Raw genomic sequence first — 52965 nt, forward strand, 5'->3', positions numbered from 1 at the left:
CAGGCTCTCGCCGGAACAACCTGATCAGAACTCACAACTAGGCGGCCTGACCGAATGGCCCCAGTCCCTGCGAACTCTCGTCGGTGTGATGCTTGGCTCGCATCAGCCGATGTTCATCGCCTGGGGACCGGAGCGCCTCATGCTTTACAACGACGACTATGCTCCGATGCTTGGGCGGCGGCATCCGCAGGCGCTGGGGACGCGCTTCGACGAGGTCTGGTTCGATATTCTTGACCAGGTCGGCCCGATCATGGACCGCGCCTATGCTGGCGTGGCCACGCACATGGACGACATCTGCTTCGTCATGCACCGCCACGGTTATCCGGAGGAGACCCACTTTTCCTTCTCCTACACCCCCGTGCGCGACGAGACCGGAGCGGTTGCGGGCATGTTCTGCGCCTGCAACGAAATTACCGAGCAGGTCAAGAACCGCAGGGCGCTCCAGGCGGAGAAGGATCGCCTCCAGGCTCTCTTCGAGCAAGCGCCGGGCCTGATGGCGATGCTCGGCGGCCCCGAGCACATTTTCGAGTTCGCGAATCCCTCCTTATCTTGCTCACATCGGTGACCGGGAGGTGCTCGGCAGGACCATCCGCGAAGCCCTCCCCGAGCTGGCGGGCCAGGGCTTCTATGAGCTTCTGGACGAGGTCTACGCGTCGGGGAAACCGTTCATCGGGCGTCAGATGCAAGTCATGCTCCAGCGGCGCTCCGACATTGCGCTTGAAGCACGCTACGTCGATTTCGTCTACCAGCCGATTCGAGACAGCGATGGTGAAATCACCGGCATCTTCGTCGAGGGGCACGATGTCACCGATCAGAAACTCACCGAACTCGCCTTGCGGGACAGTGAAGCAGAGTTTCGCGGCATCGCCGATATCACGCCTGCACTGGTCTGGGTCTGCTCAGAGAGCGGTGAGAACATCTTCGTGAACGAGCGCTGGTACGAGTACACGGGACAGAGCTTCGGCGAAGCCTCTGGATTGGGCTGGGCCAAGGCCATGCACCCGGAGGATGCCGAGCGGATCATGCCCTATTGGCTACGTTGCCAAGAAACGGGCGAGCGGTATGTCGGAGAGGTGCGTTATCGCCGCCGGGACGGCGAGTACCGCTGGCACGCCTTCGAGGCCTTGCCGCACCGCAGTGAGAATGGAACCGTTGAGAAATGGTTCGGCGTCAGCGTGGATATCCACGAGCGCAAACGCTGGGAGGAGCACCAGCGGCTCCTCATCCACGAGCTAAATCACCGCGTAAAGAACACCCTCGCGATCGTGCAGGCCATCGCTCGCCAGTCCTACAGGCCCAGTCGGGATGGCGGGCAGGCTCTTGAGGCACGGCTTCTGGCGCTTGCAAGCGCCCATAACCTCCTTACGAGCGAGAACTGGGAAAAGGCCGAACTATCGCAGATCGTGGAACAGGCAGTGGCCCCGTTCCGGCGCGGCGACGGCAGCCGGTTCGATGTGGAGGGGCCGCAGATTCACTTGGACGCCAAGATGGCCCTGGCATTGGCAATGGCCTTGCACGAACTGGGAACCAATGCGGCAAATTACGGGGCACTGTCTCTTCCTTCAGGACGAGTGATGATACACTGGGCAATCACATTCGGCGAGATGTCGTGCCTCGCCCTGTCCTGGCAGGAGCAGGGCGGCCCGCCCGTGACGTCGCCAACCCGGAAGGGCTTCGGCTCCCGGCTGATCACGCGCAGTCTAGCTGCTGAGCTTGGCGGAGAGGTTCGGCTCGATTTCGAGCCGACGGGACTGGTCTGCACGATCAGCGCTCGCGTGCCTGCACTCAGATCTTAGCCGGAAGCAGTCGGCCTATCATCCCGGACCCGCCGAGATGGCCGGCGATCCCGACAGGGATTGCACAGCCGGTCTCAGGTCCGTCCCAGCGAGGCGATCCTCTGGCAGCCACAGCACGAACAGACCAGGCCCGCACCTCCTGCAGGAAGATCCTGTCCATCCGGCCGCGGCCCTAGAATATGGCCGCGACGCCAAGAAAGCCGAGTAGCAGCAGGACCGCCACGATCACGATCAGGATAAAGAAAATGATCTTCGCGAGCCCTGCCGCGCCGCGTGCGACACCGGTGAATCCAAGCGCGCCAGCGATCAGGGCGACCACGATTAGAAAGATAAGAAGCTCAAGCATCCTTCTGCGTTCCTCAATGAGTAGTCCCGGTCAGACCGGGAGTTTCCACGCTGATCGGCCAAGCGGCTTACCGCAAAGCTGACAACCTTCGGTGCAACGGGGGTACCGGGAGAATGTTGCCGAGCGCCGGCTCCTTCGGTACGGTCGCGGACACAGTTCCGCAAATCCATAATCGAGGAGCCTGCTGACAGAGGCCACCGCGCTCGCTCCACCTGCACCCGCCCCGAGCGCTCCGGCGACGCCATCAAGTGCGAGCAAGCCTCCGCTCCGGCACTTTCGCCCTAAACTGAAACAAGCATCTTCCGCCCTGTGGCTACTGCCTTCGACGGCTGCAACACGAGGCTTGCTGCCAATGCGCCGGCGGAACGGAGTCGGACCGTAGGCGTCTGAAGTTCATGAAGTCTAGGACAGCCGCCCCGGATCCCCAGCCAGCCGCAAGGCCTGATGTCGCCGAAGATGAGCATGTCACCGGCACAAGGCTCACAGGCGCGGTTGTGGTTTCGATCCATGTCTGCGCCATCGTGCTCGGCACGGCCGCCCTCTATCTCGCCAAACCGTTGATCCTGCCGATCATCATCGGCCTGCTCATCGCGCTGACGCTCATCCCGATTGTGCGGTGGCTCGAAAGGTGCGGCATTCCTACTGGCCTGTCAGCCATCGCCCTGGTGCTGCTCCTCGCGCTCACCGTTGGGTCAGGCATGTACCTGCTGAGCGCTCCCGTGACGGAGTGGGTCCAGCGGGCGCCCACGATCGGGAGGCAGGTCGAGGACAAGCTCAGCAGGCTGCGCGACTCGGTTGAGGCGGTCACCGAGGCGACTCAGACGGTGGAGGATCTTACCAATGCGACAGCCGATCCACAGGTTCAGGAGGTTGTGATCAAGGAGACAGGATTCTTGTCCTCGGCAACATCCATCCTGTGGAGCGCATTGACGACGATCGGCATTGCCCTGGTCCTCGTTCTCTTCCTGCTCGGTTCGGGCGATATGATCTACGAGAAGATCGTGCGCGTGCTCCCGACCTTCCACGACAAGAAGACCGCCGTGAGCATCGTGCACGACATCGAAGCCTCAATCTCGCACTATCTGCTCACCATCACGCTGATCAATGCGGGGCTTGGTGTTGCTATCGGACTGGCGATGTGGGCGATCGGCCTGCCGACGCCCTACCTCTGGGGGCTTGGGGCCACCTTTCTCAACTTCCTGCCCTTCATCGGAGCGATCACGGGCGTCGGTCTGGTCGCTGTCGTCGCGCTGATTTCCTTCGACTCGCTCAGCTATGCGATCCTGGCGCCGCTGGTCTATTTCGGCCTGACGGCACTCGAGGGAAATATCGTAACGCCCCTGGTTCTCGGGCGCCGGCTTGAGCTCAACACCGTCGCCATCTTCATTGGTGTGGCGTTCTGGGGCTGGGTGTGGGGGCTCGTAGGAGTGCTGATCGCAGTGCCGCTCCTCGTGGTCGTCAAGCGGTGCTGCGATCACCTCCCCTCCTGGAGCACTCTGGGTGAATTCCTCTCCCTCACACCACCCAAGTCGGAGGTCGAGGCACAGCAGGAGGAGCCTGATCTCAATCCCGTGGCGAAGACCTGACGACTTTTGGCTTGACGGGGAACCTGTGCAGGCGCATCTGGCTTGTCATTCGCGCGCTGCTCCGGCGGCCCGCGATCTCACAGGAACCCAGAACTCAATGCCAAGCGACAGTCACAGTCGATTGACCACGCCGTCACCGGCCCACGCGGACGCCTGATCGCTTGATCGGCTCACCCGACCGGCCTCGTGACGGCTGGTCGAAACAAGAGGTGAGCCTATGACCCTCAACACCCTTCGTCTTCGCGCGGCTCGCCGCGCACCTGCTGAGGCCACGCGCAATGCTCAGGACCACTCCCTGACATATGCGCTCTGCCTGATCCTTTTCCTCGTGTTTGCCCCGCTCATCGGCGCGCACATCGTGTTTGCGCTGCTCGCCGAACCCGCCCGGGCACAGGCGGAGCAAGGCGGCCAAGCCGTTTCTCCCCTGGCGAGCATGGGCGAGCGGAGCCCGTCATGATTCGGGTCTATGACTGCTCCAGCAACAGCTATGACGCGCTCACGACGGAAACCCTGACCAGTCTGCCCGAGAGCGCCGTATGGGTCGATCTCGACCGCCCCTCCCATGCCGAGGAGCGTGCGGTCGAGAGACTGCTCAAGCTCGACCTGCCCACGGCCGACGAGATGAAGGACATTGAGCCCTCGTCCCGCCTCTATGTCGAGAACGGCGCGACCTACATGACGGCGGGCGTGCTCTGGGGTGTCGAGGTCGGAGCGGCCGAGGTCACCCCGATCACCTTCGTCCTGAGCAACGGGCGCTTGGTGACGATCCGCTATGCCGAACCGCGCTCCTTCCGGACGGTGGCGGCCTACATCAAGACCCAACCTGATCTGTGCAACAGCGGGGTCATGACCCTGGTCACCCTGCTGGAGGCCATCGTGGACCGCACCGCTGAGGTGCTCGAACGGGTCGGGACGAGCGTCGATCAGGTCTCGAAGCAAATCCTCGAACGCAAGCGCCGGGCCAAGCACAAGGCCGCTTCAAGCAAGGGACTGGAGGAGGTGATGGATGCGATTGCGGTGGATCACAACGTGACGGTGAAGGCGCGAGAGAGCCTTGTCAGCCTGGGCCGGATGATCGGGTTCTTGGCTCTGGCCCAACAGGTTCGGGCCAGCACGGATGCTCGCGAGCACGTCAAGAGCCTGGCCCGCGACGTGGCTTCGCTCACAGACCACGCTACTTTCATTGCCAGTAACATCAACTTCCTGCTCGATGCCTCGCTTGGTCTGATCAACCTGGAACAGAACCAGATCATCAAGATCTTCTCGGTGGCCGCGGTCTGCCTGATGCCGCCGACCCTGGTGGCCTCGAACTACGGCATGAACTTCGAGCACATGCCGGAGCTGGATTGGGTAGGCGGCTATCCAGCCTCCCTGGCGCTCATGGTGGTCTCGGCCATCATCCCGTTCGCCTACTTCAAGCGTAAAGGGTGGCTGTAAGACCTGTATCAGCTCGCGAGCCCGCCCAGCGGGAGTTCTTGGGTACATTGTCTCAGGCCCGTCTCCGGGTGTAAGATCGCATCTGTCGGCGGACGACATCCTTCGGAGGAATCGAGAGTTCATCTCGGGGGCCGAGCGGTGCTCCCCGGAGGACAGGATCGCCCTCGAGCGAAGTGATGAGGCGGAGAAGCGACCATGAGAGGATCGAAGCGGCATCGTCACAGGCGCCTCTCCTCTACGTACATATCGGTTCTCATGTCTCTTTGCGTGATAGCCGCCGGATCGGGTCTGACGGTTTCATTTCCCTATTCTCAGGAATTGCGAGCGGGCAGCTGGGTGCCGCCGAACGTGGACGCCCTGCCGGATGACGACCGGGGCCGGCTGGTACGCCGCGGTCGCAGCCTGATCACTGCCACATACGCGCATATTGGGCCCGAGGTTGCAGCCCCAGACAAGCGGTATGCCGGCAACAATCTCAGCTGCAGCAATTGCCATCTCTGGGGCGGAACCAAGAAGTTTGGATTGCCGATCTTCGGCCTGGCAAACCAGTTCCCGCAATATAGCAGTCGTCAGGACCGAGAGATCAGCGTCGAAGATAGAGTGAACGCGTGCATGACGCGGAGCATGAATGGGCGCGCCCTTCCGGATGATGCACTCGAGATGCGGGCCATCGTCGCCTATATCGATTTTCTCTCGTCGGGACTTCCGCCAGGCGAGACACTGCCAGGCTACGGCGCCGGATCGATGCCGGAACTCTCACGTGCGGCCGATCCAGACCGAGGCAAGGCAGTCTATGCTCAAGCGTGCACGATCTGTCACGGCACGGACGGCAGCGGAATCCGCCGCAGTCTCCCGACGACCGACCTCGGCTACATGGTTCCTCCATTATGGGGGCCCGACAGCTTCAATACCGGCGCGGGCATGGCACGCCTGAGCGTTGCGGCGAACTTCATCCATTTCAACATGCCTCACGGGACGGACTATCTGAATCCGCGATTGTCCGTGTCAGATGCGTGGGACGTGGCGGCCTATATGCTCGCCCAGCCGCGGCCTTTGATGCCTGGCGCTGAAAAGGACTTCCCCGACCTGCTCTTGAAGCCGGTCGACACGCCTTACGGCCCTTATGCTGACGGTTACAGTCAGGAGCAGCACCGCTATGGCCCATTCGCACCTATCCGGGAGGCGGTCGACAAGCTGAGGCAGCAGCGTGATCACCCCTCATCGCGCTGAAGGCGCCATGCCGAACGCCTGTCAGAAGAATGACACTAATAACCGGTAAGCCCGGGCTCCAGGGCGAAACGGCGCACCGAGGCGCGCAAGCAGGTTGTCGGCCTATCAATGGCTGCATCTCCGCGCTCTTCGGGAACCGTACCCTCCGTTGACGCGGGTCGCTCGAAAGAGTGTGGAGCAGCAAGGCTGTCGCAGGTCCTAGCTCCCGAGCCCGCCGATGCTAAAATACTTTGGTCTGATCGCCCCCACAGCCAGGACCGCCGAATTCACGCCGCGTGGCCTGCCGGTGTCCTTGGCACAACCTTCCCAGAGGTGACAACTTTGAAATGGGACTATGACATGAAGGAGATCATCGCCGATGGCATCGTCCATGCCGTCGGCGTGACAATCGGCGTTGTCTCCATAGTGGCCCTGCTCGTAATGGCTGCTCCCGCCGTCGGAGCGTGGGAGTTCACATCCCTTCTGGTCTATGGCGCCGGTCTTCTGACGGTGCTCACCGTCTCGGCGCTCTATAACCTTTGGCCCGTTTCGCCCATCAAATGGATGCTGCGGCGGTACGACCATTCGGCCATCTACCTGCTGATTGCCGGCACCTACACACCGTTCATGACGCAAATGAAGGCCAGCGCAGAGTCTCTGGTGCTGCTCGTCGGTGTCTGGCTCACTTCTGCGGTAGGGATTGCCCTCAAACTCCGCTTCCCGGGCCGTTTCGACCGCCTGTCAATCCTGCTCTACCTGCTCCTGAGCTGGAGCGGCGTCATGGCCTACGAATCCGTATTCGGCACCCTTCCCGCCAGCACCCTTCGGCTTCTTGCCGTCGGCGGCATTCTCTACACGGCCGGCGTGGTGTTCCACCTTTGGGAGAGCCTGCGCTTTCAGAACGCGATCTGGCACACCTTTGTCCTCGTCGCAGCCGGCTGTCATTATGGCGCCGTGCTTGACTGCATGGTGCTTGCACGGGCCTGATGGGGCTTGATGGACCGCATGCCGAGGCGCGGTCGATCCCCTCATGCGCCGGTACCCGGCACCGCACAGCCCTGGCGCAGGTACTCCTTCTGGCCCGGTGACCGCCACCGGGCTGCCAGGGCCCGGTCACGAAGGGAAGGTCTGTAACGGGTCGGACCACGAAATCCCCTGCCCTTCGGGAGCAATTCCCGTCAATCGCCGCGGGCTGTTGCGGTTCACCGTGCCGGAGGTGCGGCGTCTGCTCTGGCGCCTTTGGGAGCGACTGCCTTCGGTTGAGGCAGTGGAGCACTGGTCGGTGTGGCCGGCGGCATCAGCGGCATGCGCGAGAATGCCATGGGCGCAAGTGCACCCGGCGCCGACGCAAAGCCTGTAGTACTAGGACGCCAGTGACCTCGACGCCGTGTGGAATAATAGAGCGGCTTCAGTTCGGTTTCTTACTCCCAACTTGGTCAGAATTCTTCGCACATGCATCTTCGCCGTGTTCTCAGAGATGCTCAGATCACGAGCGATGATCTTGTTTGCGCGGCCGCGGCAAATTGCCAAGAGCACCTGCTGCTCGCGCGCTGTCAGTCCGAGATCGGCCAATTTGATATAATTTTGTGCCTCTGGACACACCGAGCCGAGAACTGCACCAGTTCCGTTTGGGCTGGCGCTATGGGATGCTACACTCGAACGTACGAAAACAGGCTCCGGATAATAGAATCCGCCTGCAAGTACCAACTGAATGGCAGCTACGGTAACCTCTAATGATGTCGCAGTCGAAAGGACCCCCTTGATCCCGTTCGCAAAGGCAATTGAGGCGATTGCGCCGCCTTCCTGCTCATACAGGAGCATGATCGCTGCGTCTGGAAAGGCATCCTTTATAAGCGCGGTCTCATGCGCAACCTCTGGCTCACTCGAACATTTCGGCCCTATGCTCAAAACGACAAGCCTGACATCGCTTTTCAGAATGTCACGGGCCTCACTGATGCTCGTCAGACCGACCACATCGAGCTTCTCCAGCCTCTTAACCAGAGCCTCTCTCAGCAAGGAGCGCACAAGCACCTGAGGGTCGACTATGAGGATTGCGGGGTGGCGCTCCTGCACCGACGGGCTTCTCTCTTCCTGCACATACGACATAAGCTTCTCCCAATCAGCTTACGTATCAACAGCCATTCGCTCGGATGGTCGACTTCGCTCAAGCGTACTGATTACAGAACCAGATCTTCACACTCGAAGCGCTACGCCAGAGACTGACACGCTGCAGCATAGAGAGATCAATTAATACAGGAATAACAGCAGAAAATACCCTGTGTTAATCAGTATATAAGACCATTTTGCCCATGTGAATCATATTAGTCACCACCTTTCATTACTGCAATGCCCAAGCTTAGAGCCAGCACCATTCGAATATGTATTATTTCTTGAGATCAAGGTCACATAGCCGTTGTGGCCTAGTGGCAAGAATACTATCTGTTTATGCGGCCTCCATTCACATCAAGTCATGAACAATCCTTTGGCAGGGGGATAATGGCCACGACACGTCCTGTCTCATCGACAATCTCCAGCTGCCATCCCTCCCACTCGCGCTCCTGGCTGGACAGAAGCGTTCGGAACTCCTCGATTACGTCCCCTGCAGCCCGGCGCGCAGCCGCATCATCAGGCGCATCGACGCCCTCCGAGTCCGGAAGAATTTCTCCGCTCCTAACGAGATTGAAATAGTACCTGGGCATCGCCTGCTCTTTAGGAGTTCATGCTGATCGGCCGGGGAGAAAAGTCGCACTGCTCGCCAAACTATCTGAGTGCATTTTGCCGTACGTGAACATCGTCATAGCGGGCTAGCCCGACTCCACGCCCAAGATATCTCGGCGGATAGAATGTCCTCACAGTAGGCAAACAATACACTGCTCAGGAGGTGTCACAACGGATAGATGCAAGCAGCGCAAAAGCTATTGTGACGCAGGCACAACGGCCCATGTCCACAGCAACGTTTATTGAAGAACTCGCCACGACCCACGGCGCAGGCACTGCGGGCACCATATCGGGTGTCTCCGGCTGACACTCCTGGACAAACGGATGCCACTCATGAGGTCAGCTAGCATTCCAGTCTCCTCGCTGAGAAGCTTCTCGCTGCAGGGCTGGTCTCGACACTCGATACCAGCGGACTGCTCAACAGGAAGCAAGCGTCATGAACACCAACTTCACCGATATCCTGCAGGGCAACTACAACGTTAGCGACCATGATTCTACAGCAGCCTCGGCGGCCGACTCCGGCGACAACGGCGTTGTTGGTGGTCTGCTCGCTCTCAATGCTCTCAATCCCGCCACGTCAACAGCGGCCGGAGTGAATCTCTCTCCTGTGACCCAGGCGAATGTCGGCTCGGACATCGATGCCATTCTCGATGCCGACATCTTTGCGGATCTCCTCTGAAGTCGCTGCTCAACCGAAGCAACTAACCCTCAGTGGCTCTATGCCACCGCGGGATTGAAAGGACACTCCATGTCGAATGGCATATTCTCGCTCCTGGAGCAGGGCAACTGGAATATCAGCGATCACGACGCAACAGCCGGATCGGCAGCGGACTCTGGCGGAAACTTCGTCGCCGGACTGATTGCCATCAATGCCGGCAATCTGGCTACCGCCACGGCTGCAGCAGTGAATGTATCCCCTGTTACTCAAATCAACCTCGGCTTGGATCTCGACTCGATCGTCGATGGAGACATCGGCGCTGATATTCTCTGAACTGCGACTGACGCCGACTCCCCGAGCGCAGCCTGCAAGAGCAAGGGCTGTGACCTACAATGGAAAAGGAAACGACTATGGCGAACCTCAATTGGTCTGATTTCGATCAAACTAACTATAACTACAGCGATCATGATGCGACAGCTGTATCGGGAGCCGACTCGGGCGGCAATGGGGTCTTTGGAGGGTTGATCGCAGCGAATGCTCTCAACCCTGCAACGGCCACCTCTGCCGGGGTGAATCTCTCACCGATCACGCAGGCGAATGTGGCTTCGGATATCGACGCCCTGGCCGACGCAGACCTCTTTGCTGATCTCCTCTAAGAAGTAGACCTCCTCACCTCGGGTACAGCAGGCAGGGGCCGGAGCTGCCGGATTCGGCCCCTGTTTTCCAGCTTCAGATGTCTGGATCTGCCGCGAGATGATCCTGCCTATCGGTTGGATGCGGTTTCCTCAAAGCAATAGGCCAGCAATGCCGTCAAACGCAAAGCTCACAGATCTTCAACGGGCCCTGAAGGCGTGCCGTGGATCTCTGGCGTTGGTGTTCATCTATAGCTCAGGATACAATATCCTGCTATTAGCGCCCTCGCTGTATCTCCTGCAGATCTATGATCGCGTTCTGTCGAGTCGCAGCCTCGACACCTTATTGATGCTGACGCTGATTACCGCTGCGGCGGTAATGGTTGATGGCCTCCTCGACACCCTGCGACGGGCAGCACTGTCTCGGATCGGGGTTTGGCTCGAAGATCGGTTGCGTCCGAGCGTCTTCAGCGCGGCGTTTGAATATGCCCGACAGAAAGATGCGGGCATTGCAGCGGAGGCCTGCCGAGATCTTAGCACGTTGCGTCAGTTCATTGCTTCGCCTGCGAGCATCGTTCTATTCGACTTGCCCTGGGCGCTCATCTTCTTTGCGGTCCTGTTTCTCGTGCATCCCCTGTTAGGGATCATTGGCGGCTTCGGTGCACTGATCATGCTCGCCTGCGCACTCGCGAGCGAGCTCCTTACCCGTGCGCCGCTGAGTCGCGCTCAGGCCGCCGATATGGCGACATACCAGCGTCTCGGTGGCGCCTTGCGCAATGTTCAGGCGATCCGCGCCATGGGAATGCTCGATGGAGCCGCTCGGCTCGTCTATAAAGACGTAGGAACAGCCAGCGAAGCCCAAGGCTCGGCAGCGCGGCGCAGCGAAGTGCTCCAGGCAATTTCGAAGTGCACGCGCGCCCTTGTTCAAGTCTCGATAATGGGAGCAGCAGCCTGGCTTGTCCTGCAGGATCATCTCAATGCAGGCATTATCTTCGTATCTTCGCTTCTCCTTGGACGCGGCCTTGCACCGATCGACGGCGTTGTCGGCAGCTGGAAGGCCTTCGGCTCGGCACGTCTCGCTTACCGGCGCCTGAGTGAAGTGCTGTCGTCTGTCGACGCAAACGAGGGCGGCCATGCATTTCCGCTCTCGCGGCCTGCAGGCTCCCTCACGGTTGATAACCTGACATTCGTCCCACCCGGCTCGACCAATCTGGTGCTCCAGGCCGTATCGATCCGACTCTCCCCCGGGGAATGCATCGGCATCATCGGACCCTCCGGTGCCGGCAAGTCGACGCTGGCGCGCATGATCATGGGAATCTCGACACCCACGATGGGTCGCGTACGTTTAGACGGAGCCGACATAGCGCTGTGGCTGCATGGGGGCGGAGCAAAGTATCTCGGGTATTTGCCGCAGGAGATCGAGCTGTTCGAAGGAACTATCAAGGACAATATTGCTCGCCTGCGTGATGCAGAGCCGGAGGAGGTCATTCGAGCAGCGAAACTCGTGGGGCTACACGACACGATCATGCAATTGCCTCGCGGCTATGACACGCAAATTGGCGAGGGTGGCTTCAGGTTGTCAGGCGGCCAGCGCCAGAGCCTTGGCCTCGCCAGGGCATTCTTCGGATCCCCCCAGCTGGTCGTCCTCGACGAGCCGAATGCCAATCTCGATGACACTGGAGAGCAGGCGCTTTACCATGCTGTCGAGCAAATGAAGGCTGCCGGTACATCGGTCATTATCATCACACATAGGTTCGGAATTCTCAACGTTACCGACAAAATTGCGGTCATGCGTGGCGGCACCGTCAGTGCGTTTGGCACGAGTGATGAGATCTACCAGAAATATTTCCGGAAGATGAGAGCTGAACCAGGTCCGAGCGAAACCGCCGCCGCTTCAGGCGCTGTAGGATTGGCGCCGGCGAAGAGCGAACCGACCACGGATGTCGCGCAGAAGCTGCCGCGGGTTGCGCCACTGCAAGTTTCTGGCGCCCCCCTGTCTCCCGGAGGATTGATGCAATGGCTGTGATCTCCTCGCGCGCGCTAGCGCAGCAGTGTGAAGGCGCCTTGCCGAGTGTGCCCTCGACGCCTTTCCCGCGCTTGCGCCACGTCGCTCTTGCAGGCAACAGCCTGATTGCAATCTTCATGGTTGGCTTGGGTGCCTGGGCGATAGTCGCACCCCTGAGGAGTGCTGCGATTGCGGCCGGTATTGTCGAGGCGGAGACAAGCCGAAAAACTGTCCAGCATCTGGAGGGTGGAATCGTGCGTACAATCCTGGTTCGCGACGGCGACAGGGTTCATGCCGGGCAGGCCCTGCTTCGCCTCGAGGACACTCGCGCCAGAACCCAGTTGCAGGTACTGCGCAGTCAGCTCTGGGATGCTCAGGCGCGGGAGGCTCGCTTGCTGGCCGAGCGAGGAGGACTCGAGAACATTGACCTTCCGGACGAGCTTCACACCGCCAGTCAAAGCGATCCCGCCGTTCGCGCCATCTTGGCTGGCCAGCAAGCGATATTCGAAAGCCGGAGGCAGGTCATGCGTTCCCAGAATGCAGTTCTGATAGAGCGTAGCATCCAGGTCGAGAAGGAGATCATTGGCTTGAAGGCCCAGGAGGCCGCTGCCGGGAAGCGGTCGCAAATCATTCGACGGGAAATCGATACAGTTCAGGCATTGGTAAATAAGGGTCTTACACCACGACCCCGCCTGCTCGCGCTACAGCGCGAGATGGTTGAAATAGACGGTCGAAGAGGTGAAACAGCGGCTCGCATTTCGCGGGCCTATCAGGTCATTGCAGAAGTAAAAGCCAATTTGCTGAAGCTACAAAGCGATCACCAGAACGAGGTCGTGCAATCCCTGCACAAAACCCAAAACCTGATGATGCAGTTGGCGGAGAAAATCCAGGCGGCCGCGGACCAACTCTCCCGCACTGAAGTCACGGCTCCCGAGAGCGGTGTCGTTACTGACCTGCGTGTCCGTACGCCGGGCGGCGTGATCAGTCCCGGCGCTCCTCTCATGGATATCATCCCGCAGGATGATCGCTTGATTGTCAATGCGCGCCTCCGCCCGGAAGACATTGATGTGGTCCGCGTGGGCCAAGCCGCCGAGGTTCATCTTCTGGCCTACAAGCAGCGACGAGTTCCACCCTTGAAAGGATCTGTCGTCTATGTGTCTGCCGACCGTCTGGTGGACCGGCGTACTGACCAAGCCTACTTCGCCACGCAGATTCGGGTGGACGAAGGTCATCCAGAGCATGTCAGCAATGTCGAGATGGTGCCCGGAATGCCGGTCCAGGTCTTCATCGAGACCGGCGAAAGCACGGCAGCACTCTATGCCCTCGGCCCGCTCCTCGACTCATTCCACCGTGCGTTCCGAGAGGACTAAAGTGTGAGAGTACAAAGGCATCGTCGCACACACGAGAGAGCTTCGCTTCCATCACTGAAGATTTACGGAGCTTCGGAGCAAGTTCCTTGGAGATCGCCATGTTGGGAAACAGCCTTGGATTTGAAGGCCGGAGTGGGGCGCGGTCTCACAACAACCTTGATCTCCACCTGAACGGAGGCCCCTCCCGGGCCAGCAGCCCTGAGGAACGTACTGACGGTTTGCGCAACAACTGGCGCCTTTCTGGCGAGACCCACGACACCCTAGCACCTGCCGGTATCCTGAGTCCCGTCCAGGGGGGCAGTCCGAGTGTTTCGCCTCAAGCTTCACTGGGCACAAGCCTCCCGTTACCCAGTAGTGATCTCTCCGACGGGGCGACGGCTCCGGCGTTGGACGATAAAGGAGAGGATCTCGCCTTTGCATCATCCTGGCCCCCAGGCGCTGAGACGGCCAGTCTTATGGAGCATGCGCCGGCAGATACGGATGATTTGATTGCCGCCAAATTGCCGAGCCCGCCGGATCCTGCCCCAATCGAGCATGGTAATTCCACTTCCGAAGGACGTCCTACCGGCTCCGGGCTCGAGCAGGAGGCTGTTAAGCACGGTACATTCCTTGGATATCTGACAAGCGGGCCGGAGCAGGAGACCCATGATAGTCCGGGCAGTGTCGAAAATCCGCAGGTTCCGAAGTTGTCTGGGGAGGCTTGGATCCAAACTAGCCCAGTTGTCTCTGCAGTACAGCAGACGAACGCTACGGTCGCCGATCACGATGCTATCGCCTCTGCCACAGCCAATACGTTCATAGACCAAATCTACGAAAGCATTGTGTTCGTGGGAGGAAACACCGCTGTTGCAACAGCGGTGAACATCGCACCTGTCGAACAACTCAACCAGAATGCCGCCTATGCCAGCGGTTTGTCAGAGAACTCCTATGGGTCGCCGCAATTTAATGTCACTGTAGCCGATAACGATGCCGTCTCGTATTCAGAGGCCGGAACGTACATCAACTACAGCTATAACAGCATAATCGTTGTGCTCGGAAACACGGCTGCGGCTGACGCACTCAACTATTCCCCTGTCGAGCAGACGAACCAAGGCAACAGGCCAACCGCATCAAGCGCGTCCTCGTTCGACGAACTATCGCAGGCGAACTGGGCGACCGGGGATAGTGATAGCGACGCGACGGCCAATTCGCACGTCGTCATCAACAGCTCAGTCAGTAGCATGATTCTGTCCTCAATTCGTGGGCCGGCCTCCGAGGGAGTGCAAAGAGGCCCTACAGATGGCGTAATGGATCACCCTCTATGGGACGACTTCGCAGAAGCTTACGGAGACGCCCTCGCATGAGGCAGTGTTTTAGAGGGGTTGAGCGAGTGCTGTCACTGCGGGCAGCATCGTGACGGATCGGAACGGTTCAAACCGTTGGGCATGATCGAACTGGCGAGCCCCCGCCGATAGGAGTTGACACCGACCAGATGTCGTCATCCTTCGATGCCTTGAACTTGCACGTGTCACAAGGTGTACAGACGGCATGAATATCCGTCAGGAGACCATTCATGACGGCCAACATGCAGGAACTGGAGGTTCTCATCCTGATGGCTCTCAAGCGAGCCGCCGCTCAGAACAGGCCCGATATTGTAGATTGCCTCCTGAGGGCTCTCGAACTCATCACGGAGGAGCAGCGGGTGTGAACTGACGCGCCGTTTTGACGGGGACGGAAGAAATCGCGCCGCAAAGCCGGAGATGAGTAGGCAAGCAAGTCGAGGTTGACGACGAGCGCGGCAACCGCATCTCCAAGACCGGTACCGCGGGCGACAGGCGCTAATCTGCCCGCACCAGATGCACCCGGGGCTAGTCTGCCCCGGGTCCCCATCCTGAGCCTCCAGGAACGCCACGAGCAGGCTGGCGACCTGTTCTTGGTACGCCATCAGACAATCCGCCCGGCGGATCTGAAACCGGAGCGCTCGCCAAGCGTCACCTCTTCGACGGACAAGCTGTGGGCTAGTCTCAGCAGGAGGTGCTGTTATGGACGAGAAACGTACTCCCGGAGCAGAGCGGAACCTGAATGCGCAGAGCGCCACCGGAACCCGTGGTTCTGACGAGGCATCCAGGGGGATTGCCGGTCAGGTGCAGGATGCCCTGAACCAGGCGGCCGGAGCTGCCTCCGAAACGGTCCAAACAGCTTACGGCCAGAGCCGAAAGTATGCCCGCCAGGTCGGTGAACGCTATCCCCAAGCTCGGCGCTATTATGACCGCGGCTCAAGGGCGGTGAACTACGGCCTCTCCGAGGCCCCTCTCCTGTCGCTGCTGGCGGTGGGGGCCGTGGGGTACCTGTTTGCCTGGGCCATTCACGGCGGCCATGGTGACCGTCAGGAGCAGATGATGCGCCGGGCCAGGAAAGGGGATTATCCGGGCTTCCGCTCCGGCAAGCCCCTAATCGAGAGCGACCGCGTGGAAGGAACGGCGGTTTACGACTTCGACGGCAATCACATCGGCACGATCAAGCGGGTGATGATCGAGAAGGTCAGCGGTCGCGTTGCCTACGCAGTGATGTCGTTTGGCGGCTTTCTCGGCCTGGGCTCGGAGGAGTATGCCATTCCCTGGAGCGTGCTCGACTACGACACAGAACTAGAGGGCTACCGGACCGCCCTCACGGAGGAAGACGTTCGGCATGCCCCGAGCTTCTCGCGCGATCAGGGCTCTGACTGGTCGGACCCGCAGCGAGATCGGGAACTGCACGACTACTACGGCGTGACCTACTACTGGCTGTCGTCCTAGCGGCACCAGCTACACGTCCGATCAATCGCCGGTCCTGTTGCAAGAGCACCCTCAGGTTAACCGGCGGGGGCCGGACGAAGGCCTAGGTGAGGCCTGAGGAATCCCCCTCGCCATGTCAGCCACCGCTTTCCTGCGGAAGTGATCAGTCGTGCGTCTGGTTATACTTTCTGTTTCCACTCGGCCTGCGCATGGTCGAGAAGATGCTCGCCGCCCAAGGTATTCTGGTCAGCCACGAAACCGTGCGGCAGTGGGCACTGAAACTCTACCAGAGCTTTGCCACCCGGATCCGCCGCCATTCTTCCAGCGCCCCGGGGGATAAACTGGCATGTGGATAACGTTTTCGTCAGAATCGCTGGGAAAAAAATTGGTTGTCGCGGGCCGTGGACCGGTACGGGCTGCGCTCGATAACCTGGTCCGTAGAAGCGCAGATCATCGATGAGGATTTCAGCCTCGCGCGGCTTGCCTAGTCTGTCAGGTCCCCTGCAAGCACCAGGACATTGGCCTCTCGGAGACCTCTGCAAGGAGGTCGCGATGGGAGTGCTCTGCATTTCCTTGATGTGCAGGCCCGCCATTGCCGCGACCGACAGCGGCTGCTGCTAGCTTCCATGACAGATCTCCTCTTCACTGACAGGTCTCATGTCGGACCTCCACGGATGTTGGTTGAGGTGCTGTCCCTAGCAGTCGTTGATGATCCGAGTCGCGCGCGGCGGAAAATCGATGTGCGACCGATGACGTCGAGCAGATCAAGAAGCTCTGGACCGGCTGTTCCAGGCCATTCGGTACAACTCGGTCCGTGGGGAAGAGTCCAACGGGAGTAGCTCTTGCGACGGGGTTGCGCGCGTCCGCAAAGGCGTACAAAGTTGAATACTGTGGCACAGGATATGAGTCTGTGAACAGAATCTATCTCGCCCTTCGCCGGAGACATTGTTCTCCATAGGCCGACTGGTCCCCAGGATTAATGTTGCTCGCCTGAGCGAGCCCTCCTGCGAACATCTATCCCACCCGTGACTGTACGGTGCATGCGCGCCAGGCAACGAGGTCGGCTACATGAAAAAGATCAACACTGGATCTGCATCTAGCTCTCTCCCCGTGTTCTCGGAAGGTCTTGCAAGCTTACGTGGATTGGCGGCTGCAATTGTCGTTGTCTTCCACGCCCTGCTGGTCTTCCAGGTGGATGGCCATAATGATCCGCATAAACTCCTGCTGAACATCGATGATGGATGGTTGACGGCCCAGCACATGCTGATTGCGATCTTTAACGGTCATGCAGCCGTTGTTCTGTTTTTTGTCCTGAGCGGCACGGTACTCACCCTCTCGCTTGCACGAGTCAAACATCTCAAAGGGCAGGAGATTATTGCCTTCTACATCCGCCGGGCACTTCGTCTAATTCCTCTCCTTATTGCTGTTACTCTGGCCTCCGCCTGGGCACACCATTTCTACTTTGAGGACGTAGAGTTTGCTTCAGCAACAAACTGGATGAATAGATATTACAAAAGCGATCCCGGACTGACAGAAATCCTGCACAATGCCGCAGGCTGGAGCTCCAGCCTGAACTCCCCGGCCTGGACAATAAGGATTGAGATTGCCGCGTCGGTTGCTTTCCCGGTTCTGTACTGGGTGAGCAACGGCACTTGGCCTGTTGTCATCACGGTCGGCTTGGTACTGCTCACGATGATGTTCGCCCCCGGGCTATCGATTGGGCATCTTGAGACATTCCTTTTCGCCTTTTACCTCGGTGCCTTGATCCCTCGATGGAGTGGTGCTCCAGCGCAAGCCTTCCTGCATCTTGGTACTCCTGCACGCCTGGCCATCATTTGCATGGTTCTTATTGTGATGGCAGGAACCGAGCGCCTATACACTCCTACGACCTTCAGCGATCCTAGATCCGTTCTGATTGTAACGCTGTGCGCTGCCGTTCTGGTTTCTGTTATTTATTACAACCCACGAGGTGGGTTACTCCGTCGACCTAGCCTTGTCTTTTTGGGCGAGATTTCTTATGGCCTCTACCTTATTCATATGCTCGTGCTGTTCATGTTGGCACACGCCATTGCACCTTCGGCCGCATCTCTCGATCCAAGTGAGGCAGTTGCGTTAAACATCGGACTTGCGATTGCAACGCTCGCATTGACAGTTCCGCTCGCAACTGTAGCGTACTACGGCTTCGAGAAGCCGTGTCAACGGCTTGGCCATGGGTTTGGGGCTATCGTTGGCGAGAGGATAGGTGCCTTTATAACCCTCAGGCCGAAAGCCAAACGCGTCCACCCGTAAGAAGCTGATGCAATACAGCGGTGCGAAACGTCATCCGAGTTGAGTAAGCCTATGAACAAACTGGAAGAGACGGCCATCGCATAAGGCCTTTGCGGTCTCGAACTGATCCATTTTGCGGTCGAAGGTGCACCAGTTGACGGTGCCCAGGAGGGGCCAGTCGGGGGCCGCGCCCCAAGCAGCTAAGCCAGACAGAGCCCTCCGGTGGATCTCGCCGCTTGTGATCGGGCTGACTCTTGTCGGCTTCGGCACCTCCACTCCCGAACTCGTGACCTCCATCCAGGCCTCGCTTGCAGGCGCACCAGGCATTGCGCTCGGCAATGCCAGACGTGGCGCCAGTGATACGATTGTTTGCTCGGCCAAAGGCTTGAGGTCGATTGACGTAGAGCATTCCTGGTTCGAGGGCGGAGAGCATCCGCCTCCGCGGATCAGCCAATAGCGATTTAACAGGCTCACATAGGAACCGTTCCACCGCGGCATCGGTGCGCATTGCCTGCGTTGCACGATGACTAAAGCATCGGACCCAAAAGTGGACTTGCACTTTTGGGATCCCATCCGATGCTTTCTCTTATGATGAGAGCATCGTTGATGTGCGGAAAACCGGATCCACTTTTCCGCACGATGCTCTAGGTGATCGCCAACCCGTGAGCTGAAGCCGTTCAAGAAGTGCTGGATCCATCGGGAACACGGAACTCGCCGGTTCGTCTGTGGGGGAATAAGGCAACAGCGCAGGGACATCTGGACCGCCGGTATCATCCGCACGATCGGCTACGCCCCCTTCGATCGTGCGATCGTGACCCCGCGCCAAGTTATGGCAGGTCTGATCAGGATCCAGCTTTGTGCAGATTTCCCTAACTGCCGGTCCTCCAGGCTCGAGCCAAGTTTGTTCATGTGCATCACCGCTCCTGCTGCGGGCCGCTCCCCTGATACGAAAGGACCTTCCCTGATGGCCACAGATGATCGCTCGACTCCTTCCCGCCGCACGGTGGTTAACAGCCTCGGCACCGGCTTGGTGGCGGCCCCGGCTTTGTTCGCCTCCGGGCAAACCCTTGCACAGGCCAACCAGCAATCGGGCGCATCCGGTGGATCAGCACCGGACCTGCAGAATCCACGGACTGAGTTCCCGCGACCACCCTTCCCACGCCAGGAGCAACCTTGGCCCGGCCTTGCCTCCAGGATGGAACCACGTCCTGATCACGGCGAGACGAGCTACAGGGGCACGGGCCGGCTGACCGGTCGGCGGGCGCTCATCACGGGCAGCGATTCCGGTATCGGCCGCGCGGCCGCTATCGCTTATGCGCGCGAAGGTGCCGATGTGGCCATCAACTATCTCTCCGTCGAGGAGCCGGACGCCCGCGAGGTGATCGAGCTCATCCGGGCCGAGGGCCGCAATGCGGTGGCGATCCCCGGCGATATCCGGGATCAAGACTTCTGCCAAAGCCTCGTCGAAGAGGCTGCGGACGAGCTCGGCGGCCTCGATATCTTGGTCAATAATGCAGCGCGCCAGACCGCGCAGCCTTCCATCGAGGACATTTCCACCGATCAGTTCGACGCGACCATGCGGACGAACCTCTATGCAATGTTCTGGATCACCAAGGCGGCGATCCCGCTCCTGCCCGAGGGCGCGTCGATCATCAACACCGCTTCCGTGGTGGCCTATGATCCGCCGAAGATGCTGCTCGATTACTCCACCACCAAGGCTGGCATCATTGCGTTCACGCAGGCCTTGGCCAAGCAGCTTGCCGAGAGAGGAACCGCGTGAATGCCGTCGCGCCCGGGCCGTTCTGGACGCCGCTTCAGCCGAGTGGCGGACAGCCACCCGAAGCAATCCCCACCTTCGGCGCCGATGTCCCGCTCGGCCGATCGGGCCAGCCGGTGGAGCTGGCTCCGGTCTACATCATGCTCGCCTCGGCCGATTCAAGCTATGCGACCGGCGGGGTCTTCGGCAGCACCGGCGGTCGGCCTGGGCCATGATACCTCACTGAGCGAGGGTAAAGATCGAATGGCTGCGCTGAAACCCCGATTTTTCGCAGCCGTTGACTCCTTGAAGGGCCGAGAACTGCGGTCCGGCTATTCCGGCTATGAGGAGAAGATCATGCGCCTGGATTGGAAAATTGCTCTTGTTGCTTCTGCCATCGCATTCCCAGGAATGGCATTCGCAGAGACGGGTGGCGCAGCTGCGGGTGCTGCTGCAGGCGGTGCCGCCGGCGCAGCTGTCGGCGGCCTGGCCGGCGCCGCCATTGGGGCCGGTGTCGGCGGTGCTGCCGGTGATGCAGCCTCAGGTCCAGACCAAGAGAACGTGACAATCGAGCGGCGTGAAATCGAATCGACAGGAAGCGTCGGCTGCGAAACCGTAACCACCCAGAGAAGCGACGCTACAGGTGATACGGTGACGCGGCAAAGGACCGACTGCTAATCCAGTTTGACCGATAGGCCAGTCTGGGAGCGCAAGACTCGTTCCCAGACTGACTGCCTCTGATTTGCCGTAGAGTCTCTATCGCTCAAGCAGAATTGTATGCCGGTTGAACAAACACATTCGGTGTCACATCGGCTGCGGGATCGATCCCGACGGAAGCTCAAGTCAACCTGGATCCGGCAAAGCGCGTCAGTAGCGGGCCTGCGAGGCAGGTCATGAAGATGACGACAATAACGGCATCCTCGACCATATCCCCGATCAGTTCCATTTCCCGCCCGACAACAATCACCGCGAGTGTCGCGGCCGCTTGTGGCAGAGTGAGCCCAACGACGACGATCCTGTCCATCGTGCTGTAGCCGTACATGCGGCCTGTCAGGATGGACGCGACCGTCTTCCCGAAGACAACAACCGCCAGGAGGCCTGCGGCCAGCATCCACGTCGTCAGCTGGCCGAAGACGGCGAGGTCGAGCCGCATGCCGGTCTTCACGAAGAAGAAGGGGATAAAAAGCATACGGCCCACGAATCGGGCATGCTCGTGCAGCTCGGACCGGCGCTTGATGGGCTGGTTGAGGCACAAGCCCGCGAGGAATGCGCCCAGGATGTCCTCGGTACCGATCTCGTCCGCGACAGTTGCGAGGCCGAGCAACACAACGAGGAGGAAAAGCGCCTTTTCCGCCAGCGTGGTCTTCTCGTCATCGAGAAGCCGGGCGGCAATTCGTGGAACTACGGCCAGTGAAACGGCGGCCAGGATAGCCAAGAGGGCGAGCGGGAGCGCCCAGGCCACCGAGCTGCCGCCCTCACTGCCAGGCTGCTGGACGAGAATCGCGAGGAGGACGAGGGCGAGCGTATCCGTAATCAGGGTGCCGCCGATCGCCGCGACGACTGGCTTGCGGTCGACAATTCCAAGGCGCTCGACCATTGGGTAGGCAACGAGCGTGTGCGATGCAAGGGCTGCGCCGAGCAGAAGCGCACCGGTCCATTCCAAGCCGGCGAGAAGCCCCACGCCGACGGCCGGAGCCAAGGAGAAGCCAGACGCGAGAAGGCCGAAGGAGATCGTCTCGCGCTTATGGTGACGTACCACGTCGAGGTCGATCTCGAGGCCCGCCATGAACATGATGAAAAGCAGCCCGATGGTCCCAAGGAGATCAATGACCGGCTCCTCGGGCAGGATTGCGAGCCCGTCGGGTCCAACGAGCATCCCGATCAGGAGAAGGCCGACGATGCCCGGAACACGCGAGTGCTCGAGCGTGAGCTGAATGATGAGTGCGATCGAGACAATGATCGTGAACTGGAAGACCACGTCGTCGACAGTGAGGTTTTCGAGCATCCGGCACCGCAAGAGGAGACGCCGCGAACACAGCGCCGTGCGCTCGTTCAATAGGTGCACCGCCGCGATGGTTCCCGGCCGCTTAACTATGGCATTGGGTTCAAAGGTGGATTGACACTTTCGAGCCCAATGCTTTCTTCGAGCGAGAGCCTTGTTCAGAGTGAACTGATGGTCGGCATCAGCGAAAACTCGGATTCGCTTTTCCGCACATGCTTAGATCCTGGTGTGCCGTACGGAATCGCCAGCGTCACGCTCCAGCGGATTTGAAGGTGAAGCCATTGAGCTGCTTACAGGGATTTCGGTCCCGGCTAGGCGGGTTGCCTGCGCAAAGAAGAGACAAAGGGTCAGTCGCACCTCACAGGCACAGCGAGGTCACGGCCACGGGGAGCAGGGTCCAGGCCGTAGCGACGAGCGCCACGCCAGCCAAAGCCAGGCTGACGCCCCGGACAAACCCAGAGGGCGAAGCGAAACGCGTTGAGCGGAGAGCGAGCAGAAGGACGATTTGAAGCACGATGGCCGCGGCCCAAGCCATCAGGAGGGCGCCGCGACCCGCCTGGGCCCAGCGATCGGAGCAGACGAGGCCCTCAAGCCCGTAGACGGCGCTGAAGGACGCGAGCCAGATCGTCAGCGGAACGGAGATGCGGAGAATGTCCCTCACGTCAGCACCCCCGGCAGCCAGGACACGCCAAGGCCGAGCAGCGCCACGGCCGCAGTGTAGTCGATCCAAAGCCGCACGATCTGCACCTCCCCGATCCGGCTACCCGAGACGTAGCCCGCGGCCGCCCGGAGGGCGAGGAAGATAGTCATCGCGCCTGTCAGGCCCGCATGGAATAGGACGTAGCCGCCGATCACCCATACTGTGGCATCGTAGGCATGGGCGTCGTGCGAAGTTCCCAGAAGGAGAGACGCCGCGGCTACCCCCACCGCGCCGGCACCGGCCAAACCGAGAAGGAGGCCCAGCCAGGGGCCGGTTCCTCGCCGCAGCCTCCGATCGGCGAGCCGTATCCCCGCCATAGACAGGGCTATGCCCGCGAGCAAGAGAACCGGGCCCAGAAGGTCGGGCTGCAGATAGCCGGGGGGCGGCCAGTTAGGAGCAACCGTCCACAAGAAGGCGTACCCGAACAGCAGGGAGCCGAAGAACGTCGCATTGCCGAGGAGCAGAACCAGCGATCCCCACCAGCCGGGCGGGTCCGCGACCTCGGTGGCGAGCGGCAGCGCAAGGCCTTGACCTACCTCCTGCGGACCCTCGTCGTGCCTGGAGCCCAGAACCCACACCCACCGTGCAACGAGCGCGGCAACGCCCGACGCGGCGAGAGGGACGAGCCAGTAGAGCTTCAGGAGCATTCCGACGAAAATCCCTCCGGTGACGAAGGCCATGACGACGGGCAACGCCGTATTTTTGGGAAAGATGACGAGATAGGCGGGCTTGCCGCTGGCAATCTCCAGGGTGAGCGTCTCGCGGCGGTCCCGCGAGGGGTCGCCCAGGTAGCCCTCCCCGCGGGCGAGGCGGACTGGCAGGTCCGGGTCCTCGTAGAGCGGATTGCGCGATCCTATCAGGGGGAGACTCGCGAAGTTGTACGCCGGTGGCGGCGTCGGCATGGCCCATTCGAGAGTGCCGGCGCGCCACGGATCGCGCGAGCCGCGGATCGCCACAGCCGCGTTGACGGCCACGTCCACGATCACCAGGGCGAAGCCGATCGCGGTGACGAAGCCGCCGATGGACGCGATCAGGTTGATGACTTCCCACCCCTGTCCCTCGTCGTAGGTATGGATGCGGCGGCGCTGGCCGAGGAGCCCGACCCAGTGAACGGCAAGGAAGGTGACGTGAAAGCCGAGCGCAATCAGCCAGAAGGCTGTCTCGCCGAGCTTGAAGAAGCGCTTGCGCCCCGTGACATGCGGCATCCAATAGTAAAGCGCGGCCAGCATCGGGAACACGAAACCGCCCACGAGGACATAGTGGAGGTGGGCAACAATGAAGTGGGTGTCGTGCGCCTGCCAGTCGAAGGGTACTACGGCCACCATAACGCCTGTGAGGCCACCGATAACGAAGGTGACGAAGAAGGCCAAGATCCACATCATCGGGAGCCTGAGCTGCGGGCTCCCCTTCCAGATCGTCCCGATCCAGGCAAAGACCTGTACTCCCGTGGGCACCGCGACCAGCGTCGAGGCCGCAGAGAAGAAGGCAAGGCCCATATGCGGGATGCCCGTAGTAAACATGTGGTGGACCCAGAGCCCGAAACTCAGGACGCCCAGCGTAACCGCCGCCGCCACGACCCAGCCGTAGCCCAGCAGCGTCGTACGCGCCATCACCGGCAGGATCGTCGAGACCACCCCGGCGGCGGGCAGGAAGATGATGTAGACCTCCGGGTGGCCAAAGAGCCAGAAGAGGTGCTGCCACAGCAGGCTGTCGCCGCCGTGGTCGGCCTGAAAAAAGGGCATCCCGAAGGCGCGCTCGAGTTCGAGCAGGATCGAGCCCAGGATCAGCGGTGGGAATCCCGTCAGGATCATCACTGCGGTGACAAGCGCATACCAGGCGAAGATTGGCATCTGGGGCAGTGACATGCCCGGCGTACGGTAGCGCAGGACTGTCACGGTAATCTCAACCGCGGCGCAGATCGCGGAGATCTCTACGAAGGTGATGCCGAGGAGCCAAAAGTCGGTGTTGATGCCGGGGCTTGCGATTTCCGAGGAAAGCGGCGGGTACATGAACCAGCCGCTGTCAGGCGCGATCCCCGCAACGAGGGAGAAGATCAGGAGCGAGCCACCGAAGACATAGCACCAGAAGCCATAGGCGGTGAGTCGCGGGAAGGCTAGGTCGCGGGTCCCCAGGAGCTTGGGCAGCAGATACACCGCGAGCCCCTCGAACAGGGGGATCGCGAACAGGAACATCATGATGGTCCCGTGCATCGTGAAGACCTGATTGTAGATGTCAGGCCCCATGAAGGCCGAGCGCGGGGTGGCGAGCTGGGCGCGGATCAGCATGGCCAGAATGCCGCCGATCACGAAGAAGGTGACCGCCACAAGCAGGAACATCCGCCCGAGGTCGGTATGATTTACTGTCGTGAACCAGCCTTTCCAACCCGGGTCCGAGGCCCAGATCCGCGTCAGCGCGCGATGACGGCGGAGTGCGCTCATGGCTCCTCCCCTGAAAGGAAAGCGATCCACCCGTCCTCGTCATGAGCGCGGACGGTGAAGACGTGATCCTTATAGCCAGGACCGTTGTATTCCGAGCTGACGCCCGCGTAGTCGCCTGGCGTCCAGGCCTCGATCCGCAGGACGTTCACATAGCCTGGGATCGCGTCGAGCTTGCCTGCGAGCCGCGGCACCCAAAAGCTATGGATCACGTCGGCGCTGGTGATCTCGACGTCCACTGGCCGCCCGGCCGGGATGTGGAGGATGCCCTCGGTCACACGGCCAGGGGCGTCGGCATAGCCGAAGGACCACTTCCACTGCCGTCCTTCGGCACGGACGGTCACGACCTCCGGCCCCGGTCGAGGGAGAAGCCTCTCGCCCACAATGAGGCCGTAGGCCAGGAGCGCGGCCAGAACCGTGAGCGAGAAGCCGAGACCGAGACCCACGATCCAGACCTTCTCCCGCCCCTCGTCCGCTTCATCCGAGGCGGGCGCGGGTCCACGGAGGAAGGCCAACACGAGAAGCGCCATTACGAACAGGAAAATCGCGGTGGCGCCAGCCAGCATCACCCACCACAGGGTGGCGATGACGTCGGCCGCCGGGCCAGCCGGGTGGACGGTTGAGAGCCGCTTCTCGCAACCAGCCAGGGAGACAAGCGTTGTGGCTCCGATGGTCCAGCGAAGGAAACGGCCGCGATGGCGCAGGAAATGGTTCAGAATGAGGGTAGCGAACTCATTGACCCGATCGAACAACATCCAGGCTATGAGGAAACCGAGTCGAAGATCGGCCTCTGGGGGCACCCGCTTCACGCCATGACCGTGGCCTTCCCGGTCGCGCTGACGTTCTGCAACTTTGGGGCGGACGCACTCTACTGGTTGTCGGGCGACGTGTTCTGGGCACGAGCCGGGGTCTGGGCTGCGGGCACAGCTTTCCTGTTCGGGCTCGCGGCGGCTGCGACGGGAACCATGGAGCTCCTGATGGTGCCCGGTATCCGCATTCGCGTGCCCGCTTGGACGCATGCGGTCATCGCGGTTCTCCTGCTGTCGCTGCTCGGTGCGAACTGGGGCTACCGGCTGTATGGCTACGAGGCGGCAGTGCTGCCTTACGGCATCCTGCTGTCCGGGTTCAACGTCCTGATGGTCTCGGCAACGGGGTGGCATGGCGGCAAGCTTGTCTTCGATTATCGCCTGGGGACATCGAAGGGGAGCTGAACTCCCCGCGGCTCCTCGAGCCAGTCCGGCATCGGAATCTCGCTCAACTCCGGCTTAGCGAGAACAAGCGTGAGGATGGCGAGAATCGGGACAGTCAGCAGCAGCGTGGGCAGGAGCGGCTCGGGCGGCGTGTGGGAACCCTCGGTCTCGGCTACGGCGACGATGATATAGCTGACCCAGGCATGGAAGGCCACGAGCAGCGCCACGAAGACCAGCTTGGCGAACATCCAAAGGACGAAGACCTCGCGCAGAAAGATGAGCAGCGTCCCCGAGGCGATGGCGATCACGGCCGCTGGGGTGATGACGAAGGTGTAACCGTAATGCGTGGCACGCCGGATGCGGGCGTAGTCCGACTGGCTGATGGCTGGGTCGTGCCGCGCCAGCATGAGCGGCAGGGCAAAGAGCCCCGCGCACCAGAGACCCAGCATCGCGATGTGAAGCGACTTCAGATATGGGATGGTAGGCTCCAGCCACCAGATCATGCGGAGCGCCCTTCCATCGCCCGCCAGCCACGCCGCGCTATCATGGCTCCCCAAGCTAAATAGGGTAGTCCCGCCGGCACCCACATAAGGAGACCTCCAAGTTGCTGGTCTCGCAGGGGCGAAAGGCCCCAGTCGAGCGGCGCCACTGCGTGGATCGCGTAGAGAGAGGCGGGCGCGAAGGTGAGGAGCGCACCCAGAAACGCCATTTGCATGTAGCCGCCGAGGATCAGGAGGAGGGCGTGGCCTCCGCTTTGGCGCGGGTGGAGGACAGCGCGCCAGAAGGCCACCGCAGTCGCAATGAGCGACACCTGCATGGCCCAGTAGGCTGGCACCCAGGACAGTGCGAGATCGTAGGCCGGAGGCAGATGCCAGGCCCAAAGCACTGCGGTCGCAAGCAGGAAAGACACTGCTGCCGGTCGGGGCTCGCGCATGGGCCATGCTACGGCAATCAGCGGTGCCGCAACTGCGACTAGGAGGATATGGTGGACGACGCGTGCCGAGAAGAGCGACGCAGAAAGCGCGCAGAGCGGCGACACGAAGGCCAGCGCCAGCACCGCCACGGCCAGCGCGCCAGACCGGCTCCGGCCGATGGTGAAGGCAAGGACGCCCAGCGCCAGCAGCAGGACCGGGTCGAAATTCCAGCGCAGCCAGATCTCTGCCGGATCTGCAGCAGGGCCGCAGTAGATCCGGTTCCAGGCCTCCAGGCTCATCCTGCCGCCCTCATCGCTCCCAGCCGCCTCCCCGGTTCCTGACCAGACACGCTTGCAGGCTGGCGTCTCGGACAGCCCGCTGCGACATTGCAGCCATAGTAAGGGATTGGTTTCCAGTCAGCAGGCTGCGGTGCATCATATTCTCCAGCGCCTCCATCATGCGCCTGTCGCGTCAGCTCGGATGCGAACGGGCACGCCTTTGTAAGCAGGCGTCTTGGCCAGTTCGTCATGATAGCCCACAGGGATCAGGGGATTGGCCTCGGGGTAGTAGGCTGCAACGCAGGCGTTGGGCAGATCGTAGGGTGTAATCCTCAGCCCCGGCACTACCCGCTCGATGCCATCCTCCACCGCACATTCGAGCGTCACCACCTGCCCTTCCGAGAGCCCCCGCCGCCCCATCTCCTCGGGATTAATGAGAAGAATGTCGCGCGACCCCGAAAGGCCGGTTTATTCTGGCGCGTCGGCGTGCGGAGGGTGCCTAAGGTAGGCCTCTGGTCGGCAAGGATGCGGCTGACCCCTTTGAGCGATCCCCAGCCGCCGGTGGCGTTCTCGTAATAGGGCGGGTCGGTGCGCTGACCGGTTTCGTCGGGCTTACTCATCTGGTCCTCCCTGGGCCACGGCGGTCATGCCATGGACAGACGTGGCTGTTCTCGGAACAGGCCTGGAAGCCAGAAGTTCCATTCGCCGGAGCGATCCGCTCCTTCCGGACGGAAAGAACCAACCTGATCTGTACGGCGGCGCTCTGACGGCGGCAGGAAGAGCAGATATGCCGCGCCTGTCTCCTGCTCATTGAGCTTCTGAACGCGGCACGGGCGATGGGGTCCAGAATGCGGTGAGGTGATCATGGAGCCCATTGATGGCTTGGTTCTCAGGATAGGACCGGAAGAAAGCAGCAATCATTCGCTGTTGTCTGGTCTGATAGATCCGGTCATGGGCGCCAATGTCCGAGAGTCCGTGTTATGCAGGGCCCGGTCGGCATAGGTTCCCCTCACTGCCTCCACGCCTCCAAACTCGTAAAGGTCGAGAACGAGAGCGGTCTGCAGAAGTCCGAGATGGGTGAAGGCTTGAGGATAATTGCCGAGGAAGGCTCCGTCCTCACCCATCTCCTCTGCGAATAGGCCTACATCGTTGGCCACACCCAAAATTTCCTCGAAACGCTGGCGCGCTTCGTCCCCACGGCCGAGCGCCAGGAGCGCATCGATCACCCAGAATGCGCACACCAGGAATGTCCCCTCCTCCCCCGGAAGCCCGTCATCGCTCTTGTAGCGATACACGAGGGGCCCATGCCCGAGTTCCTCGATGACAGCATTCACTGTGCGCTCCAGCACATCGTCCGCAATGGGAAAATCCACCATCGGGGAAATGAGGACTGCGGCGTCTAGATTTTCGAATCCAATGGCCTGGGTCAGGTATCCCCCACGCGGATGGATGCCGCTTGTGCAAACGTCTTCTGCAATTGCGTCACGCGCCTCGACCCATTCGGGCCGCTCGCCGAAGAGACGGATGGCTCGCTCAACAGCAACCTAGGCCATAATGGCGCTGTGAGTATAGCGCCTCTCGTCGATCCTCGGCTCCCATAAGCCTGCATCCGGCTTGCGCCACTGCTTGGCAACATAATCGGAAAGTCTGACACCGAGTTCACGCACCTCATCATCAAGGCGACCACCAAGACGGCAAGAGGAGTACATAAGATCGAGGAGCTGACCATAGACATCCAGCTGGTGCTGTTCGACAGCCTTGTTGCCGATACGCACCGGGCTGCTGCCTTGATAGCCTTCGAAGTGCTCGACCTCGTATTCCGGAAGTTCGGTTTCTCCGCCAATTCCGTAAAGTGGCAGGAGACGCGGCAGGGTTTCCTCTGCTGCTTGCATGACGAAGGAGAAGAAGGCTGTCGTTACGTCCAACAGACCGAGCTTCTTCATGGCCTAAAGCGCAAAGCACGAATCGCGCAGCCAGCAGAACCGATAGTCCCAGTTACGCACACCGCCGATCTCTTCCGGAAGCGAAGTTGTTGCAGCGGCGACAAACGCTCCGGTCGGCGCATAGGTTAAGGCTTTGAGGACCAGACTGGAACGCAGGACTTGGCTTCTGTATGGGCCATAGTAGGAGACGCATTCGCTCCAACTCGTCCAGAACCCCTCTGTCTTCGTCCGGCATTCCTCGACCGCCGCCTCAAGATCCTCTACAGGCGGCACTCTCTCGCCAAGAACAAAAATGCGCCGCTCGCCTTTGGCAATGTCGAAGCGCGAAACAGCCAGCCCGTCCTCAAGGGAAAAATCGGTTTGGCTGGTGAGGGGTGGGCAATCAGCGGCAGTGACTTGCCCTCCTCCGATGTCCAGCTCAGGAAAAGTCTGCGCATATCCAGGCATTGGGCGGTAGAACGCCTCTATGGGCATGCTCCCTTGCACTCCTTCGACGATCCGCACCAACCAGTGCCGAGCCTTGAGGCGCGTATAGTCGTCCTCGCCCGCATCGTCGGCACGCTGAACGGGCATGAAATCGACAATTCTGGCCGCGTTGCCATCCGCCTCGCAGACAGTCTCGAGAACGTTCGTCTCTGGTCTGTATCTGCATCTGCGTCGCTTCTGAGCACCTGCAGCCGGAGCGATCTGGAAAAACCCTTCCCGTTGCCGGTCGAGCAGACGGCTGAAGATCGGGAGCGCGTCGAAGCGCTCAAGACAGCACCAGTCGATTGAGCCATTGCTCGCCACAAGCGCGGCTCCATGGCAGTCGCCGATGAAGGCATAATCGCGGATGGGGCGGTAGTCGCGGTCGCGGACTGAGGATTCCTGCATGGCAGGAGCATCCCGATGCATCAGCGTTCTCCAAGCATAGCGATCTGGCGTTGCATCGGGAGCGAGATGGAATTGCAACACTCACTCCCAACGGGAAAAGCGTGGCCTTTGTTATGGTTCCCGAGCTGCATGCCAAGTTATTAAGTTACACAGGAAAGAGGAACCGGGATGGCAGGCAGCGATTGGAAAGAGTGAACTTTTGAAACCCCAATGCGCTACGAACTGACTTCACAAGGACACACGCGTTGAGAATGCTCGCTTGGCTTTCCCTGGCTGCCATCGCTATCCTGTCGCTCCTTCCGAGCGAGGTTGAGATCAGGACAAGGATGTCTCCGACCCTGGAGCATGCCGCCGCATACGCGGTTACCGCAGCCATTTTCGCCCTGGCATACCGCGCGCCCGGGCAGCGCGTTGCGATTGGTGTTCTGCTCATATTTGCTGCCGGTGGTCTCGAGTTCGCCCATATGCTTCGCACCGACCGGACGGCCAGCGTGGCGGACTTCTTGGGGAGCGCGTGCGGCGTGGCGGTGGGCCTGATTGCCGCTGCCTGGATCGGCTCCTACTTTCGACCCTCAGCCACGAGGACCTAGTCTCGGTGGCAAAGATTCGACTGTTGAACTCCGCAAAGGCCCTCTTCACCGCAATACGATCTTTGCTGTTCTGGCTACTGCTAGAAAGGCAAACTTTGTGCTCCCGCCTGTGTTTTACAGGTGTCCTAACCTCTACACGCATCCCTCCGTGTGGCGTCCTCTCCCTCTATAGCGCGTGAAGAGAATGCTTATCTCCGAGCCGACAAGGATCACCAGTCCGGCGATGTGCAGCCACAGCATAAGGATGACGACAGCACCGATGCTGCCATAGGTGGCGTCATAGCTGCCGAAGTTTTTCGTAGAACGAGAACCCCAGCGAGGCGACGATCAGCATGCTCACACCGAATACACCGCCAGGGGTCAAGAACGCGAATTTCAGCCGAACGTTGGGCGCATATCGGTAGATGAGTGCAAAGCCCGAAAGCATTGCCAGAACTATGATGACCCATCGGAGTGCGGCGAAGAATGTGAGCAGTGCGCTGGTGAATCCGAATCGATTGCCGATCCAGTCCTGGACGATTCCGCCGACCACGATCAGCGAGAACGCACCAAGAATCAACAGGCCGAAGAGAAGACTTAGGACAACGGCTGTCGCACGCGCGCGTATGAAGCTGCGTGCCTCCTTTACGCCATAGGTGATGTTGAGCTGCCACATGATGGCGTACATACCGGTCGACGCCGCCCACAGCGTCGCAATCAGGCTCAATGACAGCGCACCGCAGAAGCTCCACATCGTGCAGGCGCCGCAAGCCGACTCCCTCGCTCCAGAGGTCGACCCGCAGCTCTACCCCCAGCCTTCAAGGTCCACAGGATCGATTGCATATCCGCCACTTGGTGAGCGCCCGCCGGAGGGCTCCGCGAGTGTCGGTAAGCCCGACATTCCCGTAAAGCGATGAGCGCTGCGGGACACCGCATCCCTGAACAGAGGATGGTTCATTGCTCAGACTTTATAGCGAAAGGGGCTTCACGCCCCTTTCGCCTTTGCGTAATTCCTCACGGAGGAAGAGTCCACCTGACGCCTCTCCTCTCTTGCAGCCTATCGCGCGTAACGAAACTGCGGCGCGTTCTCGAGCTGCTCCTTCGTAGCGTTTGGCAGGACTGCACGCTCAGGATAATCGCGCATCTGGTCGCCCGGAGTCACGGCCATACGAGGGTCCGTGCCCACCGCGCCGGTAGTCGTGGGCTGCTCCATTGTTCCTGCGCCCGCAGCACCCGTTTCAGCCGTGGTTGTTCCTTCAGGACGAGGAATTATGCCACCCACGCCTGGCGCGCCTGTCATGCCGCCAGCTGCCGTTCCGGTTACGCGGCGCTCTCCTAGCCCAGCCGTTCCAGTGACTGCGTTTGTAGCCATGCGGTCATCCTGAACCCACTCAAGGGCATTATAGGGAACAGCCACATCGCGCTCGCCGATCCCGAGAAAGCCGCCGACGCCGATTACCACAGCCTCGACCTGACCCTGGCTGTTGACCAGAACCTCACGGATATCGCCGACCTTTTCATTGTTCTGGTTATAGACGTTCATACCTTCGAGGCGCGAGGCACGCCACAGGTCCGGTCTATTCTCGATAACATATTGAATGCTGCCGCCCTGCATCGGCGTCACGGAGCCCTGCGTCGCCATGTTGGGAGCCATTGTACCGCCGGAAGGCGCTGCCGGTTGAATAGTTATCATGTTGCCCTGATCGGCAGGAGCAGCGGGCTGGCTCGTTTGCGCCATTGCAGGGGCTGCGACTAGTACTGTTGCAAGCAGGCAGCCTGAGATCTCGCTCTTCAACATCACGCTCTCTCCAAGAAAAGGTTGTTTTTAAGCGTCAGCGACTTCAGTAACCCTGGTAAAACGCCCAAGGTTCGAGATCGTTCTGGAGGTCTTTCCGTTGTTAGGTGAGATCGCGCGTGTGACTATTCCTGCCTAAACGCGAGCAAGCAATGGAGTTTACGTCCTTGTCTACTCGTCGAGGTCTACTCGTCGAGCGGATTGCGCACCGCGCCCCTTTAGCTGTTTGGATCAGGTTTATCGAACCCGGGCTCAGGGACCCGGATCTAAATTTGGGAGGGGGATCGCCCGTTCACTCGAGCTTGCTTCCCATACGCTTCCCAAGCCGGTTTTCTGGGAAGCAGGACCAAACCCCGACAGCAGCTAAGCGCTTGAGAAGGCTTGGTGAGCGCGCTGGGACTCGAACCCAGGACCCTCTGATTAAAAGTCAGATGCTCTACCGGCTGAGCTACGCGCTCCCAGAGGTGAGCCCGACATAGGGGCTCTCCGCTGCGGGGTCAATCGAAAAGCCCCCGCCCGGGGTTCATTTCCACGATTGGGCGCGGGAAAAACGGGCCTTCGCCTATCCTTCCGAGACCATGGCGGTGTTGTCGGCGTGCTGGCCCGCCTCGGACTTGCCGTCCCGCTCGCCCTTCTCCCAGCCTTCCTTGACCTCGCCGATGTAATCCGCCAGTCGCCCCTCGGCGATGGCCTTGCGCAGGCCCGCCATCAGGTCCTGGTAATAGGCCAGGTTGTTCCAGGTCAGCAGCATCATCCCCAGGATCTCGTTCGACCGGACGAGATGGTGGAGATAGGCGCGGGAATAGGCGTTGGAGGCGACGCATTTCGAGGTCTCGTCCAGGGGGCGCGTATCCTCGGCGTATTTCGCGTTGCGCAGGTTCATGCGGCCGTGGCGGGTGAAGACTTGGCCGTGGCGGCCGGCGCGGGTGGGCATGACGCAGTCGAACATGTCCACGCCCCGGCGCACCGCCTCCACGATGTCGTCCGGCGTGCCGACGCCCATCAGGTAGCGGGGCTTTTCCTTGGGCATGTGCGGCTCGACCGTCTCGATCATCCGCAGCATGATCTCCTGCGGCTCGCCGACCGCAAGCCCGCCGATGGCGTAGCCCTTCAGTCCAAGGGCCGCCAGTTCCTTCGCGCTCTCGATGCGCAGGCGCTCCACCGCGCCGCCCTGGACAATGCCGAACATAGCCTTGCCCGGCTGCTCGCCGAAGGCGACCCGGCAGCGCTCCGCCCAGCGCAGGGAAAGCCGCATGGCCTTCTCCGCCACCTCGTCGGAACAGGGCAGCTTCACGCATTCGTCGAGCTGCATCTGGATGTCCGAGCCGAGCAGTCCCTGGATCTCGATGGAGCGCTCCGGCGTCAGCACATGGGTCGAGCCGTCGATATGGGACTGGAACGTGACCCCCGTCTCGTCGATCTTGCGCAGCGCCGCCAGGGACATGACCTGAAACCCGCCGGAATCGGTGAGGATCGGATAAGGCCAGTTCATGAACTTGTGCAGCCCGCCAAGCCGCGCCACCCGCTCCGCCCCAGGGCGCAGCATGAGGTGATAGGTATTGCCGAGCACCACGTCGGCCCCCAGCGCCTTCACCTGGTCCGGATACATGGCCTTCACGGTCGCGGCCGTGCCGACGGGCATGAAGGCGGGTGTGCGGATGACGCCGCGCGGCATCCGGATCTCGCCCGTCCGCGCCGTTCCGTCCGTCTTGTTGACGGTGAAGGTGAAGTTCTCGGTGGTCATTCAGCACTCTCGTTGTCATTCCCGGCCACAGCGAAGCGGAGGGGAAGGGAAACCATACTCCATGGCGTCCGGCGATGGATCCCCTTCCCGGCTCTTCGAGCCGCCGGGGATGACAGCGTGTCAACGCCGGAACAGCAAGCTCGCATCGCCATAGGAATAAAAGCGATAGCCGCTCCCGATGGCATGGTCGTAGGCCGCCCGCATGCGCTCGAGACCCGAGAAGGCGGAGACCAGCATGAACAGGGTCGAACGCGGCAGATGGAAATTGGTCATGAGCACGTCCACTGCTTTGAAGCGGTAGCCGGGGGTGATGAAGATCGCAGTATCGCCGGAGAACGGAGCGATGGCTCCATCCTCCTGCGCCGCGCTTTCGAGCAGGCGCAGGGACGTGGTGCCGACCGCCACGATCCGCCCTCCCCGCGCGCGGGCCTCGTTGAGAGCCTGCGCGGTCGCCTCGCTGACAGTACCCCATTCCGCGTGCATCCGGTGCTCGGCGGTGTCCTCCGCCTTCACGGGCAGGAAGGTCCCCGCGCCCACATGGAGCGTCACGAAATGGCAGGCGATGCCGCGCTCGTCGAGGCGGCGGAGGAGATCTTCCGTAAAATGAAGGCCCGCGGTCGGGGCCGCGACCGCGCCCTCGTCCTTGGCATAGACGGTCTGGTAATCCGCCCGGTCCTTGTCGTCGGTGGGGCGCTTGCCGGCGATATAGGGCGGCAGGGGCAGCTTCCCGAGCCGGGCGATGGCCTCGTCCAGGACAGGACCCGAGAACGAGAAGCGCAGGGTCACATCGCCCTCCTCGCCTTTCTCGACGACCTCCGCATCCAGGCGCACGAGCTCGCAAACCGTGCTCTCGGCCTCTTCGCCGAAGCGGATGCGGTCGCCGATACTGAGCTTCTTGGCCGGTCGCGCGAAGGCGCGCCAGCGATCCGCCCCTTCCCGCTTGTGGAGCATGATCTCGACCCGCGCCGCCGTCTCCTGGCGCACACGCAGGCCGTAGAGGCGGGAGGGAATGACCTTGGTGTCGTTGAGCACCAGCACGTCGCCGGGCTGCAGGAGGTCCGGCAGGTCGCGGACGATGCGGTCCTCGAACGCCCCCTCGGGGCGCACCACGAGCATGCGTGCGCCGTCGCGCGGCTCCACGGGGCGGAGCGCGATACTGCTTTCAGGCAGATCGAAATCGAAGAGGTCGACGCGCATATACGATCTGTCTCAACCCTCATCCTGAGGAGCAGACGCAGTCTGCGTCTCGAAGGAGGATCCAGTGTTCTCTGGAGGCGCCCTCGTCCTTCGAGACGGTGCTACGCACCTCCTCAGGATGAGGGCTTAGGGTGACTCGGTTTATTTGAGAACGTGGATGCCCGGGACGAGCCCGGGCACCGCGGTGGACGTAGGTGGAGCTTAGGCAGCGTCCGCCGCGACCTTCATGGAGACGATGCGGTCGGGATCGCGCACGGGCTCGCCGCGCTTGATCTTGTCCACGTTCTCCATGCCCTCGGTCACCTTGCCCCAGACGGTGTACTGCTTGTCGAGGAAGCGGGCGTCGTCGAAGCAGATGAAGAACTGCGAGTTGGCGGAATGCGGGGCGTTCGTGCGCGCCATGGAGCAGGTGCCGCGCACATGCGGCTCGGCGTTGAACTCGGCCTTCAGGTCCGGCAGGTCGGAGCCGCCGGTGCCGGTGCCGGTCGGATCGCCGGTCTGGGCCATGAAGCCCTCGATCACCCGGTGAAAGGGCACGCCGTCGTAAAAGCCCCGGCGGGAGAGCGTCTTGATGCGCTCCACGTGACCCGGGGCGAGATCGGGGCGCAGCTCGATGACCACGCGGCCCTTGGTGGTTTCCATGATGATGGTGTTTTCCGGATCGGCCATCGGGTTCTCCTGTGCTGGCTGGGGTGAAGGGCTTGCAGCGTTCCGGCTTCACATAGGCCGGGTGTCGCTGAAACGGAAGATGAAGGGGCGTCCGGCAATCGCCCTGCCGAGGCCCTCCGTGAACGGAAGCGGCGTGCAGCGCTCGAAAGTCTCGCGGACGGATCGGGTGAAAGCCTCCCGCATCTCCGGCTGGCTGCCTGGGTTGTAATAGGTGATGCGGGGCTGGCCCAGCACCTCGCCGCTGCGCTTGAAGCTGAGGCGGATGGTGACCTCTTGGCCCGAGAAGCCGCCATTCCTGGGCGGACGCCAGCAGGCGCGGATCGCCTGGAAAACGTCCCGGATGCGGTCGACGCGCCGGACCGGCGTCTCGTCCGTCGGCGGCTTGACGGTGCCGATGGAGCCTTCCGGGAGCGGCAGCGGCGGCTCGAGCTGCCTCTGGCGCTCGTCCGGATCGCCGAAGGCATCGAGCCCCTGGGCTGCGAGCGGCGAGACGGCTGCCGCAATGAGCAGGAGCGCGGCGGCTGCCCGCCGCGCTCCGTATGCCAGGCCTGAGCGCATTACTTCGCGTCGGCGGCGAGCTGCATCTTCACGATCTTGTCGGGGTTCTGCACCATGCCGTTGGCGGCGGCATTCCCCTTCTTGATCTTGTTGGCCACGTCCATGCCGGACACGACCTCGCCGAAGAGCGTGTACTGGCCGGTCAGAGGTCCGCAGCCCTCGTAGCAGATGAAGAACTGGCTGTTGGCCGAGTTGGGGCTCTGCGAGCGCGCCATGCCGACGGAGCCGCGCTTGAACTGGGTCTGGGTGAACTCGGCCGGGATGTTCGGCAGGTCGGACTTGCCGGTGCCGGTGCCGGTCGGATCGCCGGTCTGGGCCATGAAGCCCTCGATCACCCGGTGAAAGGGCACGCCGTCGTAAAAGCCCTGCTTGGTCAGGGTCTTGATCTGCTCCACGTGCTTGGGAGCCAGGTCCGGGCGCAGGCGGATGGTGATGCGGCCGTCCTTGGTGTCGAGATAGACCGTGTTCTGCGGGTCGGCGGCCTGCTGGGCCGCAGCAGGGACGAGGCCGGCGAGCACGAGGGCTCCGGCAACGAGCAGACGCTTCATGAGTGCTGTTCTCCTTGGAATGAGCGGCTTTATTGCCGCTTGAATTTGGCCTTCAGGCGCTCCGCGACAAGGGCGGGCACGAAGTGCGAGACGTCGCCCCCCATTCCGGCGATCTGCCGGACAAGCGTGGCCGTGATGGGGCGGACGGGCGGCGAGGCCGCGAAGAACACCGTCTGGACCTCCGGCGCCATGGCCGCGTTCATGGAGGCCATCTGGATCTCGTAATCGAAGTCGGTGCCGTCGCGCAGCCCCCGCACGATCAGGCCCGCCCCGTGGCGGCGGGCGGCCTCGACCGCGAGATCGCCGAAGGTTGCGACCTCCAGCTCGACCCCTTGCGCCTTCAGGACCGGCCCGCAGACCTGCTCCAGCATCTCGGCCCTTTCCTCGGCCGAGAAGATCGGGGCCTTGGAGGAATGGACGCCGATGGCCACGACGATCCTCTCCGCCACGCTGCAGGCCTGACGGAGAACGTCGAGATGGCCGTTCGTGACGGGGTCGAAGCTGCCGGTATAGAGGGCGGTGCGTGTCATGAGCCTATGGCGTAGCCGGAGAATCGCACGGGAGCAAGCGGTGCGCCCGCACACAGAAGCCCGGGCGGGGCCGTGGGATGGATCCATCCAGCCTGAAGTGCAGGCTCATGGAGAGACTCCCATGGTCTTCCGTCTGTTCATCGTATTCGCCACCGCCGCCGCGATCTTGAGCCCGGCGGCGCTCGCGAGCCTGGCTGTTTGAACCCCGACTCTTGGACGCAAATATGCGCCTCGGCATGATCCTGGCCGCTTCGCTTCTGATTGCGGGCATCGCCCAAGCGGAGGGATTGACCTGCCAGGGTCCGTTCACGCCCGATGCGGATCACAGGCGACTGGTCGCCGCCTTCGGTCGGGCGAATGTCGCGCAGGAGACCGTGTATGGCCCCGAAGGGCTGGAGTTCACGATGACAACCTGCGACGGCTTTCCATCGCAGGCCGTTTCGGCTTTCATCGGCGGGGCCCCGCTAGATGACGAAGAAGTCCTTGGAAGTCATCCTCAGCTTCTTCCTGAGGGTGGCGATCTCGACGGCCTTGTCCTTCCCCGACCCGTCGGCATCGTAATAGAGCACGCCCTTTTTCTTGTCGTAGATCAGGTAGTCGTTCTTGTCCTTGGCCTTGTCGCCGACGGTGAAGAACTTCTTGTTCAGCTTCGCCGGCTTTGCCTCAGAGCCCTTCTTGCCCAGCTTCTTGAAGTATTTGTTGTCGAGCCAGATCGAGTCGTCCTTGACCTTGAAGTCGAGGATCTTGTCCTTGTTGCTCCTGCTCGCCTTGGTGTCGAACACGAAGACGTCCCGGCCAGCCTCGCCCTTCAGGGTGTCCTTGCCCGAGCCGCCCCAAAGNAGTCGTCCTTGACCTTGAAGTCGAGGATCTTGTCCTTGTTGCTCCTGCTCGCCTTGGTGTCGAACACGAAGACGTCCCGGCCAGCCTCGCCCTTCAGGGTGTCCTTGCCCGAGCCGCCCCAAAGCTTGTCGTTTCCAGAGCCGCCGTAGAGGCTATCGTTCCCGGCCAAGCCCTTTAGGATGTCGTCGCCAAGCGCCCCCTTGATGACATCGCGGCCGCTCGAGCCCTTCAAGAAATCGTTGCCGCTCGTGCCAATTGCAGGCTCCGAGCCGAAGTAGATGGTCGTAACCGCTTTTGCGATGCGGCCACCGGCATCCTGCACGGTGAATTCAACCTTGAGAGAACCAGACGATGGAGGGAATGAAAAGTCGTAAAGGTAGCTGACCGATCTGACGGCCTCCTGCACGTGCTCGGCCGTAGCATTTCCATTGAAGCTGAAGTGCAAGCTCCCCGTTACGGATTCACGGAAGACGCTGCCAATCTCAACGTTATCGTAGAAGAGCCTGTTATCTCCCTCGGAATTTGTACCATCGACCTTGAGGCGTGCGCCTAACTCGAGATCAAGAGTATTGAAGAGGCTGTCCATTCCGGTGAGCTTGACGACCAAGCTTTTTAGATGGCCTTCGGCTGTGAGAGTTGCATTGGAACCGACATCGATCATCACCTCGCCAGCCTTATAGATAAGCTTGTCGCCGTGAAGTTCTCCTAAAACCGGTCCGGCAGCCGTTGTCGTCACGCCCGTGGCATCGGTTATCGCATCGATTCCCTGGTCATAAAGCGCGACGCGTTGTTCTTGGGTCAGCGTACCGTTCTGAATTCGAACATGGGTTCCCCGAACCGCAGGCTTGATCAGGCGGGCAGCGGCCAAATCGGACACCTGAATCTCTGCATTGGCGGTCTCAGGGAGGATCTCAAGATTTCCAACGAAGGTCTTGCCCCGCAGATCGATGTTCTGCCCGACAATCGTAACCCGATCGAGATGCTGAGTCTCGACACTGTCGATCGTAGTGACACCCGCCAGTTGATCGGCACGGATGCGTATCTGGGCCACTTCGATGACACCTTTGATGACCTCAATATTCCGGAAGGTTGTCAGGTTCGTGAAGTCGAAGATCTGTGGGTAGAAGAATTCCCGCAGCTCCAGGATGTCGACTCCTCCACCGCCATCGATGACCCCACTGGTCAGTTCACCTCCCCTTACCGAGAAGGTTTGAGCGGCATCAGTTCCTACAATATTGACCGGCATGTCTTACTCTAAAAGTTCAACCCTCCATTGATTTATAACTATATAACATATGGCACAACCCTTGTTAGAGCGGCTTGCGGATTGGTGGAAAGTGCAAACCGCTTTGCCTGTCCTCTATATGCCGCCATTCCGGACAGCCCCGAAGGGCCACGTCAGTGAAAACCGGTGCCCAGGTTTCCTGAATTGGCTCCAGCATTCGGGGGGCGGCACAGCATCGAACGCAAAAACCCGCCGACCTGAGCCGGCGGGTTTTGAATTTTTGAAGCAGCAGGAGAAGCCTTACTCCTCCGTCGCCTCGCCGCCCTCGGCTGCGGCGTCGTCCGCGCCCTCGACCTCCTCGGCGTCCTCGCCCTCGATGTGCTCCACCGAGACCACCTTCTCCTTGTCGCGGGTGGAGAAGATCGTGACTCCCTGCGAGTTGCGGCCGACAACCCGGATGCCGTCGACCGGCACGCGGATCAGCTGGCCAGCATCGGTGACGAGCATGATCTGGTCGGAGTTCTCGACCGGGAACGAGGCCACCAGCTTGCCGTTGCGGCTGTTGACCGCCATGGCCGTGATGCCTTTGCCGCCGCGCCCGGTGATACGGTACTCGTAGGAGAGCGTCCGCTTGCCGTAGCCCTTCTCGGAGATCGTCAGGATGCACTGTTCCTGCGCGCTCATCTGAGCATAGCGCTCCTGCGAGAGGGAGAAGTTTGCGCTCTCTGCCTCCTCCGCCTCGTCCGCGGCATCGGCATCCGAGCCCATCTGCTCGCCCGTGACGGCGCGGCGCATCTTGAGATAGGCCGCGCGCTCCTCGCCCGTCGCCTCCACGTGGCGCAGGATCGCCATGGAGATGATGTCGTCGCCTTCAGCCAGGTTGATGCCGCGCACGCCCATGGAGTCGCGTCCCTTGAAGACGCGCACATCCGTGACAGGGAAGCGGATGCACTGGCCCTTCGCCGTGGTGAGCAGCACGTCGTCCTGCTCCGAGCAGATCTGCACGTCGACGATGTGATCGCCCTCGTCCAGCTTCATGGCGATCTTGCCGCCGCGATTGACCTGCACGAAGTCCGACAGCTTGTTGCGGCGGACCGTGCCGCGGGAGGTGGTGAACATCACGTCCAGCTTGTCCCAGGACGCCTCGTCCTCTGGCAGCGGCATGATGGTGGTGATGCGCTCGTTCTTGTCGAGCGGCAGCATGTTCACCAGGGCCTTGCCGCGGGCGTTGGGAGCGGCCAGCGGCAGACGCCACACCTTCTCCTTGTAGGCCTGACCCGCGGAGGAGAAGAAGATCACCGGCGTATGGGTGTTGGCCACGAAGAGACGGGTGACGAAATCCTCGTCGCGGGTCGACATGCCGGAGCGGCCCTTGCCGCCGCGGCGCTGAGCCCGGTAGGCGGAGAGCGGCACGCGCTTGATGTAGCCGGCATGGGACACGGTGACGACCATGTCCTCGCGGGCGATCAGGTCCTCGTCGTCCACATCCGAGTCCCAGTCCACGATCTGGGTCCTGCGCGGGGTCGCGAAGGACTCGCGGACTTCCGTAAGCTCGTCCTTGATGATGCCCATGATGCGGGCGCGCGAACGCAGGATGTCGAGGTAATCCGAGATCTCGTTCGCGAGCTTCTGCAGTTCGTCGCCGATCTCGTCCCGGCCGAGCGCCGTGAGGCGCTGGAGGCGCAGGTCGAGGATCGCGCGGGCCTGGGTCTCGGAGAGACGATAGGTGCCGTCCTCGTTGATCTTGTGGCGCGGATCGTCCACCAGCGCGATGAGCGGCGCGATGTCCTTGGCCGGCCAGTCGCGGCCCATGAGGGCCTCGCGCGCCGCGTTCGGATCGGGCGCGGTGCGGATGAGGCGGATGACCTCGTCGATGTTGGCGACGGCGATCGCGAGGCCGCACAGCACGTGGGCGCGTTCGCGGGCCTTGTTGAGCAGGAACTTGGTGCGGCGGGAGACGACCTCCTCGCGGAAGTCGACGAAGGCCTTGATCAGGTCCTTGAGCGTCAGCAGCTCCGGACGGCCGCCGTTGAGCGCCACCATGTTCGCGCCGAAGCTCGTCTGCAGCGGCGTGTAGCGGTAGAGCTGGTTGAGCACCACGTCGGCCATGGCGTCGCGCTTGATCTCGACCACGATGCGCATTCCGTCGCGGTCGGATTCGTCGCGCAGGTCCGAAATGCCCTCGATCTTCTTCTCGCGGACGAGCTCCGCGATCTTCTCGATGAGCGACGCCTTGTTCACCTGATACGGGATCTCGGTGAAGATGAGCGCCTCGCGGTCCTTGCGGATCTCCTCCACCTCGGACTTCGCCCGCATGATGATGGAGCCGCGGCCCGTGGTGTAGGCCGACTTCACGCCGGCGCGGCCGAGGATCAGGGCGCCGGTGGGGAAGTCGGGGCCCGGAATGATCTCGATCAGCTCCTCGGCCGAGATGCCGGGATTGTCGATGAAGGCTAGGCAGCCGTCGATGACCTCGCCCAGATTGTGGGGAGGCATGTTGGTGGCCATGCCGACCGCGATGCCGCCCGCGCCGTTGACGAGGAGGTTCGGAAAGCGCGCCGGCAGGACCGATGGCTCCTCCTTCGACTCGTCGTAGTTGGGCGTGAAGTCGACCGTGTCCTTGTCGATGTCGTCGAGCAGCGGCATGGCCGGCTTGGCGAGGCGGGACTCGGTGTAGCGCATGGCCGCCGGCGGATCGCCGTCCACCGAGCCGAAATTGCCCTGCCCGTCCACCAGCATCAGGCGCAGCGAGAAGTCCTGCGCCATGCGCACCAAGGCGTCATAGATCGCGCCGTCGCCGTGGGGGTGATACTGACCCATCACGTCGCCGACGATGCGTGCGGACTTCACGTATTTCTTGTCGGGCGTGTAGCCGTTCTCGTGCATCGAGTAGAGGATGCGCCGGTGCACGGGCTTGAGGCCGTCGCGGGCATCGGGAAGCGCGCGGCTCACGATCACGCTCATGGCGTAATCGAGGTAGGAGCGCTTCATCTCGTCGACGATGGAAATCGGCTTGATGTCGCTCGCCGGCTGGTCCCCAGCAGGGGGGCCGGAGCGGATATCGTTCGGATCGGTCAAGGTTGGTCTTTCTTAAAACGGTCTGCCCCTTCGCGAGAGGCGGCGTTCTCGCCGCTTTCATCCAGCTGCCGGGCAGCCTCGCGAATCCAATTGAAATCAAGTCCTTAGATGGGCGATCGGGAGCCTTTTTTCAAGCTTTTTGGCAGGTTATCCAGAGAGAACAGGAAGAGCAAAAAGCAAAGTTTGTTCAACGACTTAAATGAGCACAACGAAGAGGGCGGCAGCCCCCTCCCCCTGTGGCACATTTGCCCGCCCGGGAACTCCGGCAGGCAAAACATCCCGCCGCCAGGACCAAGTCTCTGGAAACGTTCGCCAATTCCAACCGGGCGCGGCTCAGCCCAGCAGGTTCCGCAAGGTCCGCATGAAGACCCGGGCGCCGATCCCGATCAGGTCGTCCGGGAAATCGTAATCGGGGTTGTGGAGGCTCGGGTGGTTCTCGCCTGCGCCGAGGAAGAACATGGCGGCCGGAGCCTTCGCGCCGAAGCGGCCGAAATCCTCCGAGGCCCGCATCGGCAGGTTGCCTCGGTCGAAAGGCACCCGTTCCGCCTCGAGGGCGCCGCGGAGATGGGCGACGGCCTCGGGCGCGTTCTCGCAATGGTGGAAGACGTCGTCATAGGCGATCTCGACGGAAAGGCCTCCCTCCGCCGCCGCGCGCCTCGCCAGGTCCTCGGCCCTTGCGCAGAGATCGGCCATCCGCCGGTCGACGAGGGTCCGCAGCGTCACCCAGACCTCCGCCCGCCCCGGCGCGACGCCGAAGGCGGGCTCGCCGATCCTGGCGTGGGTGACCGTCGCCATGGCGAAGCCCTCGTCCAGGGTCCCGCCGCTGCCGAGGGCCGTCAGGGCCGGCATGAGCCTCGCGGCGGCGTCCACGGGAGACAGGCCGGTCTCCGGCATGGAGGCATGGGCCGTCTTGCCGGAGAGGACGATGCGCATGCCCCGCGACGCGCAATTGACCGGTCCTTCGGTCAGCGCGACCTGGCCGAAGGGAAGGCCCGGCACGTTGTGCAGGGCGAAGGCGAGATCCGGGGCGATGTCGCTGAATTTCGGATCGGCGACGGTCGCGGCGGCGCCCGACCCGTCCTCCTCCGCCGGCTGGAACAGGAGAACCGCGCGCCCCCGCTGGGGGCGCTGGCGTCCCAGGCCGCGTGCGAGCGCGGCAAGAATCGCCATGTGACCGTCATGCCCGCACAGATGCCCCTTCCCCGGCACGGCGGAGCGGTGGGGGGCATCCGAAATCTCCTCGATGGGAAGCCCATCGAGCTCCGCGCGGACCATTACGGTCGGCCCGGGCTCCCGGCCCTCGTAGACGGCCGCGACGCCATGCCCGCCGAGACCGGCAACGATCCGGTCCGGGCCAGTGGATGCCAGGAAGGCGCGGACCTCCTGGGCCGTTTCGGCCTCCTGCCCGGACAATTCCGGCATCCGGTGCAGTTTTCGCCGCCACTCGGTCAGCTCGACCAAGTCCTGGTTGGTGAGAAACACGGATCATCTCCCGCGAGAAGGACCTCATGAGCAGCAAGCACTCGCACGGAACGCATCGGCTGTTCAATCCGAAGATCAGAACAACCCAGGCTCTTACAGCGGCCAGATGCTGGAACGAACGCGCTCCCAGCCTACGCCGCGGCTTGCCCGCATCGTCCGGACGTGCCATGGCTCTAAGCCCTGGGAATAAAGGAAAGCCGCGCCATGGAATGGCTGATCTGGGGGATTGTTGGCCTTGTCGTGCTCTACGGCATCGCCGTCTATAACGGCCTCGTCACCTTGAGAACGCGGGTCACCCAGGCATTTGCCGATATCGACGTGCAGCTCAAGCAGCGCCACGACCTGATCCCCAATCTCATCGCGACGGTGAAGGGCTATGTCAGCCACGAGCGCGAGACCCTCGAAGCCGTGGTCGAGACCCGAAATGCCGCCCTCAGAGCGCAGGGGCCGGCCGATCAGGCCTCGGCGGAGAGCGCTCTCTCAGGTGCGCTCGGCCGCCTCGTGGCGCTCGGCGAGGCCTATCCCGACCTGAAGGCCAGCGAGAATTTCCAGCAGTTGCAGACGGATCTCGCCGACATCGAGGACAAGTTGGCCGCCGCGCGGCGCTTCTTCAACAACGGCGTCGCCGAGTACAACGCCGCCGTACAGCACTTCCCGGCCGTCCTGTTCGCCGGGATCATGGGCTTCAGGCCCCAGGTCTTCTTCGATCTCGGAGAGCCGGAGCGTCAGGCTCTCGAGATCCCGCCCAAGGTCGCCTTCTAGGGCGTCCCGTGCTCCCCGCCTTCGGCCTCTACACCCATATCCAGGCCAACCACCGGCGCTCGGCGCTCCTGATCGCCGGGCTCTTTCTCCTCTTCTATCTTCTGGCTTTCGCCCTGACGCTGCTGTGGCGGGTCTGGACCGATGACAGCTCCGGGACCTTCGAGGCCCTGATCCGCGCCGGCGCCAGGGACATGCTCTGGGCCGCCCCGGCCGCGACAGTGCTAGCGGCGATTTGGGTCTGGTGCGGATTGCGGCTTAGCAACCTCATCCTCGATCTCACGACCGGTTCCACAGCCGTCGAGCGGGCGGAGGCTCCCCGCCCCTACAACCTGCTCCAGAACCTCTGCATCTCCCGCGGCATGGCCATGCCGCGGCTGCGGATTCTGGAGACCGAGGCTCCCAACGCCTTCGCCTCCGGCACCCGCCCCGACCAGTACACGATTACCGTCACCCGCGGTCTTCTCGACCTGCTGGACGACCGGGAGCTGGAGGCGGTGCTGGCCCACGAGCTCACCCATATCCGCAACGGCGACGTTCGCACGATGATTATCGCCGTTTTGGTCGTCGGGATCTTCTCCTTCATCGGCGAAATGCTCTTTCGCAGGCGGCGGGCCAACGGCTCCGTCCGCGTGAAGAAGAATGTCGGGGTCGGACCATTTGCTGTCGTGCTGGTGGCCTACATCCTCATCTTTGTTGCGTGGCAGCTGTCGCACGTCATCCGCTTTTCTCTCTCCTGTCGCCGGGAGTACCTGGCCGATGCGGGGGCCGTGGAGCTGACGAAGAACGCCGACGCGATGATCTCGGCGCTCCGGAAAATTGAGGACAACGGCGAGCTGAAGGGCGTCCCCTCCGCAGTCATGGAGCTCTGCCTCGACAATCCCCGCTCCGGCTTCGCCAACCTTTTCGCCACCCACCCCTCCATCGAGGAGCGCATCGACGCCCTGGTGCGCTACGCGGGCGGAAAAGCCGCGACGATGCCCGAGCCCGGAGAGATCGCTCCGCCCCTGCCGGAAGCGCCGGCCGCCTAGGCCCGCAACAGGATCACCGTCGTGTCGTCGCTCTGCTTGAACCGGGGATAGAGCTTTCCGTCCGGATCGGTTTCGGTTTCGATCTCCCGGGCCATGCGGGCGAGCGGCTCGAGGCCGGAGGCGAGCGCCGCCTCCATGAGGGCCTTCGCGTCCATGGCCTGATAGAGATCGACCAGGGCCGAGAAGCCGTCGGAGGCCAAAAGGATCGCCGTGCCCTCCTCGCAGGGGGCTGTCTCGTGCCTCAGGCGCTCGACGGCGCGGGGATCGAAGCTCAGCAGAGCGGCCGGAACGCCGCTCTTCCTCTGCCGCTCCCGGCGCTCGCCCAACCATTGCAGGAAGACCGGCTCGTCGAGGATGGCCGTGGGCCTGGAGCCCGCCGCCTGCATCAGTTCGGCCGCCTTGGCGGCCTCGGCGTCACGCAGGTTGGGGCCATCGCCCAGGGTCGTCACCGTCCCGTCGGGCCTGCGGAGATAGGCCGTGGTGTCGCCGAAGGTCCAGGCGTCGAGCACGTCGCCCCGGCGGCGCACCAAAGTCATGGCCCCAAGCGGCCAGGTGACGAAATCGTGCCGCTCCTCGGGGGCGACCGCCATGAAGGCGGTCCTCGCCTCCTCGATCACGTGGCGCACGAGGGTGGGGCCGTCCTCCGCGTGGGGAGCGAGGTTCGAGAGCCGCTCATCCGCAAAGGCGGCAAGCCACGTGGCGTCGCTCTTCCGGTGCATGACGGGCCTGGTGCCGGGGAAGATCGAGGTGTCGATCACCCAGGCCCAGTCGCCTGAGGCCCCGCAGATATCCTCGTTGGCCTTGTCCGGGTGCCCCGCCTGGCTGATGCGGTCCAAAATCGTGAACATTATTGCCAGCCCCTCTCGCCAAACCCTGCCGACATGGCCATAACGCAAAGCTCAAGCCAAGGTCCAGCCGATGCTCTTTGACTATGTCTCCGCCGCCCTCGTCACGCTGCTCGTCACGCTCGATCCGCCGGCGCTCGCGCCCATGTTCATCTCGCTGACGCAGGGCATGAACGCGGATGAGCGCAGGCGCGTTGCGCTGAGGGCCGCAATCATCGCCTTCAGCATTCTCGCCTTCTTCGGCCTAGGGGGCGAGCTGCTCTTGCGGCTGCTCGGCGTCGGCATTCCCGCCTTCCGCATCTCGGGCGGCCTGCTCCTGTTCTGGATCGCCTTCGAGATGGTGTTCGAGCGCCGCAACGAGCGCAAGCAGCAGACGGCCCACACCGCCATCACCGAGGATCACATCCGCAACGTCGCGGCTTTTCCCCTGGCCATTCCGCTCATGGCGGGCCCCGGCGCGATCACGGCGACGATCCTGCTGGCCGGCCGGGCGGACGGCAACCCGGTCTATCTGGGATCGCTGATCGCCCTCATCGCACTGGGAGTGGGAAGCTGCTTTGCGGTCTTCATGGCGGCGGAGCGCGTCTCGCGCATGCTCGGCGTCACCGGCAACATCGTGCTCAGCCGCCTGCTCGGCGTGATCCTGGCGGGCCTCGCCGTCCAGTTCGTCATCAACGGCATGCTGGCGCTGGTGCAGCCGCCAGCGTTGTAGGCGCTCCCCCCGCGAAGGACCGGAACTCCCGCACGACGTGCTCGTAGACGGCGCGCTTGAAGGGCACGACCAACTCCGGCAGGCGGTCGATGGCTTCCCAGCGCCATGCGCTGAATTCCGGCTCCATTCCACCGCGGGACTGCGTCACTTCGATTTCGCCCTCCTCGCCCTCGAAGCGAAACGCCACCCATTTCTGCCGCTGTCCCCGGAAGGGCGACAGCCTGTGGGGCGGGCCGTCATAGGGCGGGAAGTCGTAGGTCACCCAGGAAGCCGTCTCGCCGAGATAGGCGGCGCTCGTGACGTTCGTCTCCTCCCAGAGCTCCCGCCGGGCCGCGGCCACGAGGTCCTCGCCCGGATCCACCCCGCCCTGCGGCATCTGCCATTCGTGGCCCGGCAGCACGATCTCGGGACCGTCGTCGCGCAGCCGCCGCGCGATCAGCACCCGGCCGCTGCGGTCGAAGAGGACGATGCCGACATTGGGACGATAGACGGGCTCTGACATGGCTTCCTTACGGGCTCGGCGCCCGGTCACTGTCTCGGACGAGGATGAACATTCCCTCCCGCAGCGCGTCAGCCTCGAGAACAATCCATCCCAGGCCCTCGTAGAACGAGCGCCTTTGCGCGCCCGCCAGCAGGTGGACCCGCCCTGCCCCGGCCTCGAAGGCCGCATCGGCCGCAGCCGCGACCAGCGCCGCGCCGATGCCCCTGCTCCGGTGTTCGGGCTCCACCCACACGGCCGCCACCCAGGGGGTGTAGTGCGGCCGGCCCTCCTCGTCGCAGGCGATCAGCGAAGCCGTTCCGAGGAAGGCATCGCCCTCATGCGCCACGAGACCTGTGGGAATGGGCCCGGCCTCCAGGTTCTTCTGAACGAGGCCGGTGAGCAGGCTCAGGGGGTGTCCCCGATCCTTCCAGAAGGCGCGCCAGACCCTGTCCGCGACGACGTCGGCAAAGTCGGGCCTGTCGCGCAGGTCGCTGATCGCGACCATGATCAGCGCAGGGTCTCCAGGAGCCTCGTCATGAGCTTCTGGCGCGGGGCGATGGAGGAGATCAGGCCGTATTCCTGGAGCGTGTGCGCCCCGTCGCCGTCGATGCCGAGACCGTCGAGGGTCGGGACATTGAGAGCCGCCGTGAAGTTTCCGTCCGAGCCGCCGCCCACCTGGGGCGCGGTGACGAGATCGAAGCCGATCTCGGCGGCGAGCGACCTGGCGTGATCGAAGAGCCTCGCGGTGCCCTCCGAGCGCTCATAGGGCGGCCGGTTCATGCCGCCGGTGATGGTGACCTTGAAGTCGGGATCGGCGGGCTTGAGCCCCAGGATCGCAGCCGTGACGGCCTCACCGTCCGCCAGCGTCTCGACGCGCAGGTCCACCGGGAAGCGGCAATGCTGCGGAATGGTGTTCATCGCCGTGCCGCCGGAGACCATGCCGACGGTGGTCGTGATGCCCTTCGCGTAATCCGTCATGGCCTCGATGGCGAGGATCTGGCGCGCGGCCTCGTAGATGGCGTTGCGGCCCTCCTTGTGGCGCGAACCCGCATGGGAGGGGCGGCCCTCCACATGCACGTCGAAGCGCCCCACGCCTTTGCGGGCGGTGACGATCTGGCCGCCGTCGCGGGCGGGCTCCGTGACCAGCGCATAGGCCGCGCGGCGGCCGAAATCCTCGATGATCGGCCCCGTCATGGGCGAGCCGATCTCCTCGTCCGGCGTCACGAGGAAGACCATGGGCCGCGCCGCCGCGCCCCGGCGGGCGACATCCTTGAAGGCCTCCAGGCAGAACCAGGCGCCGCCCTTCATGTCGTAGATGCCCGGCCCGTAGAGTCGGTCGCCCTCGATCCTGAGCGGCAAGTCCTGCTCGATGGTGCCCACCGGGTGCACCGTGTCGAGATGGGACATGACGAGGATCGCGGGCTCGTCCGTCCGGGGGCCGGCGCGCAGGATGAGCGCATCGCCCAGGCCCTGCTCGCCCTTGACGCGCTCGACGGCAACCGGCGCGTCCTGCATCTGCGCGACCACGAGGTCCATCATCAGATTGACCCCGGCCGCGTCATGGGTCGGGCTTTCGGTGCGGATCCAGGTGAGGAGCGTGTCGAGGGAGGGCGCGGTCATGATCTCTTCGGCTTCGGAGGCGGGACGGGGCGTGAGGAAGAAGGCGGCCTGAACAGCCGCCTCTCGATTCATAGCCACGTTGAACCGCGGAGTCACCCGCCGGAAGCGCAGACCTGCTCCGCGCGCGACCGGGGCGTCAGATGACGTAAAAATCCTTATAGGTCATCTTGAGGTTCTTCTTGAGCTTGGCGAACGCCACCGCGTCCTACGAGCCCGAGCCGTCCGCAGCGTAGTACCGCACGCCCTTCTTCCTGTCGTAGACGATGCGGTCGTTCGTTTCCACGGCCGCGGGGCCGACGGGGAAGAAGTCCTTATTCAGCGTCTTTGGCGTGAGCTCCGAGCCCGAGCCGATCTTCTTGAAGTATTTGTTGTCGAGCCAGATCGTGTCGTCCTTGACCTTGAAGTCCGCGAGCTTGTCCAGGTTCTTGCTCTTGTTGGTCTTCGCCGAGTAGAGCCTGGCGTCGAACACGAAGGTGTCGCGCCCGCTGTCGCCCTTCAGATAGTCGTTGCCGAGCCCGCCCCAGAGCTTGTCGTGGCCAGACCCGCCGTAGAGCTTATCGCTTCCGGCTTCACCGTGAACCTGGTTCGCGAATTTGTCGCCCTTGAGCCGGTCCCCGACCTTGCCGCCGGTGAGCGTATCGGCGCGGGACTTGTCGCGCATCATGGTCCCGGATGCGAGGTCAATGAGGTACGGCACGGCCCAGGACTGGCCCTTCTCCACGACGGTCGCGACAACCTTCTTGGTTCCGGCGCTCGCATAGATGTGGCTGAATCCGGCGCTGCCGCCCGACGGCGATGCCGTCTCCATCGTACCATCGCCCCAATCGAGGCTGACACGAGAAGCCTGGCCGGTTCCGAGACGCAGTTCCACGTAGCGCCCGGCCACCACGGCGGGGGCATGGGACATGAGGGTTGCATCGACCCGGAAAATATCAATGAAATCGTTGGAGTCTTCGGCGACCAGTTTGTTTCCCAGGCTCCCGAAGACGATGGAGCGACCATCCGGGTGAAATGCCACGCCGAAGCCGCTGATACCGTCGGACTCGACACCTTCGGCAGAGGTCGAGAGACGAACGATCTGCCCCGTGTTCAAATCCTTCATGAAAAGGTCGTAGGCGCTGTTGGTGTCGCCGGGAACAAGGTTGTTGGCCAGACTGGAGAAGACGACATACCGCCCGTCGGCGCTGATGGTTGGCTCCAAACTGTCTCCGTCGCCTTCCAGGCCTGTGCTGCTGGCGGAGACCAGAACGACCTCGCCCGTGGCGAGATCCTTGCGGAAGATATGAAGGGTCGAAGGATCGCTGCCCGCCAGATCGGGAACCAGATTTTTTGCATCGCTGAAGAAAACGAGATAGCGCCCGTCGGCGCTGAGATGCGGCGATCCGCTGTAGCCATCCGCTTCCGCACTGGTGCTGCTGGTCGAGAGCCGCGTCAACTCACCGGTGAAGAGATCCTTCATAAAAACATCGTGCTGACCGTTGGTATCGCCAGCAACCAGATTGCTTGCGCTGCTGTAGAACACGACATGGCGCCCATCGGCCGAGAAGTGCGGATCGAGGCTGTGCCAGTCCGCTTCCGCGCCGTCTTCACGCACCGAAATGCGGGCGATTCCTCCAGTGAGCCAGTCCTTGACGAAAATATCGCCAACACCTTTGTTGTCGCCAGGAACGAGGTTGCTGGCATCGCTCTCGAAGACGATGTAGCGGCCGTCGGGACTGAAGCGCGGGGTGAAGCTGGCACCGTTCGCCTCCGATCTGGCGCCGTCGGTCGACAGCCGAACGATCTCGCCCGTGAGGAGATCCTTGCGGAAGATGTCCCTCACACCATTGGCATCTCCCGCCACCAGATTGCTGGCGTGACTGACGAAGGCCACGTAGCGGCCATCGGCGCTGATCTGCGGCAATACACTCTCGCCGTTGCCTTCCAGCCCTGAAGCCGATGTCGACACGCGGATGACCGCACCGGTGAGCAGGTCCTTGCGGAAGATGTCGGAGCTGTTGTTGGTGTCGCCGGAGACGAGATTGCTGGCTTCGCTCGTGAAAAACAGGTAGCGCCCGTCGGCGCTCAGGACCCCATCCTGGCTGAGGCCGTTCCATTCGCTGCCGTCGGGCCCGGCCGAGATCCGGGATATGACGGAGGACGCCGTCGGACGGCTGAAAGCCTGAAGGGTCAGAGTAAGGGCCATAGGAGCACCGAGGGAGGGCAGCGGGACAAGCTTATTACGTAACGGTATCCCGGCGCTCCGCCCCTTGCAAGACAGATAGGAACGGAATCAAAAGGGGCCTGTCTCGGCCCCTTTCATGGCTGCCTGGATTGCACCTGAACAAAGAGCCGCGGCGCTCCGGACAGGCGGACCCTGCTTTGTCCTCTTAGAACGGGATATCGTCGTCGAGATCGTTGAAGCGGGATCCGC

General features: G+C 62.2%; 49 protein-coding genes, 1 tRNA gene and 6 pseudogenes. 26 read left to right on the forward strand and 30 right to left on the reverse strand.

Annotated features, from left to right (window positions below; all coding sequences use genetic code 11):
* A partial coding sequence (locus LG661_RS14270; RefSeq protein ID WP_230532572.1) for a PAS domain-containing protein occupies window positions 1-565 on the forward strand: 565 nt, incomplete at its 5' end.
* A 7-nt stretch (window positions 566-572) separates the two neighbouring features.
* On the forward strand, window positions 573-1796 hold the full coding sequence (locus tag LG661_RS14275; RefSeq protein ID WP_230532573.1) for a sensor histidine kinase: 1224 nt from the start codon (window positions 573-575) through the stop codon (window positions 1794-1796).
* A gap of 172 nt (window positions 1797-1968) precedes the next feature.
* On the opposite strand, the gene LG661_RS14280 is transcribed toward LG661_RS14275, so the two are convergent.
* A complete protein-coding gene (locus LG661_RS14280) occupies window positions 1969-2142 on the reverse strand; it encodes a DUF1328 family protein (protein ID WP_230532574.1) in 174 nt (57 codons plus the stop codon).
* Between the two features lie 395 nt (window positions 2143-2537).
* Between LG661_RS14280 and LG661_RS14285 the strand changes: the two genes are divergently transcribed.
* The 5 genes from LG661_RS14285 to trhA all read left to right on the forward strand — a co-directional run bounded on the left by LG661_RS14285 (window position 2538) and on the right by trhA (window position 7361).
* Complete coding sequence (locus tag LG661_RS14285; protein WP_230532575.1) at window positions 2538-3728, forward strand: AI-2E family transporter; 1191 nt, start codon at window positions 2538-2540, stop codon at window positions 3726-3728.
* Window positions 3729-3945: 217 nt separating this feature from the next.
* Entirely contained in the window at window positions 3946-4185 is a 240-nt protein-coding gene (locus LG661_RS14290; RefSeq protein ID WP_230532576.1) for a hypothetical protein, read from the forward strand.
* A complete protein-coding gene (locus tag LG661_RS14295) occupies window positions 4182-5165 on the forward strand; it encodes a magnesium transporter CorA family protein (protein ID WP_230532577.1) in 984 nt (327 codons plus the stop codon). Before LG661_RS14290 ends, LG661_RS14295 begins: the two co-directional genes overlap by 4 nt.
* 348 nt (window positions 5166-5513) lie before the next feature.
* Complete coding sequence (locus tag LG661_RS14300) at window positions 5514-6395, forward strand: c-type cytochrome (protein ID WP_322098873.1); 882 nt, start codon at window positions 5514-5516, stop codon at window positions 6393-6395.
* A 339-nt stretch (window positions 6396-6734) separates the two neighbouring features.
* Window positions 6735-7361 (forward strand): PAQR family membrane homeostasis protein TrhA, encoded by a 627-nt coding sequence (gene trhA, locus LG661_RS14305; RefSeq protein WP_230532579.1) that lies wholly within the window; start codon window positions 6735-6737, stop codon window positions 7359-7361.
* Between the two features lie 375 nt (window positions 7362-7736).
* Here the strand turns inward: trhA and LG661_RS14310 are convergent, their stop codons facing one another.
* Both LG661_RS14310 and LG661_RS14315 read right to left on the reverse strand, forming a co-directional pair.
* Complete coding sequence (locus LG661_RS14310) at window positions 7737-8480, reverse strand: response regulator transcription factor (RefSeq protein ID WP_230532580.1); 744 nt, start codon at window positions 8478-8480, stop codon at window positions 7737-7739.
* Window positions 8481-8842: 362 nt separating this feature from the next.
* A complete protein-coding gene (locus tag LG661_RS14315) occupies window positions 8843-9073 on the reverse strand; it encodes a DUF6894 family protein (protein WP_230532581.1) in 231 nt (76 codons plus the stop codon).
* Between the two features lie 455 nt (window positions 9074-9528).
* On the opposite strand from LG661_RS14315, the gene LG661_RS14320 reads away from it, so the two are divergent.
* From LG661_RS14320 to LG661_RS14375, 13 genes and pseudogenes are all read left to right on the forward strand, one after another.
* Window positions 9529-9771: a hypothetical protein gene (locus LG661_RS14320; protein WP_230532582.1), complete on the forward strand. Its 243-nt coding sequence runs from the start codon at window positions 9529-9531 to the stop codon at window positions 9769-9771.
* Window positions 9772-9840: 69 nt separating this feature from the next.
* A complete protein-coding gene (locus LG661_RS14325; RefSeq protein ID WP_230532583.1) occupies window positions 9841-10083 on the forward strand; it encodes a hypothetical protein in 243 nt (80 codons plus the stop codon).
* 77 nt (window positions 10084-10160) lie between these two features.
* Window positions 10161-10406 carry a hypothetical protein gene (locus LG661_RS14330; RefSeq protein ID WP_230532584.1) on the forward strand — a complete coding sequence of 82 codons (246 nt, stop codon included), beginning with the start codon at window positions 10161-10163 and terminating at the stop codon, window positions 10404-10406.
* Between the two features lie 148 nt (window positions 10407-10554).
* A complete protein-coding gene (locus tag LG661_RS14335; RefSeq protein WP_230532615.1) occupies window positions 10555-12408 on the forward strand; it encodes a type I secretion system permease/ATPase in 1854 nt (617 codons plus the stop codon).
* The gene (locus LG661_RS14340; protein WP_230532585.1) at window positions 12399-13757 is read left to right on the forward strand and encodes an HlyD family type I secretion periplasmic adaptor subunit; all 1359 of its coding nucleotides are present in this window, start codon (window positions 12399-12401) and stop codon (window positions 13755-13757) included. Before LG661_RS14335 ends, LG661_RS14340 begins: the two co-directional genes overlap by 10 nt.
* 386 nt (window positions 13758-14143) lie before the next feature.
* Complete coding sequence (locus tag LG661_RS14345; RefSeq protein ID WP_230532586.1) at window positions 14144-15100, forward strand: hypothetical protein; 957 nt, start codon at window positions 14144-14146, stop codon at window positions 15098-15100.
* A 209-nt stretch (window positions 15101-15309) separates the two neighbouring features.
* Window positions 15310-15444 (forward strand): hypothetical protein, encoded by a 135-nt coding sequence (locus LG661_RS25120; RefSeq protein ID WP_268995466.1) that lies wholly within the window; start codon window positions 15310-15312, stop codon window positions 15442-15444.
* A 688-nt stretch (window positions 15445-16132) separates the two neighbouring features.
* Window positions 16133-16531 carry a PRC-barrel domain-containing protein gene (locus LG661_RS14350; protein ID WP_230532616.1) on the forward strand — a complete coding sequence of 133 codons (399 nt, stop codon included), beginning with the start codon at window positions 16133-16135 and terminating at the stop codon, window positions 16529-16531.
* Between the two features lie 93 nt (window positions 16532-16624).
* A pseudogene (locus LG661_RS25675) lies at window positions 16625-16926 on the forward strand (IS6 family transposase); the annotation flags it as partial.
* A gap of 652 nt (window positions 16927-17578) precedes the next feature.
* On the forward strand, window positions 17579-18799 hold the full coding sequence (locus tag LG661_RS14360; RefSeq protein WP_230532587.1) for an acyltransferase family protein: 1221 nt from the start codon (window positions 17579-17581) through the stop codon (window positions 18797-18799).
* Between the two features lie 205 nt (window positions 18800-19004).
* Window positions 19005-19118: pseudogene (locus LG661_RS14365) on the forward strand (calcium/sodium antiporter); the annotation flags it as partial.
* A 624-nt stretch (window positions 19119-19742) separates the two neighbouring features.
* Window positions 19743-20770 (forward strand): annotated as a pseudogene (locus tag LG661_RS14370) (SDR family oxidoreductase).
* 28 nt (window positions 20771-20798) lie between these two features.
* A complete protein-coding gene (locus tag LG661_RS14375; protein ID WP_230532588.1) occupies window positions 20799-21212 on the forward strand; it encodes a hypothetical protein in 414 nt (137 codons plus the stop codon).
* A 160-nt stretch (window positions 21213-21372) separates the two neighbouring features.
* On the opposite strand, the gene LG661_RS14380 is transcribed toward LG661_RS14375, so the two are convergent.
* The 4 genes from LG661_RS14380 to LG661_RS14395 all read right to left on the reverse strand — a co-directional run bounded on the left by LG661_RS14380 (window position 21373) and on the right by LG661_RS14395 (window position 26426).
* The gene (locus LG661_RS14380; RefSeq protein ID WP_230532589.1) at window positions 21373-22539 is read right to left on the reverse strand and encodes a cation:proton antiporter; all 1167 of its coding nucleotides are present in this window, start codon (window positions 22537-22539) and stop codon (window positions 21373-21375) included.
* A 355-nt stretch (window positions 22540-22894) separates the two neighbouring features.
* Window positions 22895-23197, reverse strand: coding sequence for a hypothetical protein (locus tag LG661_RS14385; RefSeq protein WP_230532590.1), 303 nt, complete (start codon window positions 23195-23197; stop codon window positions 22895-22897).
* Window positions 23194-25674 carry a cytochrome c oxidase subunit I gene (gene ctaD / locus LG661_RS14390; RefSeq protein ID WP_230532591.1) on the reverse strand — a complete coding sequence of 827 codons (2481 nt, stop codon included), beginning with the start codon at window positions 25672-25674 and terminating at the stop codon, window positions 23194-23196. The genes LG661_RS14385 and ctaD overlap by 4 nt, the downstream gene beginning before the upstream one ends.
* Window positions 25671-26426: a cytochrome c oxidase subunit II gene (locus LG661_RS14395; RefSeq protein ID WP_230532592.1), complete on the reverse strand. Its 756-nt coding sequence runs from the start codon at window positions 26424-26426 to the stop codon at window positions 25671-25673. The genes ctaD and LG661_RS14395 overlap by 4 nt, the downstream gene beginning before the upstream one ends.
* Here LG661_RS14395 and LG661_RS14400 point away from each other — a divergent pair.
* A complete protein-coding gene (locus LG661_RS14400; protein ID WP_407666718.1) occupies window positions 26379-26882 on the forward strand; it encodes a DUF2231 domain-containing protein in 504 nt (167 codons plus the stop codon). The genes LG661_RS14395 and LG661_RS14400 overlap by 48 nt on opposite strands.
* Here the strand turns inward: LG661_RS14400 and LG661_RS14405 are convergent.
* From LG661_RS14405 to LG661_RS14425, 5 genes and pseudogenes are all read right to left on the reverse strand, one after another.
* Window positions 26852-27364 carry a CopD family protein gene (locus LG661_RS14405; RefSeq protein ID WP_230532594.1) on the reverse strand — a complete coding sequence of 171 codons (513 nt, stop codon included), beginning with the start codon at window positions 27362-27364 and terminating at the stop codon, window positions 26852-26854. The genes LG661_RS14400 and LG661_RS14405 overlap by 31 nt on opposite strands.
* Window positions 27361-28074 (reverse strand): cytochrome c oxidase assembly protein, encoded by a 714-nt coding sequence (locus LG661_RS14410; protein WP_230532595.1) that lies wholly within the window; start codon window positions 28072-28074, stop codon window positions 27361-27363. The genes LG661_RS14405 and LG661_RS14410 overlap by 4 nt, the downstream gene beginning before the upstream one ends.
* A gap of 156 nt (window positions 28075-28230) precedes the next feature.
* Window positions 28231-28518: pseudogene (locus LG661_RS14415) on the reverse strand (FdhF/YdeP family oxidoreductase); the annotation flags it as partial.
* Between the two features lie 342 nt (window positions 28519-28860).
* Window positions 28861-28974 carry a formate dehydrogenase subunit delta gene (locus tag LG661_RS14420; protein WP_230532596.1) on the reverse strand — a complete coding sequence of 38 codons (114 nt, stop codon included), beginning with the start codon at window positions 28972-28974 and terminating at the stop codon, window positions 28861-28863.
* Window positions 28971-30890: pseudogene (locus LG661_RS14425) on the reverse strand (glycoside hydrolase family 15 protein). The gene LG661_RS14420 and the pseudogene LG661_RS14425 overlap by 4 nt, the downstream one beginning before the upstream one ends.
* A 230-nt stretch (window positions 30891-31120) precedes the next feature.
* On the opposite strand from LG661_RS14425, the gene LG661_RS14430 reads away from it, so the two are divergent.
* Window positions 31121-31459, forward strand: coding sequence for a hypothetical protein (locus LG661_RS14430; protein ID WP_230532597.1), 339 nt, complete (start codon window positions 31121-31123; stop codon window positions 31457-31459).
* Between the two features lie 132 nt (window positions 31460-31591).
* Here LG661_RS14430 and LG661_RS14435 read toward each other — a convergent pair.
* The 9 genes and pseudogenes from LG661_RS14435 to coaD all read right to left on the reverse strand — a co-directional run bounded on the left by LG661_RS14435 (window position 31592) and on the right by coaD (window position 38479).
* Window positions 31592-32192 (reverse strand): annotated as a pseudogene (locus LG661_RS14435) (YihY/virulence factor BrkB family protein).
* Between the two features lie 303 nt (window positions 32193-32495).
* Complete coding sequence (locus tag LG661_RS14440; RefSeq protein ID WP_230532599.1) at window positions 32496-33236, reverse strand: PRC-barrel domain-containing protein; 741 nt, start codon at window positions 33234-33236, stop codon at window positions 32496-32498.
* A gap of 379 nt (window positions 33237-33615) precedes the next feature.
* Window positions 33616-33691: transfer RNA gene (locus LG661_RS14445), tRNA-Lys, on the reverse strand.
* A gap of 104 nt (window positions 33692-33795) precedes the next feature.
* Complete coding sequence (gene tgt, locus LG661_RS14450; protein ID WP_230532600.1) at window positions 33796-34977, reverse strand: tRNA guanosine(34) transglycosylase Tgt; 1182 nt, start codon at window positions 34975-34977, stop codon at window positions 33796-33798.
* A 120-nt stretch (window positions 34978-35097) separates the two neighbouring features.
* The gene (gene queA, locus LG661_RS14455) at window positions 35098-36174 is read right to left on the reverse strand and encodes a tRNA preQ1(34) S-adenosylmethionine ribosyltransferase-isomerase QueA (RefSeq protein WP_230532601.1); all 1077 of its coding nucleotides are present in this window, start codon (window positions 36172-36174) and stop codon (window positions 35098-35100) included.
* Between the two features lie 201 nt (window positions 36175-36375).
* Window positions 36376-36843, reverse strand: a complete 468-nt coding sequence (locus LG661_RS14460) for a peptidylprolyl isomerase (protein ID WP_230532602.1) — start codon at window positions 36841-36843, stop codon at window positions 36376-36378.
* A 48-nt stretch (window positions 36844-36891) separates the two neighbouring features.
* Window positions 36892-37401 carry a hypothetical protein gene (locus LG661_RS14465; protein WP_230532603.1) on the reverse strand — a complete coding sequence of 170 codons (510 nt, stop codon included), beginning with the start codon at window positions 37399-37401 and terminating at the stop codon, window positions 36892-36894.
* A complete protein-coding gene (locus LG661_RS14470) occupies window positions 37401-37949 on the reverse strand; it encodes a peptidylprolyl isomerase (RefSeq protein ID WP_230532604.1) in 549 nt (182 codons plus the stop codon). Before LG661_RS14470 ends, LG661_RS14465 begins: the two co-directional genes overlap by 1 nt.
* Window positions 37950-37978: 29 nt before the next feature.
* Window positions 37979-38479, reverse strand: a complete 501-nt coding sequence (coaD, locus tag LG661_RS14475) for a pantetheine-phosphate adenylyltransferase (protein WP_230532605.1) — start codon at window positions 38477-38479, stop codon at window positions 37979-37981.
* A gap of 40 nt (window positions 38480-38519) precedes the next feature.
* Here coaD and LG661_RS14480 point away from each other — a divergent pair, with 40 nt between their 5' ends.
* The gene (locus LG661_RS14480) at window positions 38520-38681 is read left to right on the forward strand and encodes a hypothetical protein (RefSeq protein WP_230532606.1); all 162 of its coding nucleotides are present in this window, start codon (window positions 38520-38522) and stop codon (window positions 38679-38681) included.
* 262 nt (window positions 38682-38943) lie between these two features.
* On the opposite strand, the gene LG661_RS14485 is transcribed toward LG661_RS14480, so the two are convergent.
* The 4 genes from LG661_RS14485 to LG661_RS14500 all read right to left on the reverse strand — a co-directional run bounded on the left by LG661_RS14485 (window position 38944) and on the right by LG661_RS14500 (window position 45104).
* Window positions 38944-39261: a hypothetical protein gene (locus LG661_RS14485; protein ID WP_230532607.1), complete on the reverse strand. Its 318-nt coding sequence runs from the start codon at window positions 39259-39261 to the stop codon at window positions 38944-38946.
* A 26-nt stretch (window positions 39262-39287) separates the two neighbouring features.
* The gene (locus tag LG661_RS25245) at window positions 39288-40565 is read right to left on the reverse strand and encodes a calcium-binding protein (protein WP_322098875.1); all 1278 of its coding nucleotides are present in this window, start codon (window positions 40563-40565) and stop codon (window positions 39288-39290) included.
* Window positions 40566-40844: 279 nt separating this feature from the next.
* Window positions 40845-43535 carry a DNA gyrase subunit A gene (gene gyrA / locus LG661_RS14495; protein WP_230532617.1) on the reverse strand — a complete coding sequence of 897 codons (2691 nt, stop codon included), beginning with the start codon at window positions 43533-43535 and terminating at the stop codon, window positions 40845-40847.
* A 420-nt stretch (window positions 43536-43955) separates the two neighbouring features.
* Window positions 43956-45104, reverse strand: a complete 1149-nt coding sequence (locus LG661_RS14500; protein ID WP_230532608.1) for an amidohydrolase — start codon at window positions 45102-45104, stop codon at window positions 43956-43958.
* A 204-nt stretch (window positions 45105-45308) separates the two neighbouring features.
* Here LG661_RS14500 and LG661_RS14505 point away from each other — a divergent pair, with 204 nt between their 5' ends.
* Both LG661_RS14505 and LG661_RS14510 read left to right on the forward strand, forming a co-directional pair.
* Window positions 45309-45866: a LemA family protein gene (locus tag LG661_RS14505; protein WP_230532609.1), complete on the forward strand. Its 558-nt coding sequence runs from the start codon at window positions 45309-45311 to the stop codon at window positions 45864-45866.
* An 8-nt stretch (window positions 45867-45874) separates the two neighbouring features.
* The gene (locus tag LG661_RS14510; protein ID WP_230532610.1) at window positions 45875-46894 is read left to right on the forward strand and encodes a M48 family metallopeptidase; all 1020 of its coding nucleotides are present in this window, start codon (window positions 45875-45877) and stop codon (window positions 46892-46894) included.
* Here LG661_RS14510 and LG661_RS14515 read toward each other — a convergent pair.
* Window positions 46891-47742, reverse strand: coding sequence for a protein phosphatase 2C domain-containing protein (locus LG661_RS14515; RefSeq protein WP_230532611.1), 852 nt, complete (start codon window positions 47740-47742; stop codon window positions 46891-46893). The genes LG661_RS14510 and LG661_RS14515 overlap by 4 nt on opposite strands.
* 70 nt (window positions 47743-47812) lie before the next feature.
* Between LG661_RS14515 and LG661_RS14520 the strand changes: the two genes are divergently transcribed.
* Window positions 47813-48451 carry a MarC family protein gene (locus LG661_RS14520; protein ID WP_230532612.1) on the forward strand — a complete coding sequence of 213 codons (639 nt, stop codon included), beginning with the start codon at window positions 47813-47815 and terminating at the stop codon, window positions 48449-48451.
* Here the strand turns inward: LG661_RS14520 and LG661_RS14525 are convergent.
* The 4 genes from LG661_RS14525 to LG661_RS14540 all read right to left on the reverse strand — a co-directional run bounded on the left by LG661_RS14525 (window position 48411) and on the right by LG661_RS14540 (window position 52737).
* Complete coding sequence (locus LG661_RS14525; protein WP_230532613.1) at window positions 48411-48953, reverse strand: RNA pyrophosphohydrolase; 543 nt, start codon at window positions 48951-48953, stop codon at window positions 48411-48413. The genes LG661_RS14520 and LG661_RS14525 overlap by 41 nt on opposite strands.
* Window positions 48954-48960: 7 nt before the next feature.
* Window positions 48961-49437, reverse strand: coding sequence for a GNAT family N-acetyltransferase (locus LG661_RS14530; protein ID WP_230532614.1), 477 nt, complete (start codon window positions 49435-49437; stop codon window positions 48961-48963).
* A gap of 2 nt (window positions 49438-49439) precedes the next feature.
* Complete coding sequence (locus LG661_RS14535) at window positions 49440-50552, reverse strand: M20 family metallopeptidase (protein WP_230532618.1); 1113 nt, start codon at window positions 50550-50552, stop codon at window positions 49440-49442.
* Window positions 50553-50757: 205 nt separating this feature from the next.
* Window positions 50758-52737: a hypothetical protein gene (locus LG661_RS14540; protein ID WP_230532619.1), complete on the reverse strand. Its 1980-nt coding sequence runs from the start codon at window positions 52735-52737 to the stop codon at window positions 50758-50760.
* Between the last annotated feature and the right edge of the window lie 228 nt (window positions 52738-52965).

The organism is Microvirga roseola, from assembly GCF_020866965.1.
Taxonomy (GTDB): Bacteria; Pseudomonadota; Alphaproteobacteria; order Rhizobiales; family Beijerinckiaceae; genus Microvirga; species Microvirga roseola.

Bases quoted from the DNA above. Each gene is read 5' to 3' on its own strand.
- LG661_RS14280 (WP_230532574.1), bottom strand. From the start codon at position 2,142: ATGCTTGAGCTTCTTATCTTTCTAATCGTGGTCGCCCTGATCGCTGGC.
- LG661_RS14285 (WP_230532575.1), top strand. From the start codon at position 2,538: ATGAAGTCTAGGACAGCCGCCCCGGATCCCCAGCCAGCCGCAAGGCCT.
- LG661_RS14290 (WP_230532576.1), top strand. From the start codon at position 3,946: ATGACCCTCAACACCCTTCGTCTTCGCGCGGCTCGCCGCGCACCTGCT.
- LG661_RS14295 (WP_230532577.1), top strand. From the start codon at position 4,182: ATGATTCGGGTCTATGACTGCTCCAGCAACAGCTATGACGCGCTCACG.
- trhA (WP_230532579.1), top strand. From the start codon at position 6,735: ATGAAGGAGATCATCGCCGATGGCATCGTCCATGCCGTCGGCGTGACA.
- LG661_RS14310 (WP_230532580.1), bottom strand. From the start codon at position 8,480: ATGTCGTATGTGCAGGAAGAGAGAAGCCCGTCGGTGCAGGAGCGCCAC.
- LG661_RS14315 (WP_230532581.1), bottom strand. From the start codon at position 9,073: ATGCCCAGGTACTATTTCAATCTCGTTAGGAGCGGAGAAATTCTTCCG.
- LG661_RS14320 (WP_230532582.1), top strand. From the start codon at position 9,529: ATGAACACCAACTTCACCGATATCCTGCAGGGCAACTACAACGTTAGC.
- LG661_RS14325 (WP_230532583.1), top strand. From the start codon at position 9,841: ATGTCGAATGGCATATTCTCGCTCCTGGAGCAGGGCAACTGGAATATC.
- LG661_RS14330 (WP_230532584.1), top strand. From the start codon at position 10,161: ATGGCGAACCTCAATTGGTCTGATTTCGATCAAACTAACTATAACTAC.
- LG661_RS14335 (WP_230532615.1), top strand. From the start codon at position 10,555: ATGCCGTCAAACGCAAAGCTCACAGATCTTCAACGGGCCCTGAAGGCG.
- LG661_RS14340 (WP_230532585.1), top strand. From the start codon at position 12,399: ATGGCTGTGATCTCCTCGCGCGCGCTAGCGCAGCAGTGTGAAGGCGCC.
- LG661_RS25120 (WP_268995466.1), top strand. From the start codon at position 15,310: ATGACGGCCAACATGCAGGAACTGGAGGTTCTCATCCTGATGGCTCTC.
- LG661_RS14350 (WP_230532616.1), top strand. From the start codon at position 16,133: ATGATGCGCCGGGCCAGGAAAGGGGATTATCCGGGCTTCCGCTCCGGC.
- LG661_RS14360 (WP_230532587.1), top strand. From the start codon at position 17,579: ATGAAAAAGATCAACACTGGATCTGCATCTAGCTCTCTCCCCGTGTTC.
- LG661_RS14375 (WP_230532588.1), top strand. From the start codon at position 20,799: ATGGCTGCGCTGAAACCCCGATTTTTCGCAGCCGTTGACTCCTTGAAG.
- LG661_RS14380 (WP_230532589.1), bottom strand. From the start codon at position 22,539: ATGCTCGAAAACCTCACTGTCGACGACGTGGTCTTCCAGTTCACGATC.
- ctaD (WP_230532591.1), bottom strand. From the start codon at position 25,674: ATGAGCGCACTCCGCCGTCATCGCGCGCTGACGCGGATCTGGGCCTCG.
- LG661_RS14400 (WP_407666718.1), top strand. From the start codon at position 26,379: ATGGTTCAGAATGAGGGTAGCGAACTCATTGACCCGATCGAACAACAT.
- LG661_RS14395 (WP_230532592.1), bottom strand. From the start codon at position 26,426: ATGTTGTTCGATCGGGTCAATGAGTTCGCTACCCTCATTCTGAACCAT.
- LG661_RS14405 (WP_230532594.1), bottom strand. From the start codon at position 27,364: ATGATCTGGTGGCTGGAGCCTACCATCCCATATCTGAAGTCGCTTCAC.
- LG661_RS14410 (WP_230532595.1), bottom strand. From the start codon at position 28,074: ATGAGCCTGGAGGCCTGGAACCGGATCTACTGCGGCCCTGCTGCAGAT.
- LG661_RS14420 (WP_230532596.1), bottom strand. From the start codon at position 28,974: ATGATTGCTGCTTTCTTCCGGTCCTATCCTGAGAACCAAGCCATCAAT.
- LG661_RS14430 (WP_230532597.1), top strand. From the start codon at position 31,121: ATGCTCGCTTGGCTTTCCCTGGCTGCCATCGCTATCCTGTCGCTCCTT.
- LG661_RS14440 (WP_230532599.1), bottom strand. From the start codon at position 33,236: ATGTTGAAGAGCGAGATCTCAGGCTGCCTGCTTGCAACAGTACTAGTC.
- tgt (WP_230532600.1), bottom strand. From the start codon at position 34,977: ATGACCACCGAGAACTTCACCTTCACCGTCAACAAGACGGACGGAACG.
- queA (WP_230532601.1), bottom strand. From the start codon at position 36,174: ATGCGCGTCGACCTCTTCGATTTCGATCTGCCTGAAAGCAGTATCGCG.
- LG661_RS14460 (WP_230532602.1), bottom strand. From the start codon at position 36,843: ATGGCCGATCCGGAAAACACCATCATCATGGAAACCACCAAGGGCCGC.
- LG661_RS14465 (WP_230532603.1), bottom strand. From the start codon at position 37,401: ATGCGCTCAGGCCTGGCATACGGAGCGCGGCGGGCAGCCGCCGCGCTC.
- LG661_RS14470 (WP_230532604.1), bottom strand. From the start codon at position 37,949: ATGAAGCGTCTGCTCGTTGCCGGAGCCCTCGTGCTCGCCGGCCTCGTC.
- coaD (WP_230532605.1), bottom strand. From the start codon at position 38,479: ATGACACGCACCGCCCTCTATACCGGCAGCTTCGACCCCGTCACGAAC.
- gyrA (WP_230532617.1), bottom strand. From the start codon at position 43,535: ATGAAGCGCTCCTACCTCGATTACGCCATGAGCGTGATCGTGAGCCGC.
- LG661_RS14505 (WP_230532609.1), top strand. From the start codon at position 45,309: ATGGAATGGCTGATCTGGGGGATTGTTGGCCTTGTCGTGCTCTACGGC.
- LG661_RS14515 (WP_230532611.1), bottom strand. From the start codon at position 47,742: ATGTTCACGATTTTGGACCGCATCAGCCAGGCGGGGCACCCGGACAAG.
- LG661_RS14520 (WP_230532612.1), top strand. From the start codon at position 47,813: ATGCTCTTTGACTATGTCTCCGCCGCCCTCGTCACGCTGCTCGTCACG.
- LG661_RS14525 (WP_230532613.1), bottom strand. From the start codon at position 48,953: ATGTCAGAGCCCGTCTATCGTCCCAATGTCGGCATCGTCCTCTTCGAC.
- LG661_RS14530 (WP_230532614.1), bottom strand. From the start codon at position 49,437: ATGGTCGCGATCAGCGACCTGCGCGACAGGCCCGACTTTGCCGACGTC.
- LG661_RS14535 (WP_230532618.1), bottom strand. From the start codon at position 50,552: ATGACCGCGCCCTCCCTCGACACGCTCCTCACCTGGATCCGCACCGAA.
- LG661_RS14540 (WP_230532619.1), bottom strand. From the start codon at position 52,737: ATGGCCCTTACTCTGACCCTTCAGGCTTTCAGCCGTCCGACGGCGTCC.